53 protein-coding genes and 2 pseudogenes (2 of these 55 only partly in view) are annotated in these 56,370 nt (G+C 69.7%); 30 read left to right on the top strand and 25 right to left on the bottom strand.

The genetic code is table 11. The features are described from left to right. The 6 genes from ABD691_RS11580 to ABD691_RS11555 all read left to right on the top strand — a co-directional run. Window positions 1–327, top strand: partial view of a (2Fe-2S)-binding protein gene (locus ABD691_RS11580; protein WP_344679580.1) — the 3' portion only. The gene continues 222 nt to the left of window position 1, outside the view; only the last 327 of its 549 coding nucleotides appear in the window; its start codon lies off the left edge, out of view; the stop codon is at window positions 325–327. Beyond that, window positions 324–1,022 carry an SRPBCC family protein gene (locus ABD691_RS11575; protein ID WP_344679579.1) on the top strand — a complete coding sequence of 233 codons (699 nt, stop codon included), beginning with the start codon at window positions 324–326 and terminating at the stop codon, window positions 1,020–1,022. The genes ABD691_RS11580 and ABD691_RS11575 overlap by 4 nt, the downstream gene beginning before the upstream one ends. Then, complete coding sequence (locus ABD691_RS11570) at window positions 1,009–1,713, top strand: isochorismatase family protein (RefSeq protein ID WP_344679578.1); 705 nt, start codon at window positions 1,009–1,011, stop codon at window positions 1,711–1,713. The genes ABD691_RS11575 and ABD691_RS11570 overlap by 14 nt, the downstream gene beginning before the upstream one ends. 29 nt (window positions 1,714–1,742) lie before the next feature. Next, window positions 1,743–2,645, top strand: a complete 903-nt coding sequence (locus tag ABD691_RS11565) for an alpha/beta fold hydrolase (protein WP_344679577.1) — start codon at window positions 1,743–1,745, stop codon at window positions 2,643–2,645. Window positions 2,646–2,721: 76 nt separating this feature from the next. Next, on the top strand, window positions 2,722–3,186 hold the full coding sequence (locus ABD691_RS11560) for a MarR family winged helix-turn-helix transcriptional regulator (protein ID WP_344679576.1): 465 nt from the start codon (window positions 2,722–2,724) through the stop codon (window positions 3,184–3,186). Window positions 3,187–3,398: 212 nt separating this feature from the next. Next, the gene (locus ABD691_RS11555; protein WP_344679575.1) at window positions 3,399–4,673 is read left to right on the top strand and encodes an ATP-binding protein; all 1,275 of its coding nucleotides are present in this window, start codon (window positions 3,399–3,401) and stop codon (window positions 4,671–4,673) included. Between the two features lie 55 nt (window positions 4,674–4,728). On the opposite strand, the gene ABD691_RS11550 is transcribed toward ABD691_RS11555, so the two are convergent. Together ABD691_RS11550 and ABD691_RS11545 are read right to left on the bottom strand one after the other, a co-directional pair. Further along, window positions 4,729–6,099 (bottom strand): MFS transporter, encoded by a 1,371-nt coding sequence (locus ABD691_RS11550; protein WP_344679574.1) that lies wholly within the window; start codon window positions 6,097–6,099, stop codon window positions 4,729–4,731. A 170-nt stretch (window positions 6,100–6,269) separates the two neighbouring features. Then, the gene (locus ABD691_RS11545; RefSeq protein WP_344679573.1) at window positions 6,270–6,929 is read right to left on the bottom strand and encodes a TetR/AcrR family transcriptional regulator; all 660 of its coding nucleotides are present in this window, start codon (window positions 6,927–6,929) and stop codon (window positions 6,270–6,272) included. Window positions 6,930–7,057: 128 nt separating this feature from the next. On the opposite strand from ABD691_RS11545, the gene ABD691_RS11540 reads away from it, so the two are divergent. After that, a complete protein-coding gene (locus ABD691_RS11540; protein ID WP_344679572.1) occupies window positions 7,058–7,939 on the top strand; it encodes a shikimate dehydrogenase in 882 nt (293 codons plus the stop codon). Continuing rightward, entirely contained in the window at window positions 7,926–9,722 is a 1,797-nt protein-coding gene (locus ABD691_RS11535; protein WP_344679571.1) for a bifunctional sugar phosphate isomerase/epimerase/4-hydroxyphenylpyruvate dioxygenase family protein, read from the top strand. Before ABD691_RS11540 ends, ABD691_RS11535 begins: the two co-directional genes overlap by 14 nt. Here ABD691_RS11535 and ABD691_RS33715 read toward each other — a convergent pair. The 3 genes and pseudogenes from ABD691_RS33715 to ABD691_RS11520 all read right to left on the bottom strand — a co-directional run. Next, window positions 9,716–10,105, bottom strand: a pseudogene (locus ABD691_RS33715) (IS481 family transposase); the annotation flags it as partial. The gene ABD691_RS11535 and the pseudogene ABD691_RS33715 sit on opposite strands and share 7 nt — an antisense overlap. A 208-nt stretch (window positions 10,106–10,313) precedes the next feature. Next, complete coding sequence (locus ABD691_RS11525; protein ID WP_344679570.1) at window positions 10,314–11,333, bottom strand: extracellular catalytic domain type 1 short-chain-length polyhydroxyalkanoate depolymerase; 1,020 nt, start codon at window positions 11,331–11,333, stop codon at window positions 10,314–10,316. 38 nt (window positions 11,334–11,371) lie between these two features. Next, a complete protein-coding gene (locus ABD691_RS11520) occupies window positions 11,372–12,043 on the bottom strand; it encodes a 3-oxoacid CoA-transferase subunit B (RefSeq protein WP_344679569.1) in 672 nt (223 codons plus the stop codon). Between the two features lie 122 nt (window positions 12,044–12,165). Between ABD691_RS11520 and ABD691_RS11515 the strand changes: the two genes are divergently transcribed. From ABD691_RS11515 to ABD691_RS11495, 5 genes and pseudogenes are all read left to right on the top strand, one after another. Further along, a complete protein-coding gene (locus tag ABD691_RS11515; protein WP_344679568.1) occupies window positions 12,166–12,930 on the top strand; it encodes a CoA transferase subunit A in 765 nt (254 codons plus the stop codon). A gap of 14 nt (window positions 12,931–12,944) precedes the next feature. Further along, on the top strand, window positions 12,945–14,657 hold the full coding sequence (locus ABD691_RS11510; RefSeq protein ID WP_344679567.1) for a helix-turn-helix domain-containing protein: 1,713 nt from the start codon (window positions 12,945–12,947) through the stop codon (window positions 14,655–14,657). A gap of 119 nt (window positions 14,658–14,776) precedes the next feature. Continuing rightward, window positions 14,777–15,535 (top strand): annotated as a pseudogene (locus ABD691_RS11505) (3-hydroxybutyrate dehydrogenase); the annotation flags it as partial. A gap of 35 nt (window positions 15,536–15,570) precedes the next feature. Further along, complete coding sequence (locus tag ABD691_RS11500; RefSeq protein WP_344679566.1) at window positions 15,571–16,896, top strand: MFS transporter; 1,326 nt, start codon at window positions 15,571–15,573, stop codon at window positions 16,894–16,896. Window positions 16,897–17,009: 113 nt separating this feature from the next. Next, window positions 17,010–17,822, top strand: coding sequence for a hypothetical protein (locus ABD691_RS11495; RefSeq protein ID WP_344679565.1), 813 nt, complete (start codon window positions 17,010–17,012; stop codon window positions 17,820–17,822). Here ABD691_RS11495 and ABD691_RS11490 read toward each other — a convergent pair. From ABD691_RS11490 to ABD691_RS11470, 5 genes are all read right to left on the bottom strand, one after another. Beyond that, window positions 17,810–18,553, bottom strand: coding sequence for a patatin-like phospholipase family protein (locus tag ABD691_RS11490; protein ID WP_344679564.1), 744 nt, complete (start codon window positions 18,551–18,553; stop codon window positions 17,810–17,812). The two genes, ABD691_RS11495 and ABD691_RS11490, sit on opposite strands and share 13 nt — an antisense overlap. 76 nt (window positions 18,554–18,629) lie before the next feature. Continuing rightward, window positions 18,630–19,289, bottom strand: coding sequence for a response regulator (locus ABD691_RS11485; protein ID WP_344679563.1), 660 nt, complete (start codon window positions 19,287–19,289; stop codon window positions 18,630–18,632). Further along, window positions 19,286–20,554 (bottom strand): sensor histidine kinase, encoded by a 1,269-nt coding sequence (locus ABD691_RS11480; protein ID WP_425565043.1) that lies wholly within the window; start codon window positions 20,552–20,554, stop codon window positions 19,286–19,288. Before ABD691_RS11480 ends, ABD691_RS11485 begins: the two co-directional genes overlap by 4 nt. 70 nt (window positions 20,555–20,624) lie before the next feature. Then, a complete protein-coding gene (locus tag ABD691_RS11475) occupies window positions 20,625–21,248 on the bottom strand; it encodes a GGDEF domain-containing protein (protein ID WP_344679561.1) in 624 nt (207 codons plus the stop codon). A gap of 16 nt (window positions 21,249–21,264) precedes the next feature. Beyond that, a complete protein-coding gene (locus ABD691_RS11470) occupies window positions 21,265–22,464 on the bottom strand; it encodes a PucR family transcriptional regulator (protein WP_486374893.1) in 1,200 nt (399 codons plus the stop codon). Window positions 22,465–22,620: 156 nt separating this feature from the next. Here ABD691_RS11470 and ABD691_RS11465 point away from each other — a divergent pair, with 156 nt between their 5' ends. Next, window positions 22,621–23,475 (top strand): class I SAM-dependent methyltransferase, encoded by an 855-nt coding sequence (locus ABD691_RS11465; protein WP_344679559.1) that lies wholly within the window; start codon window positions 22,621–22,623, stop codon window positions 23,473–23,475. Window positions 23,476–23,683: 208 nt separating this feature from the next. Here ABD691_RS11465 and ABD691_RS11460 read toward each other — a convergent pair whose 3' ends face one another. The 3 genes from ABD691_RS11460 to ABD691_RS11450 form a co-directional block, all read right to left on the bottom strand. Next, window positions 23,684–28,207: a trypsin-like peptidase domain-containing protein gene (locus ABD691_RS11460; protein ID WP_344679558.1), complete on the bottom strand. Its 4,524-nt coding sequence runs from the start codon at window positions 28,205–28,207 to the stop codon at window positions 23,684–23,686. Between the two features lie 14 nt (window positions 28,208–28,221). After that, entirely contained in the window at window positions 28,222–28,521 is a 300-nt protein-coding gene (locus ABD691_RS11455) for a trypco2 family protein (RefSeq protein WP_344679557.1), read from the bottom strand. 123 nt (window positions 28,522–28,644) lie between these two features. After that, complete coding sequence (locus tag ABD691_RS11450) at window positions 28,645–29,079, bottom strand: hypothetical protein (protein ID WP_344679556.1); 435 nt, start codon at window positions 29,077–29,079, stop codon at window positions 28,645–28,647. A 31-nt stretch (window positions 29,080–29,110) separates the two neighbouring features. Here ABD691_RS11450 and ABD691_RS11445 point away from each other — a divergent pair, with 31 nt between their 5' ends. From ABD691_RS11445 to ABD691_RS11415, 7 genes are all read left to right on the top strand, one after another. Next, complete coding sequence (locus tag ABD691_RS11445) at window positions 29,111–30,136, top strand: LacI family DNA-binding transcriptional regulator (protein ID WP_344679555.1); 1,026 nt, start codon at window positions 29,111–29,113, stop codon at window positions 30,134–30,136. A gap of 250 nt (window positions 30,137–30,386) precedes the next feature. Then, complete coding sequence (locus tag ABD691_RS11440) at window positions 30,387–32,054, top strand: sodium:solute symporter family protein (protein WP_344679554.1); 1,668 nt, start codon at window positions 30,387–30,389, stop codon at window positions 32,052–32,054. Between the two features lie 24 nt (window positions 32,055–32,078). Then, the gene (locus tag ABD691_RS11435) at window positions 32,079–32,339 is read left to right on the top strand and encodes a hypothetical protein (RefSeq protein ID WP_344679553.1); all 261 of its coding nucleotides are present in this window, start codon (window positions 32,079–32,081) and stop codon (window positions 32,337–32,339) included. 26 nt (window positions 32,340–32,365) lie between these two features. Then, entirely contained in the window at window positions 32,366–34,054 is a 1,689-nt protein-coding gene (gene araB / locus ABD691_RS11430) for a ribulokinase (protein ID WP_344679552.1), read from the top strand. Window positions 34,055–34,057: 3 nt separating this feature from the next. Beyond that, the gene (locus tag ABD691_RS11425; RefSeq protein ID WP_344679551.1) at window positions 34,058–34,759 is read left to right on the top strand and encodes an L-ribulose-5-phosphate 4-epimerase; all 702 of its coding nucleotides are present in this window, start codon (window positions 34,058–34,060) and stop codon (window positions 34,757–34,759) included. Beyond that, a complete protein-coding gene (gene araA, locus ABD691_RS11420) occupies window positions 34,752–36,251 on the top strand; it encodes an L-arabinose isomerase (RefSeq protein WP_344679550.1) in 1,500 nt (499 codons plus the stop codon). Before ABD691_RS11425 ends, araA begins: the two co-directional genes overlap by 8 nt. 65 nt (window positions 36,252–36,316) lie before the next feature. Next, entirely contained in the window at window positions 36,317–37,237 is a 921-nt protein-coding gene (locus tag ABD691_RS11415; protein ID WP_344679549.1) for a pectate lyase family protein, read from the top strand. Between the two features lie 109 nt (window positions 37,238–37,346). Here the strand turns inward: ABD691_RS11415 and ABD691_RS11410 are convergent, their stop codons facing one another. Next, the gene (locus ABD691_RS11410; protein ID WP_344679548.1) at window positions 37,347–37,736 is read right to left on the bottom strand and encodes a hypothetical protein; all 390 of its coding nucleotides are present in this window, start codon (window positions 37,734–37,736) and stop codon (window positions 37,347–37,349) included. Window positions 37,737–38,061: 325 nt separating this feature from the next. On the opposite strand from ABD691_RS11410, the gene ABD691_RS11405 reads away from it, so the two are divergent. Next, a complete protein-coding gene (locus tag ABD691_RS11405; RefSeq protein ID WP_344679547.1) occupies window positions 38,062–39,093 on the top strand; it encodes an LCP family protein in 1,032 nt (343 codons plus the stop codon). Window position 39,094: 1 nt separating this feature from the next. Beyond that, window positions 39,095–39,439 (top strand): hypothetical protein, encoded by a 345-nt coding sequence (locus tag ABD691_RS11400; protein ID WP_344679546.1) that lies wholly within the window; start codon window positions 39,095–39,097, stop codon window positions 39,437–39,439. Window positions 39,440–39,459: 20 nt separating this feature from the next. Here the strand turns inward: ABD691_RS11400 and ABD691_RS11395 are convergent, their stop codons facing one another. Together ABD691_RS11395 and ABD691_RS11390 are read right to left on the bottom strand one after the other, a co-directional pair. Then, complete coding sequence (locus ABD691_RS11395) at window positions 39,460–39,774, bottom strand: DMT family transporter (protein WP_344679545.1); 315 nt, start codon at window positions 39,772–39,774, stop codon at window positions 39,460–39,462. Beyond that, complete coding sequence (locus tag ABD691_RS11390) at window positions 39,771–40,406, bottom strand: FMN-dependent NADH-azoreductase (RefSeq protein WP_344679544.1); 636 nt, start codon at window positions 40,404–40,406, stop codon at window positions 39,771–39,773. The genes ABD691_RS11395 and ABD691_RS11390 overlap by 4 nt, the downstream gene beginning before the upstream one ends. Window positions 40,407–40,458: 52 nt before the next feature. On the opposite strand from ABD691_RS11390, the gene ABD691_RS11385 reads away from it, so the two are divergent. Further along, complete coding sequence (locus ABD691_RS11385) at window positions 40,459–41,007, top strand: TetR/AcrR family transcriptional regulator (protein WP_344679543.1); 549 nt, start codon at window positions 40,459–40,461, stop codon at window positions 41,005–41,007. A 28-nt stretch (window positions 41,008–41,035) separates the two neighbouring features. On the opposite strand, the gene ABD691_RS11380 is transcribed toward ABD691_RS11385, so the two are convergent. Next, on the bottom strand, window positions 41,036–43,393 hold the full coding sequence (locus tag ABD691_RS11380) for a sulfatase-like hydrolase/transferase (RefSeq protein WP_344679542.1): 2,358 nt from the start codon (window positions 43,391–43,393) through the stop codon (window positions 41,036–41,038). Between the two features lie 226 nt (window positions 43,394–43,619). On the opposite strand from ABD691_RS11380, the gene ABD691_RS11375 reads away from it, so the two are divergent. After that, window positions 43,620–44,636 carry an esterase/lipase family protein gene (locus ABD691_RS11375; RefSeq protein WP_344679541.1) on the top strand — a complete coding sequence of 339 codons (1,017 nt, stop codon included), beginning with the start codon at window positions 43,620–43,622 and terminating at the stop codon, window positions 44,634–44,636. A 35-nt stretch (window positions 44,637–44,671) separates the two neighbouring features. Here ABD691_RS11375 and ABD691_RS11370 read toward each other — a convergent pair whose 3' ends face one another. From ABD691_RS11370 to ABD691_RS11355, 4 genes are all read right to left on the bottom strand, one after another. Further along, window positions 44,672–45,703 (bottom strand): MBL fold metallo-hydrolase, encoded by a 1,032-nt coding sequence (locus ABD691_RS11370; protein WP_344679540.1) that lies wholly within the window; start codon window positions 45,701–45,703, stop codon window positions 44,672–44,674. Between the two features lie 119 nt (window positions 45,704–45,822). Next, on the bottom strand, window positions 45,823–46,749 hold the full coding sequence (locus ABD691_RS11365; protein WP_344679539.1) for an SDR family oxidoreductase: 927 nt from the start codon (window positions 46,747–46,749) through the stop codon (window positions 45,823–45,825). A gap of 112 nt (window positions 46,750–46,861) precedes the next feature. Continuing rightward, window positions 46,862–47,626 (bottom strand): SDR family NAD(P)-dependent oxidoreductase, encoded by a 765-nt coding sequence (locus tag ABD691_RS11360; RefSeq protein WP_344679538.1) that lies wholly within the window; start codon window positions 47,624–47,626, stop codon window positions 46,862–46,864. A gap of 31 nt (window positions 47,627–47,657) precedes the next feature. After that, window positions 47,658–48,353 (bottom strand): DUF4386 domain-containing protein, encoded by a 696-nt coding sequence (locus ABD691_RS11355; protein ID WP_344679537.1) that lies wholly within the window; start codon window positions 48,351–48,353, stop codon window positions 47,658–47,660. A gap of 81 nt (window positions 48,354–48,434) precedes the next feature. Between ABD691_RS11355 and ABD691_RS11350 the strand changes: the two genes are divergently transcribed. After that, window positions 48,435–48,965: a MarR family winged helix-turn-helix transcriptional regulator gene (locus tag ABD691_RS11350; RefSeq protein ID WP_344679776.1), complete on the top strand. Its 531-nt coding sequence runs from the start codon at window positions 48,435–48,437 to the stop codon at window positions 48,963–48,965. 68 nt (window positions 48,966–49,033) lie between these two features. Here the strand turns inward: ABD691_RS11350 and ABD691_RS11345 are convergent, their stop codons facing one another. Beyond that, entirely contained in the window at window positions 49,034–50,506 is a 1,473-nt protein-coding gene (locus ABD691_RS11345) for a purine-cytosine permease family protein (protein ID WP_344679536.1), read from the bottom strand. Between the two features lie 286 nt (window positions 50,507–50,792). Between ABD691_RS11345 and ABD691_RS11340 the strand changes: the two genes are divergently transcribed. The 4 genes from ABD691_RS11340 (at window position 50,793) to ABD691_RS11325 (ending at window position 54,035) form a co-directional block, all read left to right on the top strand. Next, on the top strand, window positions 50,793–51,653 hold the full coding sequence (locus ABD691_RS11340; RefSeq protein WP_344679535.1) for a TetR/AcrR family transcriptional regulator: 861 nt from the start codon (window positions 50,793–50,795) through the stop codon (window positions 51,651–51,653). Between the two features lie 90 nt (window positions 51,654–51,743). After that, window positions 51,744–52,631 carry a beta-keto acid cleavage family enzyme gene (locus ABD691_RS11335; RefSeq protein ID WP_344679534.1) on the top strand — a complete coding sequence of 296 codons (888 nt, stop codon included), beginning with the start codon at window positions 51,744–51,746 and terminating at the stop codon, window positions 52,629–52,631. Window positions 52,632–52,635: 4 nt separating this feature from the next. After that, window positions 52,636–53,610, top strand: coding sequence for a 3-hydroxyacyl-CoA dehydrogenase NAD-binding domain-containing protein (locus tag ABD691_RS11330; RefSeq protein ID WP_344679533.1), 975 nt, complete (start codon window positions 52,636–52,638; stop codon window positions 53,608–53,610). Continuing rightward, window positions 53,610–54,035 carry a thioesterase family protein gene (locus tag ABD691_RS11325; protein WP_344679775.1) on the top strand — a complete coding sequence of 142 codons (426 nt, stop codon included), beginning with the start codon at window positions 53,610–53,612 and terminating at the stop codon, window positions 54,033–54,035. Before ABD691_RS11330 ends, ABD691_RS11325 begins: the two co-directional genes overlap by 1 nt. Before the next feature lie 45 nt (window positions 54,036–54,080). Here ABD691_RS11325 and ABD691_RS11320 read toward each other — a convergent pair whose 3' ends face one another. The 3 genes from ABD691_RS11320 to ABD691_RS11310 all read right to left on the bottom strand — a co-directional run. Then, on the bottom strand, window positions 54,081–54,731 hold the full coding sequence (locus ABD691_RS11320) for an MBL fold metallo-hydrolase (RefSeq protein ID WP_344679532.1): 651 nt from the start codon (window positions 54,729–54,731) through the stop codon (window positions 54,081–54,083). Between the two features lie 155 nt (window positions 54,732–54,886). Beyond that, entirely contained in the window at window positions 54,887–55,942 is a 1,056-nt protein-coding gene (locus ABD691_RS11315) for a WD40 repeat domain-containing protein (RefSeq protein WP_344679531.1), read from the bottom strand. Next, on the bottom strand, window positions 55,939–56,370 hold the end of the coding sequence (locus ABD691_RS11310) for a CobW family GTP-binding protein (RefSeq protein WP_344679530.1). Its footprint extends 579 nt past the window's final position; only the last 432 of its 1,011 coding nucleotides appear in the window; the start codon falls outside the window, past its right edge — the gene reads right to left on this strand; the stop codon is at window positions 55,939–55,941. Before ABD691_RS11310 ends, ABD691_RS11315 begins: the two co-directional genes overlap by 4 nt.

Here is a 56,370-nt window from a genome sequence, read left to right as displayed (position 1 = left end):
ATCCGCACCGTCGAGTCGCTTGCCTGCGACGGCGAACTCTCCGATCTGCAGCAGGCCTTCAGCGCCCACCACGGACTCCAGTGCGGGTTCTGCACCCCCGGCTTCCTGATGCTCGCCGAGGGATTCCTCGCCCAGCGACCGGACGCTGATCGCGAGGAAATCCGCGAGGCGATCTCGGCGAACCTGTGCCGCTGCACCGGCTACCAGACGATCGTCGACGCGATCGCCGCGACTGCTGCCAGCCGACGGGCTGCCTCGGCAACCGAACCTCCGGGTCCGGCCAGCGCCGACAGCCCTGCCAGCTCCGAGAAGGAAGCGACATCGTGATCCTGGAAAACCGCATCGACGTCCCGGCCGAACCGGACGCCGTCTTCGCCCTGATCAACGACGTCGAGCGGGTGGCGGGCTGCTTGCCCGGCGCGACCCTCGACGGGAGGGAAGGCGACTCCTACCGCGGCCGGGTCAAGCTCAAGGTCGGTCCGATCAGCGCCGCTTACGCCGGCACAGTGCGGTTCAGCGAGGTCGCCGCCGCCGATCGCCGGCTGAGGCTGCTCGCGCGGGGAGCGGACAGCCACGGAAACGGAGACGCCGAGGCCGACGTCGTCGTGACCGTGAGCGAAGCTCCCGGAGGAGCCACGCTCAACCTGCGCACCGACCTGTCCGTGCGCGGAAAGCTCGCCCAGTTCGGCAAGAGCGCGATCAGCACCGTCTCCAACCGGCTGCTTGATCAGTTCGCCCGCAACCTCGCCGTCCAACTGGGGCAACAGCCAGGGGCCGCAGTCCCCGAACCGGCGCTCGGGACCGCCGCCAGCAACGGCGTCGGATCCGCCCCGGCCGCTAGGCACGTCGCGACCGGCAGCGGCGAGGCCCTCGACGGGCTGGCGATGCTTCTTCCAGCCGGGACCAGGCGATACGCCGCCGTGGCAGCCGCCGCTGCACTCGGGTTCTTCCAAGGCTGGCTGCTCGGCAGGATCCGCACCCAGGACAAACTGATCAAGGAGCTGCAGCGTGGCCGTCGATGACCACCGATCCGCCAGCCTGCACGGTGCCGAGACCGATGCCGTCTACGACCGGGCGGGGTTCGGCGCCGCTGTTCCCCTCGGCAGCCGCCCGGCCCTGGTCGTGGTCGACCTGACGCGCGGCTTCACCGAACCCGGCTTCCCCTCCGGAACCGACCTCACCAGGGAGGTGACCGCGGCGGCCGTCCTCGTGACCACGGCCCGGCAACACGAGGTCCCGGTGATCTACACCGCGATCAGCTACACGCCCGCCGAGGCCGACGGCGACGCCATCGCCTGGCTCCGCAAAGCACCGGGCATGCGAGCCCTGCGGGAAAGCAGCGAAGCGGTCGCTCTCGACCCCCGGCTCGAACACCACGACGGCGATCACCTGGTGCTGAAGAAGGGGGCCTCGGCATTCCATGGAACCGGCCTGGCCGCCCTGCTGACCGGTCTGGGCACCGACACCGTTCTTGTCTGCGGCGCAACCACTTCCGGCTGCGTTCGCGCGACAGCGGTCGATGCCGTGCAGTCCGGCTTCAACACCGTCGTCGTGCGAGACGCCTGCGGTGACCGGGCCCGCGGGCCGCACGATGCCGCACTGTTCGACCTGCAAGCCAAGTACGCCGATGTCGTCGGCCTCTACGACGCCTTGGCCTACCTCGACCGCCTTCCGGAGCGCGCGCCGGCGGGTGGGCGGAGCGCCGACCGTTGAGCCGACCAGCCGAGACAGAAAGGCCACCCGTGACCGCATCCCGCTCCTCGATCCCGACCGAACCAGCCACCGCCCGCACCCTGAACCAGTCGGCTCTGGCCGATCTCGGCGACATTCCCGCGGCGAGCCGATGGGTGCGTTCGGGATCGCTCCGGCTGCACCTGCTCGACTACGGGCCGGTCGACGGCGTGCCGGTGCTGATCCTGCCCGGCATCACCAGTCCCGCCATCACGATGAACTTCGTGGCACGAGACCTGATCGACCTCGTGCGCCCGCTCGTGCTCGACATCCGCGGGCGCGGGCTTTCCGACAACCCGCCCGAGTCCGCTACCGCCGCGCTGCGCGGCTACGACCTCGCCAGCTACGCCAGCGACGTCGACGCGGTCGTGTCCGGGCTGCGGCTGGAACGCCCCATCCTGCTCGGGCACTCCATGGGTGCTCGGATCGCAGCCGTGGCCGCGACCACCGGCCGCCACGAACTGCGCGGCACCGTTCTGGTCGACCCTCCGATGAGCGGCCCGGGCAGGGATCCCTATCCCACGACCCTCGAAGCGTTCCTCGGCCAACTCGACCAGGCCCGCCGCGGCACCAACGCCGACGAGGTGGCACAGTCCTGGCCCCGCTGGCCCCGCCGGGAACAGGAGCTGCGCGCCCGCTGGCTGTCCTCCTGCTCCCGAACCGCGATCGCGGCCACGCACGCCGGCTTCGAGTCCGAGGACTTCTTCGCCCACTGGCCCGACGTGCCCGCCCCCGCTGTTCTGGTCCACGGCGCCGACAGCCCCGTCGTCACCGCCGCAGGCGCGCAGGAAGCCGCCGAGGCCAATTCCTCTGCCGAACTCGTCGAAGTTCCCGGAGCCGGGCACATGGTTTTCTGGGACGAACCCGACGCCAGCCTCGCCGCGGTGCGTGCCGTACTGCGGAAGTTGAGCTGATCGCACCGAGGCCGAACGAGTACCACCGGTATCGCGGACTTTGGCGATTGGCAACCCAGGTGTCATCCTGGTTCTCGTGTCCGAACACAACCGCCTCGACGAACTCGCGGAGAAGCTGTCCGACGTCTACCTCGTGATCGGTCCGCTGTACCGGCGGGTGTTCCGCTTCGTGGAGCAGGAAGCTCCTCGCGAGAGCCTCTCGGTCGGGGTCCGCGCGGTCCTTGATCTCTTGCGCCGCAACGGGCCCATGACCGTGCCGCAGATGGGACGTGCGCAGTCGTTGAGCCGTCAGTTCGTCCAGCGCATGGTCAACGACGCCGTCGAGCGCGGTCTCGCGGAGCTGGTCGACAACCCCGCGCACCGCCGTTCTCGCCTGGTCCGGCTGACCCCGGACGGTGACGCCGCGATCACCGCCCTGGCGACTCGCGAGCTCGCCAACCTCCGTCCCGTCGCCCAGGACCTGACCTCCGCCGAGATCGACAGCTGCCTGCGGGTGCTGAACCGGATGCTCGCGGAGCTCGACCACGTCGACGTCGACTGAACCGGCTTGCGAGCGCGAGAAGCGCCTGCGGTGACCTGTCCACTGTGGATGATCTCCGCCGTGGATCTCCTCGGAATCGGTTCCGTGAACGATCCCCACGCGGGGTTGTGCGCTGGCTCATTGCCGCTTCCGGCGGCGGCGGTTAGCTTGCCCGGAAACGCGTGGCTCGCTGGGACTTTCCCGCGTGGTGGCGCCGAAACGGGAGGTGTGCGATGCCGTCGTGGCGAGTGCGCGACTTTCACGATGACGACCTGGACCAGGCGATCCGCGTCTGGGACCAGAGCCGTGAGGGCGGCGAGCCGGTGTTCTCGGCCGCGGAGGTGATCTCGATCGCGCGGGCCGGGCACCCGGCCATGGTCGCGGTGGTGGGCCAGGACGTGGTCGGCATGGCGGCGGCGAAGGTCGAGGGGGAGCGGGCGTGGCTGGCGCTGTTCGCCCTGGACCCGCGGTGGCGCAACCGCGGCATCGGCAGCGCGCTGCTGCGGGAGGTGGAGAAGCGGCTGCGCGGTCAGGGCGTGCATCGCATCGCCAGCCTGGTCCCCGAGGGCGCGGCCGGGTTCAACGCGATGGTCAACTCCGGTTACCGGCCGCGCACCGACCTGACCTACTTCGAGAAGGTCGAGGAGCTCGACCCGGCCGACTTCGGCGTGCTGGAGGACCTCGGCGGGCAGCTGCTGCCGCCCGGCCGGTGGGAGGCGCTGGCCGGGATGACGCGGGAGAAGGACGTCATCGAGCGCCGGGTGGTGCTGCCGATCTCGCACGCCGAGCAGGCCGAGCGGCACGGTGTGCTGCCGCCGAAGGCGATCGTGCTGTTCGGGCCGCCGGGCACCGGCAAGACCAGCTTCGCCAAGGCGATCGCGTCCCGGCTGAACTGGCCGTTCGTGGAGCTGTTCCCGTCGCGGCTGGCCGGTGCGTCCCCGGACGGGCTGGCCGCGTCGCTGCGCTCGGTGTTCGCCGAGCTGGAGGACCTGGACGATCTGGTGCTGTTCATCGACGAGGTCGAGGAGATCGCGGGCACCCGCTCCACGCCCGCCGCCGGGCCCGCGCACGGGGTCACCAACGAACTGCTCAAGCTGATCCCCGGTTTCCGGGAGCACGACCACAGGCTGCTGGTGTGCGCGACCAACTCGGTGAGCTCGCTGGACTCGGCGTTCCTGCGGCCGGGCCGGTTCGACTACATCATCCCGGTCGGGCCGCCGGACCCGCCCGCGCGCCGTGCGATCTGGTCGCGCTACCTCGGCCCGGCGCGCGACAACGTCGACCTGGACGCGCTGGTGGATCGCACCGATCTGTTCACCCCCGCCGACATCGAATTCGCCGCCCGCCAAGGTGCTCAGACCGCGTTCGAGCGCGACGTGCTGCACGACGACGGAGCGCTGGCCACGACCAAGGACTACCTGCGTGCCATCGCCGACACCAGGCCCACGCTGAGCGCCGAGGCCATCGCCGAGTTCGAGCGCGACATCGAGAACCACACCCGGCTGTGACCGGCCCAGGCGAGAGCGGCGCTGCTGCACGTCTCAAGCTGAACGCGGAGGTCCCCTACGCCTTCCACGCGTTGGCCGGTGTCATGGCGGTGTCCGGCGACGACGCGGCCTGCTTGCGTCCCAGCTCCGGGGTGGGAACACGGTAGGTCTCCCGCGCGGTGGCCACGGCGATCGCGTTGAGTCCACACAGGACGGCGGTGAAGATCGCGACGCCCATCCAGTTCGCGCTGCCCTCGCCCGCGATCGCGGTGGAGATGCTGGGCGTGAAGCCGGCGATGCCGAAGCCGATCTGCGTTCCGATCGCCATCCCCGACAGGCGCACCCGGGCGCTGAACATCTCACCGTAGAAAGCGGGCCAGATCGCGTTGGTGGCGCTGTAGACGATGCCGGACATCAGGATGCCGAAGAAGAAGATCAGCCCGTAGTTCGCGGTGGAGATCGCCCACAGGTAGGCGAAGACGAGCCCCGCGCAGCCCAGCGATCCGGCCAGGAACACCGGTTTGCGCCCGATCCGGTCCGACAGCCGCGCCCACAGCGGGATCGCGACCAGCGCGACGGCGTTGGCGAGGACCCCGACCCACAGCATCGGCGTCCGCTCCAGCCCGACCGCGTTGACCGCGTAGGACAGCGCGTAGACGGTGAAGATCGTGCTGACGGCCGCGATGACCGAGGCCGCGACCACCCGCAGGACGTCGGCCCAGTGCTCGCGGAACAGCACCGCGACCGGGAGCTTGGCGGCGTCGCGGGCGACCTCCTTCTCGAACACCGGGGTTTCGTCGAGCGTGCGGCGGATGACGAAGCCGACGACCACGACGACCGCGCTGAGCCAGAACGGAACCCGCCATCCCCACGACAGCAGCTGCTCCTGGGGGAGTGCGGCGATCGGCAGGAACACGCCGGTGGCCAGGATCTGGCCTGCCTGGGTACCGCTGAGCGTGTAGCTCGTGTAGTACGCGCGCCGGTCGGGCGGTGCGTGCTCCAGCGTCATCGAGTTCGCGCCCGCCTGCTCGCCTGCCGCCGACAGGCCCTGCAGCAGCCGGAGCACCACCAGCAGCACCGGGGCGAGCACCCCGACCTGGTCGTAGGTGGGCAGGCAGCCGACCAGCACCGTCGACACGCCCATCAGCAGCAGGGTGAAGACCAGGACCGCCTTGCGGCCGAGCCGGTCGCCGACGTGCCCGAGCACGAAGGCGCCGACGGGCCGGGCCAGGTAGCCGACGCCGAAGGTGGCCAGCGCCAGCAGCGTGCCCGTGGTCGGATCGGAGTCCGGGAAGAAGATCTTGTTGAACACCAGCGCCGCGGCGGTGCCGTAGATGAAGAAGTCGTAGTACTCCAGCGCGCTCCCGATCCAGGCCGCGAGCGCGGCTTGGCGGGGCCTGCCGCCCGTTGCGGGCGATTCCGGCGGACCGGCGGGCTGAGCGGTCACGTCGTGCTCCTCTGTCGGTGCTCCGTTGCGGGAACAGGGGGCGATCGGGCGTCGGCCGTGTCGATCGAAGGAACGGACCAGTTAGTTATGTACTGGTTGGTTAATTCGGCATCGTGCGGGTGGCGGCGGTCACCTGTCAAGGGTGTTCTCGGCTGGTGGGGCGAAAGCCCTCAGCGAGCGCGCACGTGCTCCAGCAGCAGGTCGCTGAGCATCGTGCGGTAGTGCTCGCGGCGGTCCGAGTCGAGCATGTCGCGCTGGAAGATCACGTTGAAGGTGTGCCGGTTGGCGGTGCGGAAGACGCAGAACGCGCTGATGATCATGTGCACGTCCAGCGGGTCGACGTCGCCGCGGAACTGCCCGGTGGCGTGCCCGCGCCGCAGGATGCGGGTCAGCACCTCCAGCGCCGGGTTCGCGAGGCCGGCCAGCACCGCCGAGCGTTCCAGGTGCTCGGCGCGGTGCACGTTCTCGATGCTCACCAGGCGGATGAAGTCGGGGTGCGACTCGTGGTAATCGAAGGTCAGCTCGGCCAGCTGGCGCAGCGCGTCGACCGGGTCGAGGTGTTCGACGTCGAGCTGCTGCTCCACCGAGCGGATCCCGGTGTAGGCGCGCTCCAGCACGGCGACGTAGAGCTGTTCCTTGCTGCCGAAGTAGTAGTAGAGCATCCGCTTGGTGGTGCTCGTCTTGGCCGCGATCTCGTCCACGCGAGCGCCGGTGTAGCCCTTGTCGGCGAACTCGCGGGTGGCGACGTCGAGGATCTCCGCACGGGTCCGTTCGGCGTCGCGGACCCGTTCCGGGCCTCCCGCGGGGGCCTCGGACGGCTGTGCGGACAACGGAACCCTCCAGTCGGATGTGGCAGTCGGCAGTCGTGCCCACCTTAGCCGCGGTCCCGCCTTCCCCGGGCGGCTCGGGCGGGGTACAACTATTAACTAGCTAGTTCGTTCACTCGGGAGGAGAGGCCGTGGCCCCACCGGATCAGGGCAGCCATCTCGTCGGCCTGGTCGGCGCGGGCATCGGCCCGTCGCTGAGCCCGGCTCTGCACGAGCGCGAGGCCGACGAGCTCGGCCTGCGCTACCTCTACCGGCGGCTGGACCTCGCCGAGCTGGGCGTGCCACCCGCCGACGTCGGCGACGTCCTGGCCGCCGCCCGGATGTCCGGCTTCGACGGGCTCAACATCACGCACCCGTGCAAGCAGCTCGTGCTGGAGCACCTGGACGACCTCGCGCCCGAGGCGGCGGCCCTCGGCGCGGTGAACACCGTGGTCTTCGCCGAGGGCACGGCAGTCGGGCACAACACCGACTCGTCGGGTTTCGCGCGCAGCGTCGCCGTCGGCCTGCCGAACGTCTCCCTGGACCGCGTGGCGCTGCTCGGTGCCGGGGGAGCGGGCGCCGCCGTCGCCCATGCGCTGCTGACGCTGGGCACGGGGACGCTCGAAGTATTCGACGTCGACGCGAGCCGCAGCGAGGCGCTGGCCGGATCGCTGCGCGAACGCTTCGGCGCTGACCGAGCGCACCGCGCCAAGGCGCTGGCCGACTCGTTGCGGCTCGCTGACGGACTGGTGCACGCGACACCGACCGGGATGGCCGGGCACCCCGGCCTGCCGCTGGCCGCCGAGCTGCTGCGGCCCGAGCTCTGGGTGGCCGACGTCGTCTACCGGCCGCTGAACACCGAACTGGTCGAGACCGCCCGGGCACGCGGGTGCCAGGTGCTCGACGGCGGCCGGATGGCCGTGTTCCAGGCGGCGGACTCGTTCCGCCTGTTCACCGGCCGCGAGCCGGACGCAGGCCGGATGCTGCGCCACTTCGACGCGCTCGTGGGGAAGGAGCACCATGCCCGCCGCTGATCCGGTGCGCCGGGGCATCGCCACCGTGTGCCTGTCCGGGACCCTGGAGGACAAGCTCGACGCCGCAGCCGCCGCGGGTTTCGACGGCGTGGAGATCTTCGAGAACGACCTCGTCGTCTCGCCCCTGTCCCCGGACGACATCCGGCGCCGGTGCGCCGACCTCGGCCTGACCATCGACCTCTACCAGCCCTTCCGCGACTTCGAGGCGGTCCCGCCTGACGTGCTCGCGTCCAACCTGCGCCGCGCGGAGCGCAAGTTCGACCTGATGCAGCGGCTCGGGGCGGACACGGTGCTGGTCTGCTCCTCGGTGTCCCCGGACGCGGTGGACGACGACGACCTCGCCGCCGAGCAACTGCACCTGCTGGCGTCGCGGGCGGCCGAGCGCGGTCTGCGCGTCGCCTACGAGGCCCTCGCGTGGGGCCGGTTCGTCAACACCTACGACCACTCGTGGCGGATCGTCCGCCGCGCCGACCACCCCGCGCTGGGCCTGTGCCTGGACAGCTTCCACGTGCTGTCCAAGGGCAGCGATCCGGCCGGGATCCGCGTCATCCCGGGCTCGAAGGTGTTCTTCCTGCAACTGGCCGACGCGCCGAGGCTGGACATGGACGTGCTGCAGTGGAGCAGGCACCACCGGCTGTTCCCCGGCCAGGGCGCGTTCGACCTGACCGGGTTCGTCGGGCACGTGCTGGCCACCGGCTACGACGGCCCGCTGTCGCTGGAGGTGTTCAACGACGTGTTCCGGCAGGCCGATCCGCACCGGGCGGCGGTCGACGCCATGCGGTCCCTGCTGTCGCTCCAGGAAGGGCTCGGTCTGCCCGGCCCGCCTGCCGCCCCGGAGCTGACCGGGCACGCCTTCACCGAACTGGCCGCGGGAGACTGCCGGGGGGAACTCGCGGACGCGCTGACCGCGCTGGGGTTCGCGCGGGCGGGCAGGCACCGCTCCAAGCCGGTCGAGCTGTGGCAGCAGGGCGAAGCCAGGGTGGTGCTCAACACCGCCGATCGCGGCGGGCGGATCAGCGCACTGGGCTTGGACAGTTCTGATCCCGAGATTTCGGTGGAGCGAGCGGAGAAACTGCTGGCCCCGATCCTGCCCGGAGACGATTCGGCGGTGTCCGCGCCGGACGGGACGGCCGTGCTCTTCTGCCGCACCGGTGGCGAACAGGCGGACTGGCTCGCGGACTTCGAGCCCACCGGCGAAGCCGCCGGGGGAGCGGGGCTGACCGGCACCGACCACGTCTCGCTCACCCAGCCGTTCGACCACTTCGACGAGGCGGCGCTGTTCTACCGCTCGGCGCTGGGCCTGCGCCCGGAACCCACCACGGAGTTCGCCGCGCCCTTCGGACTGGTCCGCAGCCGCGCGGTCACCGATCCGGCGCACCGGGTGCGGATCGAGCTCAACGTCGCGGCGCTGCGGCGCGGAGACTGGGCGCCGGGCGTGCCCGATCCGCAGCACATCGCCTTCACCAGCGACGACGCGATCGCCAGCGCGAAGGCGATGCGAGCGGCGGGCGCACCGCTGCTGGAGATCCCGGCGAACTACTACGACGACCTCGATGCACGATTGGCCCCGCCACCTGAACTGCTCGCGGATCTGCGAGCGCATTCGGTGCTCTACGACCGCGACGAGCACGGCGAGTTCCTGCACTTCTACACCCGAGTCCTGGGCTCGCGCGTGTTCTTCGAGGTGGTCCAGCGGATCGGCGGGTATGCCGGGTTCGGGGCGGCCAACGCGCCGGTCCGGATGGCCGCCCACCGACGCCTGCGGCTCGCGCGGCGGGACTGAGGGTGCCAGGGCCGGGTGAAGCGGCCGGGGCGATGTCGAGCGCGGAGCAGGTGTCGCGGCAGGTGTGTTTGCGGTAGGCCCACGCGTTGTCGGGTCGGCATCCGCTCGACGGTCACACCGTGGCTGGCGAACCAGGTGTGTGCGGCGCAGGAAGCAGCGCAGGGTCGGCTGTGTCGTCGGGCGGGGTTTCGGTGCAGGCCAGCGGAGAACGAATCGTCGAGGGCGGTGTGCAGGAACGCCCAGCCCGCTGGCCTGGTCAGCTCGTCCAGCGGCTCGGCCCAGGACGCGGCGCCCGCCACCGTTCCGGGGGCCGGCCGAGTTTTCACATCGATGTGGACCAGGCGAGAGTGGTTGGCCAGGGTGAGTCTGCGGACCGGGACGCCATGGCGTGACCCGCCGAAACGCTGCGGGCCGTGGAAAACCGGCCCCGGCCTGCGGGGTTCGCCGCTGGGGCAGGCGTGCAGTCCGCGCAGCATCACGCCCAGGTAGCGGTGGCCGGAGGCCAGCCGGGCCATGCGGTCCCCGGCGTGGAGAGTGCCGGCGTTGGCGATTCCGCCGGGCCTACCACCAGCCCAATCGCACACCCAACCGCTACGCGCCGTTGTGGAGCCCGAAGAACTGCGTGACGTAGTAGCTGGAACAGATGCTGTCGGGGTAGTACTGCCCGGTCTGGCCGCAGTCCTCGGGTCCGGGACCGGGGTGGACCGGTGTGCCGTGACCGATGTCCGGGACCCGGTTCACTTCGACGGCGACGCTCCCGCTCGCGTCGGCGTACTCCTCATGCTGTGTGTTGTTCGGCGGCAAGGTGCTGGTGCGGGTGGGTTCCTGGCTCAGGTTGTGCACCGCCGTCCACTGGTCGCGCAACTCGTCGGCGTTGCTCGGAACGACGGTGGTGTCGCTGGTGCCGTGCCAGATCGCGACGCGGGGCCAGGGGCCCGTCCAGGACGGGTTGCCCGACCTCGCCAGCTCGGCCCACTGCGCGGGTGTCCTGTCGGAACCGGGGTTCATGCAGGTGAACGCTTCCGCCATGGTCGTCGCGCATTTGTACGGCAACCCCGCCATGATCGCGCCCGACTTGAACACGTCGGGGTAGGTCGCGAGCATCGCGGCGGTCATGGCGCCCCCGGCGGACAGGCCGGTGACGTGGACGCGGTTGCCGTCGCCGCCGAGGGTGGCCACCGCGTGGTCGACCATGTTCCTGATCGAGGCGGCCTCACCCTGGTCGCGGGAGATGTCGCCGGGCTGGAACCAGTTGAAGCAGCGGTTCGGGTTGTTGGTCGTGGACTGTTCGGCGAAGACCAGGAGGAACTTGTTCTGGTCGGCGAACTTGTCCAGGCCGGAGTGGTCGGCGTAGTCCTGGGCGCTCTGGGTGCAGCCGTGCAGAGCGACGACGACGGGCGCCTTCTCGGGCAGGTCCGCGGGGCGGTAGACGTACATCGACAGCCCGCCGGGGTTGTCGAAGCCGGTGACCGGTTCCAGCGATACGGCGGCGTGCGCGGGCGTGCTGGGAACCAGCAGGGCCGCGGCGGCAATGGTGACGGCCGCGGCTCGGCGCAGTGGCGTGCGGCTCCGCGTTCCCTTGCGGCGGAACGGGATGTTTCGGGGCGACATTGACCCTCCCAGGCAATTTTCCGACAGCGACGGGGAATTCAGGACGGTGCGAGGAGTTCGGGTTCGGTGGCGTCCTGGAGGTCGTGCATGCTCACCCCGGGCGCGAGTTCGCGCACGGCCAGCCCGGCCGGGGTGACGTCGAGGACCGCGAGGTCGGTGATGATCCGGTGCACCACGGCCCGACCGGTGTAGGGCAACGAGCACTCGCGCACGATCTTGGGGGCGCCGTCTCGCGTGCGGTGTTCCATCAGCACGACGACGCGGCGCGCGCCGTGGACGAGATCCATCGCCCCGCCCATGCCCTTGACCACCTTGCCGGGCACCGTCCAGTTCGCCAGATCCCCTCGGGCCGAGACCTGCATCGCGCCGAGGACCGCCACGTCGAGGTGGCCGCCGCGGATCATGCCGAAGCTCAGCGCGGAGTCGAAGAACGCCGCGCCCGGCAGCACGGTGACGGTTTCCTTGCCCGCGTTGATCAGGTCCGGGTCGACCTGGGCGTCGGTGGGATACGGGCCGGTGCCCAGAATTCCGTTCTCGGAGTGCAGCACCACTCGCACGTCCGCCGGGATGTGGTTGGGGATCAGCGTGGGCAGGCCGATGCCGAGGTTGACGTACTGGCCGTCGGCCAGTTCCGCCGCCGCACGCGCGGCCATCTGCTCGCGCGTCAGTCCCAGTCCGCTGGCTCGGGCGGGATCACACGGAATTGTCATGACGCCGGACGCTAGGCCCGCGTCGAAGCGTCATCCACGGTCTCGCCGCACACAGTTGTGCGGCGCGTAGTGGTGTGAGCGCACATTGCTCCGCGTGGTCGTGGCCGGTCAGGCTCGCAGCCATGGCGATTGACAAGACGGTGCCCACGGCGGCCGAAGCGGTGGCCGACGTCGCAGGCGGAGCGACGATGGCGGTCGGCGGATTCGGCCTGTGCGGAATCCCGATGGAGCTGATCACCGCGGTGCACGAGGCGGGGGTCACCGGGCTGCGGGTGGTGTCGAACAACTGCGGCGTCGACGACTGGGGACTGGGAATCCTGCTGCGCGATCACCGCCTGGCCCGGGTCACCGCGTCCTACGTCGGCGAGAACAAGGAGTTCGCCCGCCAGTACCTGTCCGGGGAGCTGGAGGTCGAACTGGTCCCGCAGGGCACGCTGGCCGAGCGGCTGCGCGCGGGCGGCTGCGGGATCCCCGCCTTCTACACCCCGGCGGGCGTCGGTTCACCGGTCGCCGAGGGCGGACTGCCCTGGCGCCACCACCCCGACGGCACCGCGGCCGTGGCCTCCCCGCCCAGGGAGGTCCGCGAGTTCACCTTCGCCGACCGCACCCGGCCCTACGTCCTGGAGCAGGCCATCCGCTGCGACTTCGCGCTGGTGCACGCGCGCCTCGGTGACCGGCACGGCAACCTCGTCTTCGATCAGGCGGCCCGCAACTTCAACCCGCTGTGCGCGATGGCCGCGGCGGTGACCATCGCGGAAGTGGAGCAGCTGGTGGAGCCCGGTGAACTCGACCCCGACCACGTCCACCTGCCCGGTGTGTTCACCCAGCGCGTCGTCCAGGCCGATCCTGCGGTGCCGAAGAGGGTCGAACGCCGCACCACCCGGTGACACACTCGGGCACCGTGACCGAGGACGTATACGAGGAACTCGCCCGGCACCGCAGGCGCGAGGCCGAGCTGGCGGCGCTGTTCCAGACCGCCCACGACCTCGCCGCGCTGCACGACCTGGACCAGGTGCTGCAAGCCATCGTGCACCGCGCCCGCACCCTGCTGCGGGCCGACGTGGCGCACCTGACCCTGCTCGACGCCGAGCGCGGCGACACCTACATGCGCGTGACCTCCGGTTCCGCCTCCGCCGCCTTCCAGAAGTTGCGGCTCCCGATGGGCGCCGGGCTCGCCGGCCTGGTCGCCCAGACCGCGACCCCCTACGCCAGCCCGGACTACCCCCGCGACGAGCGGTTCGAGCACACCCGCTCGATCGACCACGCGGTCGGCGAGGAGGGCCTGGTCGGCATCCTCGGTGTGCCGCTGCGGCTCGGCACCACCGTGGTCGGCGTGCTCTGCGCCGCCGACCGGCGGCACCGCCCCTTCCCCGCCGAAGAGGTGTCCCTGCTGAGCTCGCTGGCCGACCACGCGGCCGTGGCCATCGACAACGCCCGCAGGCTCCAGGAAACCCGCGCCGCACTGGCCGAGCTGGACACCACGACCCGCCTGCTGCGGCAGCGCACCACCTCCCTGGAACGCGCCGCCGAGGCCCACGACCGCCTCACCGACCTCGTCCTGCGCGGGGCCAACCTCGCCGAGCTGGCGCACGCGGTCACCGACGTGCTCGGCGGCACCCTGATGGTCCTCGACGTCTCCGGACGGCGGCTCTTCGACGACGAGCAGCCACCCGGTGCCGACGAGGACGTGGTCGCGCTCGCCGGTGCGCATTCGCGAGTCACCCACCACGAAGGCCGCTGGATCGCCCGCATCGCCGCGGGCACCGAGCTCCTCGGCGCGCTGATGCTCACCCGAGCTTCCCCGCTGGACGAGGGAGAACAGCGCATCCTCGAACGGGCGGCGCTGGCCACCGCGGTACTGCTGCTGCTCCGCCGTTCCACGGCCGAAGCCGAACACCGGGTGCGCGGGGACCTGCTCGCGGACCTCGTGGTCAGCCCGCACCGCGACCCCGAACGCCTGGCCGCCCGCGCCGACGCCGTGGGAATCGACCTCGGCCAACCGCACACGGCGGTGGTCGTCGACTCCGGCGAGCACGAGCCGCAGCACCTCGGCCGCGCCCTGGCCCGCCTCGCCACCACCCGAGCCGGACTGGCCAGCCGCCACCACGGTCGCCACGTCCTGCTGCTGCCAGGGGACAACCCGTCCGACACGGCCCGCGCCGTGGCCACCGAGCTCGGAGTCACCGCGGGGGCCGCGGGCCCCACCAGCGGCCTGGCCACGATCCCGGCCGTGCACGCCGAGGCGACCCGTTGCCTGGAGGCCATGCTCGCCCTCGGCCGCACCGGTGAGGGCGCCTGCCTTCGGGACCTCGGGTTCCTCGGACTCGTGCTCGGCGAGCACATCGACCTGACCGGGTACCTGCACCGCGCCCTGGGCCCGGTCCTGGACTACGACCGCCGCCGCGGCACCGGTCTCGTGCCCACGCTGCGGGCCTACTTCGCCTGCGGTCGCAGCCCGGCCCGCGCGTGCAAGGAGCTGCACGTCCACGTCAACACGGTCACCCAGCGCCTGGAACGCGTCAGCCACCTGCTCGGCGACGACTGGCAGGAACCGGAACGGTCCCTCGAAATCCAGCTCGCCCTCACGCTCCACCAAGCCATCACCCCGCGCTGAGTTCTGTCCGAAGTGGAGGAACCTCCTTCCGCTGTGGACAACATGGCTTCGCAAGCCATAAAGAGGCGGCTCGTTGTGGGTGCGGACCACATGGTCGACGAGGTGCTTCGGTCCTAACGTCTGTCGCCATGACGAGCGATGTTGCGGGACGCGTGGCGTTGGTGACCGGTGGAGCGGGCGGAATCGGCCTGGCCTGCGCGCGGTCCCTGGCGGCTGCCGGGGCGAAGGTGCACGTCGTCGACATCGACGCCACGGGTGCCGGGCGAGCGGCTGCCGAGATCGGCGGCTGGGCGCACGCGGTGGACCTCACCGACACGTCCCGCGTCGAGGAGTTGCCGCAGGACGTGGACATCCTGGTCAACAACGCCGGGTTGCAGCATGTCGCGGCGTTGCACGACTTCCCGCCGGAACGGTTCACGGCGATCCAGGCGTTGATGGTGACCACGCCGTTCCTGCTGATGCGCCGGTGCCTCCCCTCGATGCACGCGGAGGGTTGGGGACGGATCGTCAACATTTCGAGCGTGCACGGTCTGCGTGCGAGCCCGTACAAGGCCGCTTATGTGGCCGCGAAACACGGTCTGGAAGGTCTGTCGAAGGTCGCCGCGCTGGAGGGCGCGCCCTACGGCGTCACGAGCAACTGCGTCGCACCGGGTTATGTCCGCACGCCGTTGGTCGAGGGCCAGCTCGACGCGCAGGCCGCCGAGCACGGTGTCGCCCGCGAGGACGTCCTGGCCGAGGTGTTGCTGCGGCGAGCGGCGATCAAGCGGCTCATCGAGCCGGACCAGGTCGCGTCCCTGGTGGTGTGGCTGTGCTCTGCCGAAGCAGGCCACATCACCGGGGCCTCCATTCCGCTGGACGGCGGTTGGACCGCCGCCTGATTCCCGTCCGAACCCACAACGAGGTGGAGTCCACAATGAACAATCCCCCGCGCTCGGCGATCGCGAAGATCGTCGGTGCGAGCCTGATCGGCACCACCATCGAGTGGTACGACTTCTTCCTGTTCACCTCGGCAGCCGCGCTGGTGTTCAACACGCTGTTCTTCCCGGCGGCGGACCCGTTGACCGGCACCCTGCTGGCGTTCCTCAGCTACGCCGTCGGGTTCGTCGCCCGGCCGATCGGCGGCCTGGTGTTCGGCCACTTCGGCGACCGGGTGGGCCGCAGGAAGCTCCTCGTCCTCAGCCTGGTGCTGATGGGCGGCTCGACGTGTGCGATGGGCCTGCTGCCGACGTTCGCCACGGCGGGGATGGCCGCGCCGCTGTTGCTGACCCTGCTGCGGTTGATCCAGGGTTTCGCCCTCGGCGGCGAATGGGGTGGAGCGGTCCTGATCGTGTCCGAGCACGGTGACGACCGCCGGCGCGGGTTCTGGGTGTCGTGGCCGCAGTGCGGTGCCCCGGGCGGCAACCTGCTGGCAACAGCCGTGCTGGCGATCCTGGCCGCCGTGCAGTCGGACGCGGATTTCCTGGCCTGGGGCTGGCGAATCCCGTTCCTGCTGTCGGGTTTGCTCCTGCTGATCGGCCTGTGGATCCGGCTGGCTGTCGCCGAGTCGCCGGTGTTCCTGGAAGCGCAACGCCATGCGGGCGGGCGGATCGGCAAGCACGTCCCGGTGGTCGAGCTCTTCCGCCGCAACGGCCGCCAGGTGCTGGTCACGATCGGCGCGCGAATGGCGGAGAACGTGTCCTACTACGTGCTCACGGCGTTCATCCTGGTCTACGTCACCAGCGGGCTCCACCTGCCCAAGAGCGTCGGGCTGAACGCGGTCCTGATCGGTTCGATCGTCCACTTCATCACGATTCCGCTGTGGGGCGCGCTGTCCGATCGCCTCGGCCGCAAACCGGTGTACCTGTTCGGCGCGGTCAGCACGGCGGCGTGGGGCTTCGCGTTCTTCTGGCTGCTGGACACGAAGTCCCCGATGATCATCGCGGTGGCCACGACGGTCGGACTCGTGCTGCACGGCGCGATGTACGGCCCGCAGGCGGCGTTCTTCGCCGAGCAGTTCCCGACCCGGGTGCGCTACACGGGGCTGTCGGTCGCCGGGCAGGTGTCGTCCATCGCCGCGGGCTCGGTCGCCCCGCTGATCGCGGTCGCGCTGTTCCACAGCTGGGGCAGCACGGTTCCGATCTCGTTGTACGTGGCCGCGATGTGCGTGCTGACCGTGGCAGCTTTGCTGGCAGCACCGGAAACGAAGGGGATGTCGATGCACACCGAGGGCAGGCGTCCGGATGATCGGGTGATGATCTGAGGGGCGGGCATCCTGAGAGCCGCGGCCTTCGCATGACGCGGCGGCGCACCGGTCCGGAGCCACCTCGCGGTTGTCGGCAGCGACCACGAACGAAACGGAGTTGGCCTCACGCCATGGCACTCACCGCGGAGCGGATTCCCGGTGGCCTGCCGTCGGGACGGTTGGTGGTGCCCGACGAGCGGGTCGCCGGGCCTGGGGTGACGGAACCGGTGCTGTGGGTCTCCCGCGACCCCGTGCCGGAGCCGGAAGCCGGACAGCGCTGGGGCGAGCTGCTCCAGCAGCGGGAGGAAACCGGGCTGTGGCCGCTGTTGCTGGGCGGCACCGGCAGCGGCGGCCTGCGGCCCTGGCACACCGGTGAGCTCGCCCCCACACCGGCCGACGCGATCGACGACGTGGATCTGGCCGAGCGTTGTGTCGCCGAATGGGAGGACATGGAAGAGGGGCTGGACGAACCGATGCCGTACCCGGCCTGGCCCGGTATGGCGCCGCCCGCCCAGCAGGACGGTGACCCCGACGAGCGGGCAGTGGCCGTCGCGGCCAGCGTCGAGGGCATCCGCGCTCTGATCCCCGCCGACGACCATGGTCCGTATTTCGGCTTGGTCGAGGCCCGCGACAGTGCCATCACCGTATGCGGTTGGCGTCCGGAAGTCGGGGCCGAGACCGTCGCGGCAATGGTGCACAGCTGGGAGCAGCGTTTCGGGGTGCGGCTGTGTTCGCTGGGCGGTGTCTCCACCGTTTGCCTGACGGTCGGATGGCCCCGCGAACGCTGGAACACGCGCGCCGCGTCGCCGCCGAGCAGATCGCTTTCTGCCCGGATCTGCTCCAGCTTCCCGAGGACGAGGATTTCGAGACGTACGCGGCCAGTCTCGTCGACGCCCCGACCTGGATGCTGTGGTGCGACTGAGCCCCTGGGTCATGCTCGGTAACCGCGCTCGATCAACTCGGCGGTCCGCGCGAAGCTCCAGCCCGTTCCGGGGGCGACCGCGCCTCCCATGAGCAGGACACCAGGGGTGTCGACCGGGGCGGAGGATCGGTAGCCGATGGGCCTGGGCCAGCGGGTGGTGGGAAGTGCGACCACCGAGGCTGCGCCGAGCGCGAAGGCTTCGGCGATCGGCAGGTCGTGGCGGACACCGCCATCGGTCATGCGGACGCCGTCGATCGTGACGGCGGGCAGCAGGACCGGGATGGCACAACTGGCAAGCAACGCCGTGAGCAGGCAGCCCGCGCGCAGGACGCGGGGGCGCCTGGTGTCGCGTTCCACCGCGAGCACGAAAAGCGGCAAGGCCAGATCGTCGAAGGTGCACCCCGGGTGGAAATGCGATGTGATGAGCCGACGTAGTCCTTCGTTGCCGAATATCGCTCTGCGCTGCCAAAGAGGCGGCCCGTCAAAGCAGAACAGGTCTCGCGCGCGTACGCGCCGCCACAACGTGTCGAGGTTTTCCGCCGCATGATCCGGGTTTTTCGCCATCACCGCGGCGTTGAGCGCACCGACCGAACTGCCCACGACGAAGTCGGGGCGCACGCCGTGCTCCTGCAGCGCCCTTAACTGTCCTACTTGGACAGCACCGTGGCTTCCGCCCGCACCGAACGCGAACGCGATCGGACGCGGCAACGACGTCGTGCGGGAGGTCTCTTGAAGCAGTGGTGAACCAGGCACGGACGAAGGATGCGTTTTCGGCGGGGATTCCCGCGTCTGCCCGGAGTCAGCAGTCGATGTGACCGCAGTAGTAGTCCTACGAGCCGGGGCGGACGAGGCGGTGTTCGTAGGCGAAGACGACGGCGTGCACTCGGTCCCGCAGGTTCAGCTTCGTGAGGATGCGCCAGACGTGGGTTTTGACGGTGCCCTCGGTCAGCTGGAGCTCTTCTGCGATCTCGGCGTTGGATCCGCCCTTGGCCACCAGCAGCAGGATTTCGCGTTCCCGATCGGTCAGCGCGGCAACCGGGTCGGGTTCGTCCGACGGCACCGGAAGCTCGCCGGCCACGTGCTCCAGCAGCCGACGTGTCGTCGATGGTGCGATCACTGCGTCACCCCGGTGCACCGTGCGCACCGCGGCGAGCATTTCCTCCGGATCGGCGTCCTTGACGAGGAAGCCGCTGGCCCCGGCACGCAGCGCGGCGAACGCGTGCTCGTCGAGGTCGTAGGTGGTCAGCATGACGACCTTCGGCGGGTCGGCGCGCGAGAGCATCCGCCGGGTCGCTTCGACACCGCCCATGCGCGGCATCCGCACGTCCATGAGGACGATGTCCGCGGTGCGTGCCGCGAGGCTTTCCACCGCCTGGAACCCGTCTCCGGCTTCACCGACCACGGTCATGTCCGGTTGGGAGGCGACCACCATCGCGAACCCCGCCCGGACGAGGGCCTGGTCGTCGACCAGGAAGACCCGGATGCTCATCGATCCACCTCCACCCTCGGCAGCCGCGCCACCACCAGGAACCCGCCGTCGGGTGCCGGGCCCGCGTCGAGCGTGCCACCGACGACGGCCAGCCGTTCGCGCATGCCGATCAATCCGTGCCCAGGGGATGCTGTCCCGCCGGCGCCGTCATCGCGCACCGTGATCGACACGGACTCAGAGGTCCAGTCGAACCGCACCTGGGCGCCGGCGGCGTCTCCGGCGTGCTTGAGCGTGTTCGTCAGCGCCTCCTGCACGACCCGGAACGCGGCCAGTTCCGCAGAAGCGCTCAGGCAACCGTTCTGCGGTGCGTCGTGTTCCTCGAACACGACCCGAACCCCTGCGGCACGAACGCGATCGAACAGCGCCGGCAGATCGGCGAGGGCTGGCTGCGGGAACTGGTCGTCCTCCCCGTCTCCGGTGCGCAGCACCCGCAGCAACCCCCGCATGTCGCCCAACGCCTGCCGTCCCGTCCGCGCGATCGTGGCAAGCGCCTCCACAGCGGCCTCCGGCTCGGCCCTCGCCGCGTACCGGCCGCCGTTGGCCTGGCTGATCACCACCGACAGCGCGTGCGCGACGATGTCGTGCATCTCCCGCGCGATCCGCGCCCGCTCGTCGAAGACCGCACGGCGGGCCCGCTCCTCCCGCTCGGCCTCGGCGCGCACCGCGCGCTCCTCCAACGCCGCGACGTAGGCGACCCGCACGCGCCGGAACATCCCCAGGCTCCACGCCGCCACCACGAACGGCAGCAGACGCAGCACCACGTGCACCAACCACTCACCTGCGGGAAGACCAGCCAGCGGAAACCCGCACACCGCCACCACAACCGCGCCAACGGCACTCGCGGTCAGGCCCCAGACCGGGGCATGGCGACGGCCGTAGGCGCTGAACGTGTACAACGAGAGCAAATAGACCGGCACCGACGGCAGCAACCACCAGATGCTGGTCAGCAGCAGAACCCCGGTCGCCGCGGCGGCGATCGCGAAAGAAGCGAGCGGCCGCACCCGGCGCCATGCCAACGCGCCGTGCACCAACACGACCGACGCCACAGCCAGAAGCGTGAACGGCGGCCGTGTCGCGGGCGCGCCGCCCACCACCGGCTCACCCGCGCGGTCGAACAACAGCCACACCGACCACGAGCCCAGCAAAGCGGCCAGGACCAGGGCTGTCACCGAGTCCACGAGAAGCGGACGCGCTCGCGCACACGAGTTCAGCTGCTCCAGCCAAGGAGGAATCCCGTGCCGCCGTCCACCTCCGTCGACTGCCACTCCACGAGCATAGGGATCACTTGGGTCGGCGGTTCAGCGCCGGGGAGTCGGGTCGGGTTCGGCGGAGCGGTCACTGTTCGCCCGCTCCGCACGCCCCTGCGTGGAGGTGGTGATGGGCGACGACTCCGGGCCGGCGCTGTGCACGAGCCAGGTCCCGAGGTTGGCGGGTCCTCGCCTTCGCCAGGTACAGGTGCGCGTCGGCCTGGCTGATCAGCTCGTCGAGCGGCGTGCCCGTCGGCGCGACGGCGTGGCCGACGCTGCCGCCCGCGGCGATGCGGTGGTCTCCGATCGACAGCGGTGCCGACAGCGCGCGGAAGAGGTCGTCGGCACGGCGTTCGGCCTGCTCGGCGTCGTCGAGGTGACCGAGCCACAGGGCGAATTCGTCGCCGTGCAGCCGGGCGGGGAGCTCACCGGGTCGGGCCAGGTCGCGCAGCCGGGCGGCGACGGCGGCCAGCACGCGGTCGCCGAAGGGGTGGCCGTAGGTGTCGTTGATGGACTTGAACCGGTCGAGGTCGGCCACCAGGAGTCCGACGATCCCGCTGCGGCGGATCCTGGGGCGTGCGCGCCGGTGCAGCGCCGCGTGGTTGCTGATCCGGGTGAGCGGATCGGTGTGCAGGCGGCGGTGGTAGACCGTGGCGGTGGTGGTGGCCACGGCCGCCCACGCGGCGGTGGCGGCGCACAGGATGAGGGACATCGGGGTGCCTCCTGGCCTACGTCCGTACCGGCGGATCGGTGTCCTGTTCGGACAGTGCGGTGAGTTCTCCGGCGCGCAGCACGATCTCGAGCTCCAGGCGTGCGCAGGGATCGTCGAGCTGGTCGCCGAAGAGGCTTTCCAGCTGGCGCATCCGGTAGCGGACGGTCTGCGGGTGCAGGCCCAGCCGGGCGGCGACCTCGGGGGCGCCGCCGCCCCGGCAGCGCAGCCAGGCGAGCAGGGTTTCGGTCATCTTGGCCCGCTGCTTGGGCTCCAGGCCGGCCAGGGGAGCCAGGCGGCGTTCGCCGAGCGCGGAGATCAGGAAGCTGTTGTGGACCAGGAAGTGGGTGCAGAGGTGATCTTCCCAGCGAGTGACCGGAGCGTCCGGGAGCACACCTCGCCGCACCAGGTCCAGCGTCCGCCTTGCCCACTCCAGCGACGTCGCGGCCGAGCCGAGCGGGAGCCGCGGCCCCACAGCCACGCGCGCCGGCCCCGCCGGGAGCCGCGCGTCGCCGGGCACGAGCAGGAACGGTTCGGGATCGTCGTCGCCGACCAGGGCCTGGTCGCCCACGCGGCGCACGACCTCGCCGATCTCGTCCGCGGAGCCCAGCGCGATCGCGGTGACCTCGGCGGGCAGTTCCCAGTCCGCGGCGCGGGCGAGCTCGGCCAGGGAGCAGTGCAGCGGGGTGCCGTCGAGGAGGTGCTGGAGGAGCTGCCTGCGGCAGCGCTGCTTGTGGTCGGGGGCTGTCGCGCGGGCGTCGGCGTATCCGGCGGAGGACACCTGGGAAAGCGAGTCCACGGCGGTGAACACGGCTTCGCCGAAGGCGCCGACGACATCGCTGGAGATGTCGAGCTGCCGCGCGAAGGCCGCGAGATGACGCATCCCGACCCGGCCGCACGCCCGGAAGGCCCGGTGCAGGCGCTCCGGGGCACGGCCCGCCTCGAACTCCGCTTTGCCCAGGCGGTGCAGCAGTTCGCGCGAGTCCGGCCGCATGGCGTGCGCGCTGAGCAGGGCTCGTCCCAGGTCGCAGGCCAGGGCGTGGCCTGCGCGGCCCTCCAGCAGCCTGGCGTGCTCGGGCAGGTGGCGGCGGATCTCGCCGACCATGGCTTTCGCCGTGGTCTGGACGTGCGCGAGTAACTGGCTGTACGTCCCGTGAGGGACCGAAGCCCGATGCGGCTCCTCCGGGGCTGCTGCGACAGGGGATAGGCCGTATGGCATAGGACGATCGTGTCCGAACATCCGCCGCTTGGCGTCGCGGAAACTACGTACTTGCCATACGTACGTCTGGCGCCACGGCCTCGGCCCTGCTCACGACCCCGGCAGCTTTCCGGCGAGGAACCGTTTCGAGACCGGTGCCCGGTACGTTGTTGGATCGTGAGCGAAGCGGTAGGAGTGGGGCCGGCCGGTGCGGAAGACGCGCGGCGGGACATCGCGCGGCTGTTCGACCGGACAGCGGAGACCTATGACGCCCTGGGTATCGAGTTCTTCGCTGCCTTCGCCCGCGACCTGCTTGCCCAGGTCGCTCCGGTGCCCGGGGAACGGGTGCTGGATGTCGGCTGCGGACGCGGCGCGGTGCTGTTCCAAGCGGCGGAGCTGGTCGGCGACAGCGGATCGGTGCTGGGCATCGACCTGTCCTCGGAGATGGTCGAGCGCACGGCGAGGGACATCGAGGACCGGGGGCTGATCAACGCCTCGGCGACCCTGATGGATGCCCAGGAGCCGGAGCTGGCCGGTGAGTCCTTCGACGTCGTGGTGGCGTCGTTCGTGGTGTTCTTCCTTCCCGATCCGGTCGCGGGTCTGCGGTCGTGGCACGGCCTGCTCAAGCCGGGCGGACGCGCCGGTGTGAGCACGTTCGGCGCCGACGATCCCCGGTGGGCCGGCGTGCGCGAGGTGTTCAGGCCGTTCGTCCCACCGGCGATGGCGTGGACCTGGGCAGCCCGGGCCGGTTTGTTCGCGTCCGTCGCGAGCTTCGACCGGGCCGTCGAGTCGGCCGGCTTCACCGGTGTGTCCTCCGTCGAGCGCAGCTATCCGGTGACGTTCGCCGATCCCGCGGAGTGGATCGCCTGGTCCTGGTCGCACGGCCAGCGGATGTTCTGGGAACTGGTGCCGGAAGACCGCCTGGCAGCGGTGCACGAGGCCGTGCTGGCGGAGTTGGAGCCGTTGCGCGAACCTGACGGCAGCTTGGTGATGACGCAAACCGTGCGCTACACGATCGCCCACCGCGCGTGAAACCGAACATGGGTCAGGACTCCAGCGCGGCGATGATGTTGTTTTCGCGAGCGGACAGGGGAGCGAAGCGGTATGCGAAGAACGCGAGACGTCCACTCGTGCGCCGGTGCTGTTGCCTCCGCTCAGGCGTTCTTCCACCGTCCCACCATCGCTTCGCAAGTCGGCGAACATGCCAGTATCACGCCGGGAATCGTAGTGCCATGGCTGTTCAGGGCGGCGGCAGTAGGGACGGCGGCGGCAGCGTGATCACGCGTGGATCGAGTCGTGCTGCCGCAGGGAGCACTTCCAACCAGCGCTGCCCTCGCAGCCCGGTCACGACGAGCCGGATGACCGAGTCTCTCCGGGGATCGTCGTCGGCCGGCTCGCCAGCCGGCAGTGAGCCGAGCAGCCGCGTCACGGCCTGGACACAAGCACTGTGCCGGGCCGGTGGATCGGCGATCAGCTGGACGAGTCGCTCAGCGCGCTCGGCCTGGCCGAGAGATGCGGTGATGGTGACCCAACGCTTCAGCAACCTGGTTCGGCTGCGCGGATCCCTGATCGCGGAAAGATCCGATTCCACCCGGGCTGCCAAGCGGTCGGAACGGTCCGCGTCGACTGGGCCGAAGGCCACGACCGCTGTTGAGGTGGCATCGATTCGCAGGAGCAGGTCGGCAAGCTCCGTCAACTCCCTTTCGATGTCGTCGGCCAGGATCCGAAACCGTTCCGCATCGCCGCAGGTGGCCAGGGTCGTGGCGACGGCGGCCAGCGCGCGGACGCGGTCCGCGGTGCCCGGCAGCTGCCGAGCGGCGAATTCCGCCGCCCCAGCGTTGATCTCGCTGACCGTTCCCAGAACATGCGACAGCGACTCTTCCCTCCGGTGCTGCCGGTCGCTGCGCAACGACACGAGGAGCGCATGGCTCAGGTGGTGCGCCCATTCGGGATGGACGACGGCGGCCTGCCTGACCGCGGGGCGAGCCGCGTAAGCACGTTCCGCAGTGCCGACGACGGCACTGATCCACTTCTGGGCCCACATCCACTGCTGGTGTTCCGCCGCGACGGCGGCCAGCGACCGCAGCAGCTGGACCTGTTCGGCTGGATGTGTCAGCGGCCGAACCATCTCGTCGGCCTTGTCCCACTGACCGGTCAATGCCACTGCCACGGACAGCGCTGCCCTCGCCCGCTGCTTGTCGGACTCGTGGGTGATGTCCTCGATCCGCTGCTCGGCGGTCTCGATCAGCCGCCGGGCCCACCGGAGGTCAACGCCTGCGACGACCTCGGCCAGCCTGCTCAACGCTCGGACCTGGCTTCGTGCGTCGGCGATCGAGTGAGCCCATCGCCCAGCCCTGTCCCACTGTCCTTCGCGTGCCGCGAAGAAGCACAAGGGCAACAAGCACTCCGTGTGCCTGCCGTCCATCATGGCGGCCCATCGGTCCGCTGCGTCCCAGTCATCGACCTGTGCGGCGCCGAGAGCCATCAGAGCCAGCGTCCTGGCCTTTTCAGACGGTTCGATCACCGCATCCGCGAACTGGTCCGCCTGTTCCAGAGCACCGATTTCCGCCGCAGCGGAGGCGAAAGCACTCATCACCTTGGTGGTCTGGCCATCGGCCATCGAACGGGTCAGCCGCTCGATCCGGGCGGTCGTCCGCTCCGCCCACGCCGCGTCCAGCGGCACCGAAACCTCGGCCAGACACCGCATCAGCCACGCCCGGCTGCCGTGATCGGCCAGGTCCTCGATGAGGCGCTCCGCCTGCACGGCCAGCGAGCGAGCGCACGCCTGATCGTCAGCGAGAACCGCGTGAGCCGCGAGAAGCAACGCCCACGCGCGGGTGCGCCGGTCGACGATGCCGTCGGCCAGCCGCTGCATCCGGTCATGCTGCTTCGCCACAGCTGCCGACACCACCAGGTAGCGGCTGCACTTGTCGTGATCATCGGTCACGCTGCGAAGACCGTGCTCTGCACGGTCGAGAATCCGGTCGGCGCACGCCAGGTCGGTACGTGCGACGCAGCACGCCAGATCCCCAAGAGCCGTGACTCGCAGGTCCATCGGTTCGATCAGGGCAGTCAATGCTTCCGCTCGGTCGTAGTCGCCGGTCGCACGGAACGCACGAACCATCGTCAGCGTTGGATCCAAAGGTGGAGTGGGCTCAGTCCTGCAACCCTCGTGGAAGGCATGTTCGGCGTCACCGAGCAGTCGGCGAGCCCGGCTCGGTTCGGCGGTTGCGACGTGCTCGACCAGGTCACCGAGCGCGCAGGCACGATCGAAGGGGACCTTGATCGCGGTGGTGAGTTCCTCGGCCCGGTCGAAGTCACCCAGCACGACCGCGATGGTCCGAATGACCGCCCGCACGCTGGGAATGTGCGACCGGTACCCGTAGGTGCGCGCTGCGGTGGGCCAGACATCGACGCTGGAATCGAGGTGTTCCCGGACAAGCTGCTCCGCCGTGCGCATCAACTCGTCCACGTGCTCTCGTTCACCGGCACCCGCGCTCTGGGCGAGATCCGCGAGCCTGTGCGCACGAGCCAGTCCGCCGTCGTTCGCGCCTTCGCCGTCGAGCAGGTTGAGCGCCTGCCGGGGGTTGAACGCGGCCATGACCCTGGCCAGGTGCGCAAGCGACTGCGTTCGAGCTTCCGGGTCGCGTTCCCCGGCCACGCCCTCGATGACCTCGTTGACCAACCGCAGCGCCATGGGCCCGTCGGACGCGGACACCGCTTCGGCCAACAACGTGAAAGCCCGCGCCCGCACGGACAGGTCAGGAAGGCTGCGCGCCAACGCCTCGGCGCGCTCGACGTGCCCGAGCCTCGCCCACAGAGCGGGCAGCTGCTCCGGAACGCACTCGTTGCGTCGCAGCAGCCGATCCCGCTCAACAGCCAGCCGCACCGACCACCACACGTCCGGGTGGGCGTGTGCTGCCTGCACGTTCTCCGCGGCGTGGATCTCGGTGAACGCGGTGGCATCGCTCTGCGAACTCCGCAGCAGGAGATCGTGCCGCGCCACGTCAACGGCCAGTTCGCACAGCCGCGTTTCCGCGTTGAGCGAGACCAGCAGGTTCGTGTACGGCTGCAGGAGGTACCGGGGTGTCGTCGCAGGCCAGTTCTGTTCGCGGAAGTCGTCGGCCCACAGGTGGATGCGATGGCGGTACTTCGCGATGACATCGACCAGCATCTGTTCGGCCAGGGTCAGAAGCGTCTCGTGCGCGAACTGGTACGTCGGCTCGTCCGCCACGGCAGCCGCCGACGAGCCCGGTGGCCCCACCCGCAGGCTGCGGCCGAAGACACTGCTGATCCTGGTTTCCAGTACGAAGACCGGCCGCTCGGTCAGGTTCGCGAGGTCGCGTGCGGTCAGCCCGCCGCCCGACGCCGCGAGGAAGCCGACCAGGTCGCCGTCCAGCTCGTCTCCGTGCAGCCGTTCCGCCAGCTCCTGCTTGGCACGGTGTTCGAGCTCTCGCGCGTGCGCCGAAGGTTCCAACCGCCGCACCGACGCCCACAACGGGTGCTGACCGGGGAGGTCGCCTGCCACGGGGTGGGGACGACTGGTCACCAAGATCCGCACTCCGTCCGGTGGAGACGACGGCAGCAGCGACGCGATGCTCTGCCGCGGGCCCACAGCCCCGATTCGCGCATCTTCATCCAGCCCGTCCACGACGACGACCAGTCGCTGCCCCCGGAGACGGACCTGCTCCGCGGCTTTGGTGAGAAGGTGGCTCCACAAGCCACGGCGCCCAGCCAACGTGGTGACCGTGTCCGCGATGTTGACCCCCGCGATCGCGGCGAGCTGCTCCACCATCGCGTCGACGAAGGCATCGCTGCTGTCCTGCCCCGGGGAACGGGTCACGAAGAAGGACACCACCCGCACTCCGGCCGGCGGGCTCGCCACGAACTGCGCGCAGAGCGCGGTCTTGCCCGCCCACGGGGGCGCCTGCCACCACTGGAAAGGGTCGCTCCCAGCGCAGAAGACGGCCAACTCGTCGAGTTCCTCTTCCCTGTCGCGCAGCACCGCGGGTGCGAGTTCGCGGGCATGGGCGGCGTATGCGGCCTCGACAAGATCCTCGACGTGTTCGGGCACCACCGTGCTCATGTCCTCGGCGGTGGCCGGAAACCGGATCAGCTCGCACAGCCGCTGCCGTTGGTGATCGGCAATCCACTCGTGCAAGCGGTCCAGCCGGGTCGCCGACAGCCGTCCCGGACCGTCGGAGCGGTGATGTTTGTTGACCACCCCGATGATCCGGCCACGGCACCACAACGCCGCTCCCGACATTCCGTCCCACGGAGACCCGGCACCGTTCAACGGCCGATCAGGCGCGGAAACCACCACCTCCAGCGCGCCCTCACGCCGGTTGGACAACACCGCGGACCGCCCGACCACATGGCACGAATCGCGAAACCATCCCGGCCCGGCGGAGTCCTTCCGAAGCTTGAACGCCGGGAACCCGACTGCGCTGCACTCCAGGACGGCGTCCCGATCACCCACCGCACCGAAGGCCGCGGGGCGGACGTCGTCCCCGGTCTCTTGCAGGAGCACGACCGCCACATCGCATTCCCGCGATTCCCACGCGACGACACCACGGGAGGTCCACTCGTCACTGCGATCCGCGTTGAACCGGACCTGGACGTCCAACGCCCCGGCAACGACATGGGCCGCGGTCAGCACGGCGCCGGTGGCCACCCGGTAACCCGAACCGCGACTGCGGTCCGAGCCGGACGTCACGACGAGGAGTTCGGCGACACGACCGGGGTCGATACCGCGGACACCCATCCCGATGCCCTTCCTCAGCGCTCGTCGAACGCCTCCGCACCCGAAATCCACGGTGTCTGATCCGAACCGGCAAGCCGCGGTTGCAGGGTCAGCTTGAGCCGCTGCGCCTGCTGCCACTTGGTTTTCTCGTCCACACCGGCTTCGACGACCCAGAAGCGGACCTTTCCGGTGCCCGCGTGCTCCTTGTCCGCGGAGACCGTCAGCTCAAGCTCGACCGGCCCCAGCTCGAAGCGCAGCGGCTCACCCTCCGCTGTCGCCGTGGCCAGGTTCAGCTCGCTGCGCAGTTGCCGGATGAGCTCAGCCAACTCGATCATCAGGTGTCACATCCCCAGTTGAACCTGCTACGCATTACCCCAGAGTCCCGAAGAGACTACCGTCCGTATCAATGCAGGGGACATTGCCCACCATTCGAGCCCACGCCGGGGCACCTGGGACGTTCAATCTTCAACCTGGTGTGTCAACACCACTTGGCGCCATCTCATCAAGTGATCCCCAGTCGGGATCCGCTCGAAGGTCTGGATCCGGGTGTGCCGGTTGGGGTCGTTGCTGGTGAAGACCGGGTTCGGCGATTTCGCCCAGAAACCGGGTCGAGCAGGTTGCTCCCACGCGGTCAGCGGCGTGTAGCCGGGATTGTCGGCCGGGTCGTACTCGAAGGACCGGTTCCGCACCAGCCCGCCGTCGGCGGCGCGGTTGATGTCCTCGTAGAAGACGCCGTACATCGTGGAAGCAGCCGCCGGCGTTTCGCGGCCGAGATCGGACGGTACGGCGGAAAACGCGGTGCGGTCAAGCCGGAAAGTCACGGCGTTGTTTTTCGCGGATTGCGCGGAACGCGGGGTTGACGTGATCTGTGTTACCGCTAACATCACTGTCACTCGGACGTGGCGGAACGGGAGGAACCGGCGGATGGCCAAAGGACCCGAGAACGCGCCCGCGGCCGGCAGGCAGCCCGCGCTCAGCGATGTCGCGGCCGCCGCCGGGGTCTCGAACATGACCGTGTCGCGGGTGATCAACGGCAACGGTTCGGTCCGCGCCGCCACCCGGCGCCGGGTGCTCGACGCCGTCGAGCAACTGGGCTACCGCCCCAACTCGCTGGCCCGCGGCCTGGCCACCGGGCGGTCGCGCACCCTGGGCGCGGTCGCGCTCGACTCGGTCCTCTACGGGCCGGCGAGCACGCTGTTCGGGATCGAGAACGCGGCGCGGGAAGCCGGCTACGGCGTCTCGGTCGCCAGCGTCAGCGCGCCCGAGCACCCGCTGATCGTCGAGGCCATCGAGCGGCTGCGCAGCCAGGGGGTGGAAGGCGTGATCGTGATAGCGCCGCACGTCGCCGCAGGTCGGGCCCTTGAGGACGTCCCGCAGGACGTTCCGCTGGTGGCCGTGGCCGACGTCGACCAGCCGTCCGTCCCGGTCGCCGCGGTGGATCACCGCGACGGCGCCCGGCAGGCGGCTGAGCACCTTTTCTCGCTCGGGCACGACACCGTCTGGCACATCGCGGGTCCGCACGGCTGGCTGGAGAGCCAGGCGCGTGAGGAGGGCTGGCGAGCCGTGGTGAGCGAACGCGGCGCGCCCGAGCCACCGGTCCTGCGCGGCGACTGGAGCCCGCGCTCCGGGTACGAGGCGGGCCGCGAGCTGCTCCGCCACGACCAGGTCGACGCGGTGTTCGTCGCCAACGACCAGATGGCGCTGGGGCTGCTGCGCGCGCTGTCGGAGGCGGGCGTGTCCGTGCCGCACGACGTGCGCGTCGTCGGCTTCGACGACATCCCCGAAGCCGCCTACTTCTCACCGCCGCTGACCACCGTGCGCCAGGACTTCATCTCGCTGGGGCGGCAGGTGTTCGGTCAGCTGCTGCACCGCATCGAAGGGGAGCGAACCCGGATGCGGTCGATCGTGCCCGTCGAGCTCGTCGTGCGGGAGAGCACCGGAACGCGCTGATCAGGTCGACACCGCCTCCGGGCGGAGAGAGGAGTGCCGCTGACGCGTTTTCCTGGATTCTTCTGAGCAGTTCGCCGATGCATTCCCGGCAATAGTGGATGCGCGTCGGGATTTCCCGGCTCTGTACGCGGTCATGTGCGCGTGTTCTGTTCTCGCCGGATTCATTCCCGGCTCTTGTTCTTTCGTTTCGAACGCGTCGCGCCCGGAATCGCGCGCCCTGATTTTTCCGCAAACCGAGGAAAAGCGAACCATGTACATACTTGCGGATTCTCTGCGTCTGTCGATGAACTGGACGGACAACCTGATCCTGGCTTCATACTTCGTCGTCGTGCTGGGCATCGCCTTCGCCGCGAAGCGCAGCGTGCGCAACAGCCTGGACTTCTTCCTGTCCGGCCGTTCGCTGCCCGCGTGGGTCACCGGCCTGGCGTTCGTGTCGGCCAACCTGGGCGCGACCGAGATTCTCGGCATGGCCGCCAACGGAGCCCAGTACGGCGCTTACACGGTGCACTGGTACCTGATCGGCGCGATCCCGGCGATGGTGTTCCTCGGCCTGGTGATGATGCCGTTCTACTACAACTCCAAGGTGCGCAGCGTCCCGGAGTTCCTGCTCAAGAGGTTCAGCAGGTCCTCGCACCTGCTGAGCTCGGTGATCTTCGCGGTCGCGTCGGTGCTGATCGCGGGGGTCAACCTCTACGCCCTGGCGATCGTGCTGCGCGCGCTGCTCGGCTGGCCGCTTCCGGTGTCCATCGTGGTCGCCGGGCTGTTCGTGCTGGCCTACATCGTCATCGGCGGGCTGTCGTCGGCCATCTACAACGAGGTCCTGCAGTTCTTCGTCATCGTCGCCGCGCTGGTGCCGCTGACGGTCCTCGGCCTGATGCGGGTCGGCGGGATCGGCGGTCTCGTCGAGAAGGTCACCGCGACGCAGGGCGCGGACTTCCTGACCGCGTGGGGCAACACCGGCTTCGGGCAGGAGAACCCGCTCGGCGCCAACTGGCTGACCATCACGCTCGGACTCGGGTTCGCCGTGTCCTTCGGCTACTGGACGACGAACTTCGCCGAGGTGCAGCGGTCGCTGTCGGCGAAGAACCTCTCCGCCGCCCGCCGCACCCCGCTGATCGCGGCGTTCCCGAAGATGTTCATCCCGCTGATCGTGGTGCTGCCGGGCATCATCGCCGTGCTCGTCCAGCCCGGCATCGGGCAGCCGGGCAGCGCCTTCGAGTTCAACGACGCGATTCCGCTGCTGATGCGGGACCTGCTGCCCAACGGCGTGCTCGGGCTCGCGGTCACCGGTCTGATGGCGTCGTTCATGGCCGGGATGGCGGCCAACGTGTCCAGCTTCAACACCGTGTTCACCACCGACATCTGGCAGGCCTACATCAAGCCGAACATGCCCGACGCGCACTACCTGCGCGTGGGCCGCGTGATCACGGCGGTGGGCGTCGTGGTCGGCATGGGAACGGCGTTCATCGCGGCGTCCTTCAGCAACATCATGAACTACATGCAGACCCTGTTCTCGTTCTTCAACGTTCCGCTGTTCGCGACCTTCATCCTGGCGCTGTTCTGGAAGCGGATGACGGCGAAGGCGGGCTTCTGGGGCCTGCTGCTCGGCACCCTCGCGCCGATCAGCTTCTACCTGGCCTACAAGAGCGGCATGGTGCCGATCAGCACCGACCAGGGCGCGAACATGACCGCCTCGATCGTCGCGTTCGTCGTCGACGTGGCGGTGAGCGTGCCGATCGCGCTGGCGACCAAACCCAAGTCCGACGCCGAACTGGCGGGCCTCGTCTACACCAGGTCGGCCGCCCGCGCGGTCGGCGAGCGCGAGCCCGGTGACGACGCCTGGTACCGGAAACCCGCCCTCCTCGGCTGGAGCGCGATCGTCCTGGCCGCGCTGTGCTACGTCCCGTTCTCCTTCTGAGCCAACACGATCCGGAGGTTTCCCATGTCCGAAGGCACACTCGATCCCACCCGGAGAACCGAGGCGCGGAAACCGGTCGCGGCGACGCTGTTCGACGTCCGCACCGCGATCGGCGGGCTGTTCCTGTTCTACGGAGTCCTGATCGGACTGGTGGGCCTGTTCGGCACCGACGCCGCCGCGCTGGAGAAGGCGCAGGGAGTCAACATCAACCTGTGGACCGGGCTGTCCATGGCCGTCGTGGGGGCACTTTTCCTGCTGTGGCTGCGGCTCCGACCGCTCCGGTGACCACGAACGTCCTAAGAGGAATCTCGATGCGAGCAACACCAAAGAGCTGTGTCGTCGGCGTCGACTTCGGAACGCTGTCCGGCCGTGCGGTCGTGGTCCGGGTGGCCGACGGTGCCGAGCTGGGTTCGGCGACCTACGACTACCCGCACGGCGTCGTGGACCGGGCGCTGCCCGGCTCCGGCGCACCGCTGCCGCCGGACTGGGCGTTGCAGGTCCCCGACGACTACCGCGGCGTGCTGCGCTTCGCGGTACCCGCGGCGCTGGCCGACGGGGGAGTGGATCCCGGCGACGTCATCGGGATCGCCACCGACTTCACCGCCTGCACGATGATCCCGACCACCGCCGACGGGACTCCGCTCAACGAACTCCCCGAGTTCACCGGGAATCGGCACGCCTACGTCAAGCTGTGGAAGCACCACGCCGCACAACCCCAGGCCGACCGCATCAACGCGCTCGCCCGCGAACGCGGGGAGCCCTGGCTGCGCCGCTACGGCGGACTGGTCTCCTCGGAGTGGGAGTTCGCCAAAGGACTGCAGATCCTCGAAGAGGCGCCCGACGTCTACGCCGCCATGGACCGGTGGGTCGAGGCCGCGGACTGGATCGTGTGGCAGCTGTGCGGAAACTACGTGCGCAACGCCTGCACCGCCGGTTACAAGGCGCTCCGCCAGGACGGCGCGTACCCGTCCCGGGACTTCCTGACCGCGTTGAACCCCGCGTTCGCCGGTTTCGTGGCCGACAAGGTCGACCAGCCGATCGGGCAGCTCGCCGACCGCGCGGGCGGCCTGTCGGCGCGCGGCGCGGAACTCACCGGACTGCCGGAGGGAATCGCGGTCGCGGTGGGCAACGTCGACGCCCACGTCACCGCCCCGGCGGCGCGGGCCACCCGGCCGGGCCAGATGGTCGCGATCATGGGCACCTCGACCTGCCACGTGATGAACGCCGGCACCCTCGGCGAGGTCCCGGGCATGTGCGGTGTGGTCGACGGCGGCATCACCCCCGGCCTGTGGGGCTACGAAGCCGGGCAGAGCGGGGTCGGCGACATCTTCGACTGGTTCGTCACCACCTCGGTTCCCGGCGACTACCAGCGCGAAGCGCGGCGGCGCGGCATCGGCGTGCACGAACTGCTCACCGAGCTCGCCACCGGCCAGGCTGTCGGCGAACACGGCCTGGTCGCCCTGGACTGGCACAGCGGCAACCGCTCGGTCCTGGTCGACCACGAGCTGTCCGGCCTGGTCGTCGGACTGACCCTGGCCACCCGGCCCGAGGACGTCTACCGCGCGCTGATCGAGGCGACCGCGTTCGGCACCCGTCGCATCATCGACTCCTTCGCCTCCGCCGGTCTCCCGGTGACCGAGCTCGTCGTCGCGGGAGGACTGCTGCGCAACCCGCTGCTGATGCGGATCTACGCCGACGTGACCAACCTGCCGCTGTCCACGATCGGTTCGGAGCAGGGACCGGCGCTGGGGGCGGCGATCCACGCCGCCGTGGCCGCCGGGGCCCATGCCGACATCCACGCCGCGTCGGAAGCGATGGGGCGCAAGAACGACGCCGTTCACGTGCCGGTTCCCGCCAACGTCGCCGCCTACGACGAGCTGTACCGCGAGTACTGCCACCTCCACGACCACTTCGGACGCGACGCCTCCGACGTGATGCACCGGCTGAAAGCGATCCGCCGCGCAGCCGTCGACCGCCACCCCGGACGAGAGGTCGCCTGAACCATGACGATCAGCTCCGACATCACCAGCACGCTCACCTCGCTGCGCCGCACGGTCGCCGACCTGCACGGTGAACTGACCCGCTACCAGCTGGTGATCTGGACCGCCGGGAACGTCTCGGCGCGGGTGCCCGGACGGGACCTGATGGTGATCAAGCCTTCCGGAGTGTCCTATGAGGACCTCGATGCGGACTCGATGGTCGTGACCGATCTGCACGGGAAACTGGTCGAGGGTGAGCGAAATCCTTCGTCCGACACCGCCGCGCACGCCTACGTCTACCGGCACATGCCCGGAGTGGGCGGGGTGGTGCACACGCACTCCACCTACGCCACGGCGTGGGCTGCGCGGGGGGAACCGATCCCGTGCGTGCTGACCATGGTCGCCGACGAGTTCGGCGGGCAGATCCCGGTCGGCCCGTTCGCGATCATCGGCGACGACTCCATCGGCCGCGGAATCGTGGACACGTTGCGCCGGAGCCGTTCCCGCGCGGTGCTGATGCAGAACCACGGCCCGTTCACCATCGGCCGCGACGCCCGCGAGGCGGTCAAGGCCGCAGTGATGCTTGAGGACGTGGCCCGCACCGCGCACATCGCGCGCCAGCTCGGCGAACCTGTCCCGATCGAACAGGACGACGTTGACCGGCTTTTCGACCGTTACCAGAACGTCTACGGCCAGCGCGCCGACTCCGGAGGCACCGATGCCTGATTCCGCCCGCACGGTCTGGTTCCTGACCGGCAGTCAGGGGCTCTATGGACCGGAGATCCTGGACCAGGTCGCCGGCCAGGCGCACACCATCGCCGCCGCACTGGACGCGGCGCTCCCGGCCGCCGTCGTCGCCAAGCCCGTGCTCACCGACCCCGGTGCCATCCGGCGGGTGATGCTCGATGCCAACGCCGACGACGCCTGCGTCGGTGTGATCGCCTGGATGCACACCTTCAGCCCCGCGAAGATGTGGATCGCCGGTCTCGACCTGCTGCGCAAACCGCTGCTGCACCTGCACACGCAGGCCAACCAGCGGCTGCCGTGGGCCGAGATCGACATGGACTTCATGAACCTCAACCAGGCCGCCCACGGCGACCGCGAGTTCGGCTACCTCCAGACCCGGCTCGGTATCCCGCGCAAGACCGTCGCGGGCCACGTCGCAGATCCGGCGGTGCTCGACCGGATCGGTACTTGGACGCGGGCTGCGGCGGGCCGGGCGGAGATGGCCTCCATGCGGGTCGCGCGCTTCGGCGACAACATGCGCGACGTCGCGGTGACTGAAGGTGACAAGGTCGAGGCACAGTTGCGGTTTGGTGCCTCGGTGAACACCTACGGTGTCAACGATCTGGTCGCCGTCGTCAACGCCGTCGAGGGCAAGCGGGTCGACGAACTCGTGGCGGAGTACGAGGAATGCTATGACGTCGCACCCGAGCTGCGTTCCGGTGGTGAGCGCCATGACAGTCTCCGGTACGGCGCGCGCATCGAACTCGGTTTGCGCGACTTCCTCACCGGTGGCGGTTTCACCGCGTTCACGACCAACTTCGAGGATCTCGGCGGTCTGCGGCAGCTGCCGGGCTTGGCCGTGCAGCGGCTTATGGCCGAGGGCTATGGCTTCGGTGGTGAGGGTGACTGGAAGACCGCGGTGCTGTTGCGTGCGTTGAAGGTCGCGGCCGAGGGGTTGCCCGGCGGCACCTCGTTCATGGAGGACTACACCTACCACCTGGTGCCGGGTGAGGAGCGGATTCTCGGTGCCCACATGCTCGAAGTGTGCCCGTCCCTCGCGGCGGGCACCCCGAGCCTGCAGATCCATCCGCTGGGCATTGGCGGGCGCGAGGATCCGGTGCGGCTGGTGTTCGACGCCGCACCCGCGGCCGGGGCGGTCGTGGTCGGGATGGCCGACCTCGGTGAGCGGTTCCGGCTGATCGCCAACGACGTCGACGTCGTCGCACCGGACGCCCCGCTGCCGAAGCTCCCGGTCGCCCGAGCGGTCTGGCGACCGCGTCCCGACCTGCGGACCTCGGCGGAGTCCTGGCTGATCGCGGGAGGCCCGCACCACACCGTCCTGTCCACCGCGTTGACCAGCGAGCACCTGGCCGATCTCGCGGAGATGACCGGGACCGAACTGGCCCTCATCGACGCCGGGACCAGCACGCGGCGCTTCACCAGCGAACTCCGCTGGAACCACGCCTACCACCGGCTCGCAAGAGGACTGTGACCGCTCGACGAGGATTCGATCACTGCGTGACTTTCCCGTCCCCACAAGGAAAAGAGGAGAAGATCATGCGCAAATCCCTTGCAGGTCTGCTGATGACCGGTGCGCTTGCGGCCGGGGCGACAGGAGTCGCCACCGCCGCGGCCGACCGGGCCGACGCCCCGATCGGTTTCGGCGCCGACACCACTGGTGGCGCGGGCGGTGAAACGGTGACTGTGTCGTCGCCCGACGAGTTCGCCGCCGCGGTCGCCGCGGACGGCCCGCTGACCGTGCAGGTCGAGGGCACCATCGCCCTGTCCGGGATGGTGCGGGTCGGCTCGGACAAGACGATCGCCGGAGTCGGCACCACCGGAGTGCTCACCGGTGGCGGCCTGAGCATCCGCCAGGCGAACAACGTGATCGTGCGGCAGCTGACGATCAGCGGCTCCGGTGACGACAACATCAACGTCGAGGAGTCGACCAACATCTGGATCGACCACAACGACCTGTCCCGGGCAGCGGACGGTGCGCTGGACATCAAGTCCGCGTCGGACAACGTGACGGTGTCCTGGAACCACTTCCACGACCAGGACAAGAACGCGCTGCTCGGCCACAGCGACGACAACGAGGGGCAAGACAACGGGAAGCTGCGGGTCACCTACCACCACAACTGGTTCGACGGCACCAACCAGCGCAACCCCCGCGTGCGGTTCGGCAACCCGGTGCACGTGTTCAACAACTACTACAACGACATCGGCAGCTACGGCGTCGCCTCGACGATGAACGCCGGGGTGCTGGTGGAGCGCAACTCCTTCGAGAACGTCGCGGACCCGTTCCACCTCGGCGAGGGCGACTCCGGCCCGGGATCCCTTGTCGCGCAGGACAACCACGTGGTCAACTCGGGTGCGGGTGAGACCGGTGGCAGCGTCGCGGAGATCCCGTACAGCTACACACCGGACGACGCGGCGGACGTGAAGGCCATCGTGACCGGCGGCGCCGGCGTCCGGTAGCCGAAACGCGCGAAGGCGCCCGCCAGGCCGTCGTGCCGGGCGGGCGCTCCGCACTGTTCTGCCGAAGGCCAGCTGCAGCGGGCACGACCTGACGATGTCGGGGAGGACGTCAGCGCCGGATGGCTTTGGTGATGACGCGGCCGACGACGAGGTAGACGAGGGCGGCCAGCCCGTAGTTGAGGATGACGCCGAGCAGGGCGTCGTCGGGGGTGAACACGTCGCCGAGCCCGAGGACCAGGACCTGGGCCAGGCCGTAGACGAACGAGACGAATTCGTTGCCCTGGTTGGCATCGAAGACCACGAACAGGATGTGCAGCACGAAGACGGTGACGACCGCGCCGGTCACGATGTGGATGACGTTCGCGACGGTGTCGCCTGCCTCGTCGCGGCGCCGGTTGTCCTGGCCGTGGTAGTCGCCCTGCGGCGGCCCGTGTCCCGGATGGTGGCCAGGTCCCTGCGGTGGGTAGGGGTTGTGGCCTTGCTGGGGGTGGTAACTCATGGGCCGCGATTGTGAAGACCCGGAGATCCGCGTCGCAAGGCCGCGGCGGCCCGGAATCGGGGAAGTGTCGACGCATCGGAAGTGAATCCACTTCGGAAGAACTCCCTGTTCTGCATTGACGGCGCGTTGGTAACCGCAACTAACCCGACGCTCACGAAAAAGGTTGCTTCGGCGTGATTCGGGCGTTTTCCCATCGTTGCTCGCGCTGTGTCATTCCTCCTATTTGGCCGCCTTGATCTCTGCGATGCTTGCCCGCCGCACGGCCGGGTTCGGGGAACCGATCGGCACGAAAGCCGCGTCGCGGCAGGGAGAGAAGGAACGCGATATGGCCTACACGCAACCGGGATACGAGGCGCGCGGACGGGCTCCGGAGCCGCCGGTGCGGCGCAAGCGACGCGGCCGGAAACTCCTCGCGGTCCTGGCCGTGCTGCTGCTGGCGCTGGCCGGGTTCGTGCTCTACGTGGACTACTCGCTGAAGCGGGAGCAAGCCCTGCCCGCCGACGGGGACCGGCCGCAGGACGGGCCGGGCACGAACTGGCTGCTGGTCGGCTCCGACAGCCGCGAAGGGCTCGACCAGGAGCGCCAGGCCGAGCTCGGCACCGGGGACACCGCGGGCCGGCGCACCGACACCGTGATGCTGGTGCACATCCCGGAAGGCTCCGGCGAGCCCACGATGGTGAGCCTGCCCCGCGATTCGCTGGTCAAGATCCCCGGGCACGGCAAGGACAAGCTCAACGCGGCCTTCGCCTACGGCGGGTCGCAGCTGCTCGTGCGGACCGTGGAGAGCAACACCGGTGTGCGGATCGACCACTACGCCGAGGTCGGCCTCGGCGGGTTCGCCGACATCACCGACGCCGTCGGCGGCGTGGACCTGTGCGTCAAGGAACCGATGCGGGATCCCAAGGCCAACCTCGACCTCCAGCCGGGTTGCCAGACGCTGGCCGGGCCGCAGGCGCTGGGCTACGTGCGGACCCGTGCGACCGCGCAGGGAGACCTGGACCGGGTCCAGCGGCAACGTGAGTTCCTGGCGGCGCTGACCGGGAAGGTGTCCGGTCCGGAGGTCCTCGCGAACCCGTTCCGGCTGTTCCCGCTGATCCTCAACACCTCCCAGTCGTTCCTCGTCGACACCGGCGACCACGTCTGGCACCTGGGCTCGCTGGGCCTGGCGATGAAGGGCATCGCCTCCGGGCAGGGCGTCACCACGACGGTGCCCTTCGGTGGCTTCGGGGAAACCGACGGCGGCGCCTCCGTCGTCGAGTGGGACGACGAGGGTGCCGAGAAGCTCTTCGGCGCGCTGGCCACCGACAGCCCGGTGCCGCAGGACGTCATCACCACCGCCGAGGGCTTGGGAGGTTGACGTGGCGCAGGTTCGTCGAATCGGCTCGTTCGGCGGCGACCTCGAAGAGGCGCTGGGCGCGTTCGAGGCATGCCTGGCCGAGACCGCGCCCAGCGGCCGGCGCCACGCCGAACCGGACGCCCTCTCCGAGAAGTTCCACGAGCTGCGGATGGACGTGGTCCGCCAGGCCGAAGCGCTACCGCGCGCGGTGTGGCCACGGCCCGTGTGCGAGCACTGCGCCGGAGAGCGCGAAGTCCAAGCCGTCCAGGCCCGGTACCCCGAAGGCACGGCCGCACCGGAGTTCGACACCATCCGCCGGATGTGCCCGGACTGCTGGGGAACCGGGCTGACCCTGAGCCCCAGGTGATCCGGCGGAAGGGGGATCGGCTAGCTGGTGACCCTGGCCAGCACGATCCCTCCGGTGATCAACCCGAGCGCGAGAACCCTGCCCGTGCTCAACGGGTCGTTGTTCAGCAGGACGCCCAGCGCGATGGCGCCGACTGCGCCGATGCCGGTGAAGACCGCGTAGGCGGTTCCGACGGGGATCGAGTTCATCGCGATCGACAGCAGCAGGACCGCGGCTGCCATGAGCAGCAGGCAGATCAGCGTCTGCAGCGGCCGGGTGAAGTTGTGCGTCGGCTTGATGCTTTGGGACCAGGCGATTTCGACCAGGCCCGCCGATAGGAGGATCAACCAGTTCACGGAACGGCCACCTCACGTGTCGCGGCTTCCAGTGAGGCCGTGTGCTTCTGGCGGAGGTGCTCCAGCGCCGGGTCCACTGTGGAGTTCGCCAGCTCGACGTTGATGAACCGCACGTCGTCCACGTCGAAGTGGCCCTTGAAGAAGTCGCGCAGGTAGCGCTCCTGGTGGTCGTAGGGTTCGCGCGGGGTGCCGGGACCGTAGGCACCGCCCCGGGCGCTGGTCACGACGAAGGACCGGCCGGCGAGCGACATCCGCGGAAAGGTGATCTGGTCGATCCACGCCTTCAACGCCGACGGGATCGAGTAGTTGTACATGGGGGTGCCGATCAGCACCACGTCGGCGGCGACGACCTCGGTCAGCAGCGGCTCGACGATCTCCCACGCCTGCCGCTGCGGCGCGGTGCGCACCGCTTCGGGATACCGGTCGATCTCGGTGATCTGGTGGGCAAGCAGGTAGTCGCACAACTCCGTCCACGCCTCGCCGATGTGCGGAACGGGTTCGGCCGCGAGGTCGCGGTGGACGTACTGGCCGGTGGGGTGGCTCGCCCGCCACGCCTCGGCGTAGGTGCGGGACAGCCTGCGGGAAAGCGACGTGCGGCGGGCGCTGGCGTCTAAGTGAAGCAAACTGGACATGCTGTCCACTTAAGCACAGGACCGGACAGCGTGTCCAGATAGACTCCGGCTCATGGAAAGAGCAGACGCCGCGCGCAACCGCGCTCGGATCCTGGAAGCTGCCGCCGAGCTGTTCGCCTCGCGCTCACCGCGCGAGGTGACGATGGAGGACATCGCCCGCGCCGCAGGCGTGGGCAGGGGCACGCTCTACCGCCGCTACCCCGACCGGGCCTCGATCGCCGTGGCCCTGCTCGACAAGCACGAACACGCCCTGCAAGAACGAATGCTGCGCGGCGATCCGCCCCTCGGCCCCGGCGCCACTCCGGCCGAACGGCTGGCGGCCTTCTACGCGGCGATGGTCGACCTGCTGGAAAAGCACCGGCACCTGGTCCTCGGCAGCGAGGTCGGCCGCTCGCGCTTCCAGACCGGGGCCTACGGGTTCTGGCGGGCGCACGTCCGTTCGTTGCTGCTCGCCGCCGACATCGCGAATCCGGAGCCGCTGGTGGAGGTCCTGCTGGCACCGCTGGCTCCGGACGTGTACGGCTACCAGCGCGAGGACATGGGCCTCCGGCCCGAGCAGATCACCGAGGCGTTGACGAAGTTGACCGAGCTGCTCCGGTGACAGCGCCTGGCCGCGCAGCAGCCTGGTTTCAGTCGTGCGCGGCCTTGAACCGCGCCCGGCCGCCGGTCACGTCGTCGTGCAGGTCGTCGCCCAGGTCGACGCGCACCTGGTGCAGCCGTCCGGTGAACCGGTTGTCGACGACCGGGTAGTCGTCAGTCACCGGTGAGGCCCGGTCGACGCCGATGTCGAAGGTCTCGTCGAAGGCGAAGTAGTACGGGATCGTGGCAGGCACCGCGACCTCGCCGGCCTGTGCACCGTCGACGTGCAGCGTGGCGGTGCCGCCCTGGCCGACTCCGCCGCCGTCGTAGGCGAACTCCATCCGGAGTTCGTGCTTGCCCGCGGGCAGCGGGTCCCGGCTGCGCGCGGTGTGCACCTCCAGGCCGAAGTAGTTGTAGGCGTAGCAGAACCGGCCTTCGTGGAGGTAGACCGACCAGCCGCCGAACCGCCCGCCCTGGGCGACGAGCACCCCTTCCGCGCCGCCGTCGGGGATCTCGACCTCGGCGGTGATGGTGTGCGAGCGGTTCTTGACGTTCGGTGCGGTTTCCTCGGTCAGCCGCTTGGCGCCCGCGTGGAAGGTGACCGAGCGCCGCTCGCCCATGAGGTCGAGCCGCCCGGCCTCGCGGGGGTTCTCGCGCTCGGTCATCCGGTCGTCCAGCGGGAACACGTTGTGCTTGGCGGCTTCGACGAGGAACAGCTGCTGCAACTCGGCGAGCTTTCCCGGGTGTTCGGCCGAGAGGTCGCGGGCCTGGGTCCAGTCGGTGTTGGTGTCGTACAGCTCCCACACGTCGTCGTCGAAGCCGCGCCGACGGCCGTCCTGCACCATTTCCCACGGTGTGCCGTGCCGGGTCACGGCCATCCAGCCGTCGTGGTAGATGCCGCGGTTGCCGACCATCTCGAAGTACTGCACCCGATGCCGGTCCGGTTCGGCGGGACCGTTGAAGCTGTAGAGCATGCTGGTGCCCTCGATCGGCTTCTGCGCGACGCCGTCCACCTCGGCCGGGTGCGGGATGCCCGCGGCTTCCAGCACGGTCGGCACGATGTCGATCACGTGGTGGAACTGCCGGCGGATGCCGGAGCGCTCCTCGATTCCGCGCGGCCAGTGCACGATCATGCCGTCGCGGGTGCCGCCGAAGTGCGAGGCGACCTGCTTGGTCCACTGGTACGGGGTGTTCATCGCCAGCGCCCAGCCGACCGGGTAGTGCGCGTGCGTGGTGGCATCGCCCAGGGCGTCGCGGTGTTCGTTGATGAACTCGGCGGAGTCCGGGATGCCGCTGGCGAAGCGGTGTTCGTTGAGCGTGCCGCCCAGACCGCCTTCGGCGGACGCGCCGTTGTCGCCGAGGATGTAGATGAACAGGGTGTTGTCGAGTTCGCCGAGATCGTCGAGGGCGTCGACGAGACGACCGACCTGGTCGTCGGTGTGCTCGGCGAAGCCCGCGTAGAGCTCCATCAGGGAAGCGGCGGATCTCCGCTCGGCGTCGGAGAGTTCGTCCCAGTGCGGCACGCCCTCGGCCCACGGCGCCAGCTCGGCGTCCTGCGGCACCACACCCAGTTCCTTCTGCCGCCGCAAGGTGATCTCGCGCTGCTTGTCCCAGCCGTGGTCGAACCTGCCCTTGTACTTGTCCCGGTATTCCTTGGGAACGTGGTAGGGCGCGTGGGTGGCGCCGAAGGGCAGGTACGCGAAGAACGGATGATCCGGTTTCAGCGAGCGCTGGTCGCGCACCCAGTCGATGGCCTGATCCACCAGGTCCGCTGACAGGTGGTACCCGTCCTCCGGCCTGCGCGACGGCTCGACCGGACTGGTGCCGTCGAACAGCACCGGGTACCAGTGGTTCATCTCGGCGCACAGGAACCCGTAGAACCTCTCGAAGCCCTCGCCCGTGGGCCAGCGGTCGAACGGACCGGCGGCGCTGACGTCGCGGGCCGGGGTCTGGTGCCACTTGCCGAAGGCGGCGGTGTTGTAGCCGTTGCCGCGCAGCACCTGCGCCAGCGTTGCCGCGCTGCGCGGGCGGATTCCGGTGTAGCCGGGTGCGGCGCTGGCCATCTCGGTCGTGACGCCCATGCCCACCGAGTGGTGGTTGCGCCCGGTCAGCAGCGCCTGGCGGGTGGGGGAGCAGATCGCCGTGACGTGGAACCGGTTGTAGCGCAGGCCGCCCTCGGCGAGCCGGTCCGCGGTCGGCATCCGGCAGGGACCGCCGAACGCGCTCGGGGCGCCGAAACCCATGTCGTCGATCAGCACGATCACCACGTTCGGCGCGCCCTCCGGCGCGTTCAGCGGACGTGCCGGCTCGAACGCCGGGTCCTGGCTGTGCACGTCCAGCGACGTGGCCGGGGGAGGGGTTGCCTCCGCGATCGGCAGGCGCGTCCGGTCCGGGGTCGGGTTCTGCACTTCAGGCTCCTCTCCGCTGTGCGCAGCTTGGCACCCGTACCGAACCTGATCAACGCTCGCCGGCGAGATCTTCCGCCCGGAGCAACGGACTCCCCGGCGGTCTCGCGCATTGAGAAGGCCGCGATCAGCCCGATCACGGCGGTGACCACGAGACCCGTTCCCGGTACGCTCCCGCTCGCCCCGTCGCCCGCCAGTTTCGGTTGGCACAGCCCAGAAGGAGCTCCCCATGGCGAGGTTCACCCGCGGTATCGCGGCAGTCGCTGCGGTCGTGTTCGCCCTGTTACCCGGCCTGGCCGCACCCGCCGCCGCCCAGCCCGAGTTCGCTCCGGTCGATCAGCCCGGTCCCGCGCTTTCGGTGCCGGAGGATCGCTTGCGGCAGAGCCTGCGCTGCACTTCCGATGTTCGTGGCGCCGGCCGTGACGTGGTGCTGTTGATCCATGGAACCACGCTGGATCCGGGCACGAACTTCGACGGGAACTGGTTCGCCGCGCTGGACCAGCTGGGCTGGCCGTACTGCTCGGTGGCGTTGCCCGACAGCGCGATGAACGACGTCCAGGTGTCGGCCGAGTACGTCGTGCACGCGGTCCGGGAGATCAGCGGAGCCAGCGGTCACAAGGTCGACATCGTCGGCTTCAGCCAGGGCGGTCTCGTGCCTCGGTTCGCGCTCCGGTTCTGGCCCGACATCCGGGCCGGGGTCGATGACTACGTGGCTCTGGCCGCCACCAACCACGGCAGCCTGACGGTCGACGGGATGTGCGTCCCGGGTTGCGCGCCCGCGCTGCAACAGCAGCGCTACCACTCCGAGCTGACCAGGGCGACCAACTCCTACCAGGAGACCTTCGCCGGTATCTCCTACACCGACATCTACTCCCACACCGACCAGTTCGTGACGCCCAACCTCGACGACTCGGGTACGACCTCCCTGCACGGTGGGGGAGGCAGCATCACCAACGTCGCGGTGCAGGACGTCTGCCCGCTGCATGTGGCCGACCACCTCGCCGTCGGCACGTACGATCCCGTCGCCTACGCCCTTGCCATGGACGCGCTCACCCATCCCGGGCCCGCTGATCCCGAGCGCGTGCCGTCGGACACGTGCGGTCAGCTGTTCATGCCGGGAGTGGACCCGCTGACCTTCCCCGGCAAGTACGTCGACCTGTGGGACACCGTCCTCGTCGAGTTGGTGGCCTATCCCCACGTCCGGTCCGAGCCCCCGCTCAAGCCCTACGTCTACGCCCGCCGCTGACCCGGCGTCGAGGGCAACACCGGCGGAAGTGCCGGTCAGATCTCGAACTGCTGGAGGTGGCGCGGGTCGAGGACCTGCCCCCGGTCGCCGAGGATGTTCTGCAGGGTGGTGACGACCTCCCGGTTGACCCCGTTGTGCACCTCTGGGGCGTCCAGGGGCGTGACCATGTCGTCGTGATGGGAGGGGATGACGATCCGTGGCCAGCCCAGCGCCTCCAGCGCACGTTCGAAGTAGTCGTGCACCGCGGCGTTGCCGCTGGCGCCGAGTACGAGCACGTCCGGCCTGGCCCCGGCGACCTCCCGCTCGGCGAAGTTGGCGGTGCCGCTGAGGAACATCACGCGCAGTCGGTCTCCCACGGTGATCTGGTAGCCCAAGGAGCCGCCCTCGACGAGTTCGCCGAGTGTTGTCGGTTTCCGCGGCGGGGTGGTCAGGGTTCCGGCCGGTGCGAAGCCGTATCCACCCAGCTGGCTGTGCAGGCTGCGGAACACCTCGATGGTGTAGTCGGGTCGCGGCTTTTCGTTGCTGCGCAGTGGGAAGCGCAGGTGTTCACCGCCGGTGACCAGCACCAGGTCGGGCTCGCGCGCGGGCGGGATGCCCATCGCGCGCACGAGGTTCAGGTGCGTTTCGCCGCCGAGTACCCGGATGCGCTGATCGGTCCACTTCGGATGGTTCAGCAGTGGTGGCACGTCGGCGAGGTGGTCCCAGTGCCCGTGCGTGGCGAGGATGAACTCCGGCGCTCCACCCAGCTGATCGCTGAGGACCCAGTCGATGATCCGCGCGTTCACCTCCAGCGGGTACCGCATGTCCATCTTGCCGTCGGGGCCCGCGTACTGCTGGCGCGTGAGGTAGGGGTCGATGAGCAGGCGGTGTCCGTCGAAGGCCATTTCCCAGCCCGCTATGCCCAGCCACCGCAGGTGCACCCCGCTCGGTCCGGCCGCCGCAGCCGGCGCCGGGCCCGAACACGCGGCGCTGAGTGCGGCCGTACCGGCCAGTCCGGCTGCCACGGTTGTCCGCAGCACGTTCCTCCGGCTCACCCCGCCGGCAGGCGTGGCGCATGATTCACACATGGCCGGTTCTCCTCGATTTCCTGTTGTTGACGGCTCTCGCGGGCTGTTTTGACCAAATTGGACGGAGCGCGCCAAGCGAACCGGTTCGCTTGGCGCGCACGGGCGGTGGCAGGACCAGGTCAGCGGTATCCGGTCGGGTCCGCGGGCTTGCCCGCGCCTTCGACCTCGACCAGGTAGCGCCAGCAGTCCGGTTGTGAGCCGTCCAGGTCGGTGAAGCCGTATTCCTGCGCGAGCTGCCCGCTCGACAGCGATTGGCCGTTCCGGCGCGCGACGTCGGCGTCGCCTGCCAGCGCCACGACCGCGCGTCCGACGTACGCCGGGCTCTCCGAGATGCAGAAGTGCGGCACGGTGGTCAGCGCGTCACGCCAGTTGTCCTCGGTGACGCCGAACCCGTCGAGCATCATCTCCGAGCGCAGCCAGCCAGGGGTGAGCGCCACCGCTGTCCCGCCGTGCGGCTTCAGCTCGTGCGCCTGCACGAAGGCCATGCGCAGCACGCTGTTCTTGACAAGGTCGTAGAAGTACGAGTTGCGGTAGTGCGTTGTGTTGTACGCGGACGTCCCGTCGGTCATCTCGACCACGAGCCCGCCCGGTTGCCGCACGAGCAACGGCAGCAGGAAGTGGCTGGTGATGGCGTGCGTCTCCACGCCCAGCCGGAGCAACCGCAGTCCCTTGTCGAGGTCGTGCTCCCACACCGGCGTGTCGAACGCGAACAGCTTCTCGCCGCCCCAGACGTCGTTGACCAGCACGTCGAGCCGTCCCTGCTCGGTGTCGATGCGCTCGGCCAGAGCGCGCACCTGCTCGGGCGCCAGGTGGTCGGTCGGTACCGCGATACCGGTTCCGCCCGCGGCGGTGACCAGCTCCGCGGTCTCCTCGATCGTCTCGGGCCGGTCGTACTCCGAGCGCTGCTCCCGCGTCGTGCGGCCGGTGACGTAGACCGTCGCACCCGCCGCGCCGAGCTGGACGGCGATACCGCGCCCCGCACCCCGCGAGGCGCCCGCGACCAGCGCGATCTTTCCCCGGAGGTCCGGTGCCGATGTGTCGGGCATGAATTCCATTGGGCTCCTTGTCCGTCCGTGTGGTCCGGTCCGCGGTTGACGCCGACCGGTGAACCATGATCTCCCCGGAATCCCGACATCCTGTGTCGGGTTTTTTCTCTTTTCAGTGAGTGATCCGGCCGCCTGCGACGTCGATGGTGATTCCGGTCAGCCAGGACGCCGCCTCGGAGGCGAGGAACAGGGCGGCCTGGGAGACGTCGTCGGTGGTTCCGATCCGGCGCAGCGGATGCAGGTCGGCGATCTTCTGCCGCACTTCGGCGGGCATGTGGGTCCGGGTCTTCTCGGTCTCCACGGCGGACGGTGCGATGCAGTTGACGCGGATTCCGCGCGGCCCGATCTCGGCGGCCAGGTGCCGGGTGAGCATCACCAGCCCGGCGTTGGCGACGCCGTAGGCGAGGTTGGCCTCGCTGGGCTGGCGGCCTGCGGCCGAGGACATGGTGATGATCGAGCCCCGGCCGCGTTCGAGCATCCCGGGCAGGAACGCCCGGATGGTCAGGAAAGCCGAGGTCAGATCGGAGTCGAGCACCTCACGCCAGCGCTGTTCGGTCAGTTCCGCGGCGGGGATCGGACGGCCCTGGCCTCCGGCGAAGGAAGCGAGGACGTCTACGGGGCCGAGCTGGGACTCGACCTGTTCCCGCACGCGCTCCAGCGCGGTGGAGTCGGTGACATCGGACGCGGCGCTGATCGCGGTGCCGCCCCGGTCGGTGATACCGGCGACGACCGCGGCCAGGGCGTCCTGGTCGCGCCCGACCACGCAGACCTTGGCGCCCTGGGCGGCGAAGGCCCGTGCGGTCTGCGCGCCGATGCCGCGGGATCCCCCGGTGATGAGCACGATCTTGCTGTTCAGGTCGGGATAGTTGCTGAGCATGTGAGGTCGCTCTCCGGTTGCGGGCTGTCTGCTACTGGTGTCCTGAGCGGGGGCGGGTGCGCGGCATCAAGGCCGCGACGAACACCAGCCACACGAGTCCGCCGAAGCGGACCACCGGCAGGAGGTAGCCGAAGCCGGGGGCCAGGAAGGTGAGCGTGGAGACCATTCCGGCGGCGGCGAGCACGAGGCCGGTCCACGTCACCGCACGGGGCAGCAGCCTGGCGAGCAGACCTGTCACGGAGATTCCGGCGATCAGCAGGGCGAACGTCACCGCGTAGCCGGGTCCGCCGGACAGGAACGACAGGTCCGCCAGGGCACGCGCCAACGCGGGGTCGGCATCTGCAGGCAGCCGGCCTCCGGTCCAGGCGAGCATCGCGCTCATAGCCAGCTCACTGGCGGCCAGCACCCCGCCGACCAGGGTGATCGCCGAGCCCGGGGCGGTGATGCCCAGCGCGCGCAGCCGCCGGTAAAGCACTGCCGCCAGGAGCGCGAGGGGCACCGCGGAGGCGAAGAGCAGGAAGGCGCCGACCTCGATCGTGGCGGCATTCGTCTGGGCGTAGTGCAGGACCGCGCTGCCCGGAGCGTCGGGCTGCGGCGTGGACCGGTTGGCGACGACGTAGCCGATGGTCAACGCGGTGAAGGTGAGAACGGGGACCAGCAGCGGCGGACCGGCTTGCGGGCGACGCGCCGGCGCCGCGGGGCGCTGGGTGCTGGGGGCGGTGGTCATGATTCCTCCTTGGCAACGGTTCCAGAGAGATAATCGTTCATGAAGTGAATGATTGCAAGAGGGTACGATGATTGCGTGAGGATGAATCGAGCGGACGGCGGACCTGAGGCGCGCGGCGGTGCGGCGTTCCTGCTCGCCCAGCTCGGCGCGCACGCGGCAGGCCGGTTCGCGGAACGGCTCGCCGGGCTCGACCTGACTCCCGCGCAGGCGGGACTGCTGCGTCACCTGGCGCAAAACCCGGGACGCAGCCAGCGCGAGCTCGCCGACGACCTCGGGATGCTGCCGAGCCGCTTCGTCCCCTTCGTCGACGAACTGGAAGAGCGCGGACTGATCGAGCGCCGGAAGAACCCCCGCGACCGGCGGCTGTACGCGCTGCACCTGACCCCGCAGGGCCTCGACCTGCTGACCGCGCTCCTCGATGTCGCCGCGGATCACGAACAGCAGATCTGCCAGGCGCTGACCCGCGCCGAGCACCAGCAGTTGAGCGCGCTGCTCCGGCGCATCGCCGACCAGCACGAACTCAGTCCCGGGATCCACCCGGGCTACCGGTGGTCTCAGCCCAGGCGGTCGCGCGGCGGAGCGCCCACTTCCCGGGCGGACGGCGCTGGCTGATCGATCCCGTCAACGACAAGGGCTCCGCAGGCCGGGTGTGGCCTGCGGAGCCCTTGTCGCGGAGAAGGCTATTCGACGCCGCTCGGTTCGAGGTCGCGATCCGCCTCGGCGATCCGCCGCTTCTCCGCTTCGACGTCCACCGACCGGCACGCCAGCAGGTACGCCACCGCGGACACGATCAGTCCGGCGATCATGGAGATGTCCGCACCGCCGAGCCAGGTCGCGGCAGGTCCGGTGAACAGCCCGTTGCTCATGAAGGGAACCATCGCCAGGAACCCGATGGCGTAGGCGGCCAGACCGCGCCAGTTCCACCGCCCGTACATGCCGCGCGGGTTGAAGATCTCCCGGATCGAGTAGTGCGTGTGCCGCACGAAGTAGAAGTCGACCAGGTTGATCGCGGTCCACGGCGTGAACAGGTAGAGCAGGATCTCCAGGAACTCCCCGAACTGGTGCAGGAAGTCCTCCGAGGCGCTGAAGGCGATCGCCGTGGAGACCACCGCGGAGATCAGCAGCGTCGCGATGCGCTTGCTGCGGGTGCTGCGCGCCAGCGGTCGGAACGAGTCACTGATGGACAGCAGCGTCAGCGACGCGCCGTAGAACTGGATGCCGGTGATGGTGATCAGGCCCAGCAGGGACACCACCAGCAATGCGCTGCCGAAGCCGGGGAAGATCAGGTCGCCCGCGTCGCGCACCGCCTCGGACACGCCGAGCTCGGCGTTGAACGCGGCGGCGATCGCGCCGACCAGCATCATCCAGGCCCCGCCGACCAGCGCGCCGAAGTAGGTCCACCAGAACGACGGTCGCACCCCGACGTCGCGGGGGAGGTAGCGCGAGTAGTCGGACACGTAGATCGACCACGACAACTGGTAGGCCGCGGCGACGAAGAACTGCACGAGGAACGGGTCGAGCTGGAAGCCCTCGAAGCTGAGCTGCCCGGCAGGCAGGCCACCGGCGACCGCGATGCCGACGGTGAACACCAGCAGCGCGGCGATGAGGACGTAGGCGAGCACGCGTTGCGCCTTGTGGATCAGGTCGTAGCCGAAGATCCCCACCACCAGCGCGACACCGGTGAACACCACGTACACCGGCTCCGCGTCGACCCCGGTGAGCAGCTGCACCGTCTCACCGGCCAGCAGCGTGTTGAAGGCGTTGTACCCGACGTAGGTCACCAGCGCGACCACCCACACCAGCAGGGCGCCGAGGTAGCCGAACTGGGGCCGGGACTGGATCATCTGCGGCAGGCCGAGCTGCGGGCCCTGGGTGGAGTGGAACGCCATGAAGAACGTGCCGAACGCGCACCCGAGGATGATCGCGATCGCCGTCCACAGCAGGTTGGTGCCCATCGTGATGCCGAGGGCTCCGGTGGCGACGGTCGCCAGGTGCGCGTCGCCGGTGAACCACACGGGCCACAGGTGCCAGACCCTGCCGTGCCGTTCGGCCAGCGGAACGTAGTCGATGGACCGGGACTCGATGCCGAGCGCCCCGGTGTCAGCGGGCTGGGCCTGGGTGTCGGGTTCGGGCTGGTCGGCCAGCGTGCCCATTGCTGCTCCTTCAGTGTGAGTGACGGCGCGCGGGGCGCGCCGAATCAACAGCCGCCTGTCGGTGATCCCGCCGTGGGGGGCCGGACGCGACGCGATCGTTGCGATTCGACTGAACAGTCAGCCATGCGATGGGGCAATACTCTGAGCGCAGAACGACGTGCGGGTCAAGCGAACCAGTTGTTTATGCAGTTAAAGCGCAATCTCGATGCAATCGGCGTCTGCTGAGCCTGATTGCGATCCTGCGGGTCATTGCGATTATCGCAATGCGCTGATACCGTCCGGAACTGTGCGGGACACGGCATCGGAGTTGCGTCAGCGAGTGCGGCAGGTGCTGCGCGAGTACCGGGGAAGCCAGCGGGCGTTCGCCGAGCAGATCGGCCTGGACGCTACGAAGTTGTCGAAGTCGCTGAACGGGACCAGGCGTTTCACCGCCGCCGAGCTGACCCGCATCGCGGAGACCGGTGACGTGACGGTGAACTGGCTGCTCAACGGCAGCGACGACGCGGAGACGGTCGCCGCGGCGCCGCGGCGGTCCGCGCTGCGGCACCGGTCCCCGGACCGCCCGGAGGAAGCCGGCCGCTACCAGCAGATCCTCGACGCCGCATGGCACCTGATCGCCGAGCGCGGCTACCACTCGGTGCGGATCGCGGACGTCGCAAGGGAATGCGGGACCAGCCCGGCCACGATCCACTACCACTTCCCCGGCCGGGACGACCTGCTCACCGAAGCGCTGCGGCACTCGGTCCGCCAGGCGTTCGACCGGCAGGTCGCCGAGCTGCACAGCATCACCGACGCGCACGAGCGGCTGCTGCGCCTGATCGAGCTGCAGCTGCCCACCCCGGGGCCGCTGCGGCTGGAGTGGTCGATCTGGCTGCAGATGTGGAACGAAAGCGCGCTGCGACCGGAAATGCGCGTGCTGCACACCGACTCCTACACCCGCTGGCACGAAACGATCGCCCGCACCATCCAGGAAGGCCAGCACCAGGGCGTGTTCGCCGACACCGACGCCCAGGACCTCACGATGATGCTCACCGCGCTCATCGACGGTCTCGGCATCCAGGTGCTCACCGAGCGCCCCGGCCGGTCGGTGGAGCGCATGCGCCAGGCACTGCACGACTTCGTCGAGCGCGAAATCGTGCGGAAGTGAACTGACCCGGCACCGGAAATCCCCCCAGTCGCAACGGAAACGACGTTGGCGACGCGATCACGCGCACCCTCGGCGCGGAGAGGAACGCACATGAACAACGAAGTGATCATCACCGCCGCGCTCACCGGCGCGGGCGACACCGTGGGCAAGAGCGAGCACGTGCCGGTCACCCCGGAGCAGATCGCGGCCTCGGCGGTCGACGCCGCGAACGCCGGCGCGGCCGTCGTGCACATCCACGTGCGCAACATCGAGGACGGCAAGGGGTCCCGCGACGTCGCGCTCTACCGCGAGGTCGTCCGCCGGATCCGCGAGTCCGATGTGGACGTCGTCATCAACCTCACCGCGGGGATGGGCGGCGACCTCGTCATCGACCAGGAGGACCCGCTCAAGCCGGTCGACGGCACCGATCTGGTCAACGGCCTGGAGCGGCTGCCGCACATCGAGGAACTCCTCCCGGACATCTGCACGATGGACTGCGGATCGCTGAACTTCGGCGAGGGCAGCCAGCTCTACATCAGCACCCCGGACATGCTGCGGGCCGGAGCGGCGCGCATCCAGGAACTCGGGGTGAAGCCGGAGCTGGAGATCTTCGACACGGGCCAGCTGTGGTTCGCCACCAAGCTCATCGCGGAAGGGCTCATCGACGCGCCGCCGCTTTTCCAGCTGTGCATGGGAATTCCCTACGGAGCTCCGGCCGATCCCGGTGTGTTGCAGTCCATGGTGAACATGCTTCCGGCTGGTGCGAACTGGGCGAGCTTCGCCATCGGGCGCAACCAGATGCCCTGGGTGGCGCAGTCGGCGATCCTCGGCGGCCACGTGCGGGTCGGTCTCGAAGACAACCTGTACCTCAGCAAGGGGGTCAAGGCCACGAACGCGCAGCTGGTGGAACGCGCGGTGACGATCGTCGAAGCACTCGGAGCCAAGGTCGCGACGCCTGACCAGGCGCGCGAGAAGCTCGGCCTGAAGCGGAGGGGCTGAAACCATGACCAGTGAGACAACTGATCAGCCATCGGTGGAACCTGCCGACGTGCGCCGGGTCGCCTGCGTCGGGGCCGGTGTCATCGGGGGCGGCTGGGTCGCCCACTTCCTCGCGAAGGGCTACGAGGTCACGGCCTGGGATCCGGCGCCGGACGCGGAGGCCAGGTTGCGCAGGCTCGTCGACGCGGCCTGGCCCGCGCTCACCGAACTCGGTCTCGCCCCGGGCGCGTCGGTGGACAACCTCACGGTCGCGGACACGTTGGAGACGGCCGTGCGCGACGCGGAGTTCGTCCAGGAAAGCGCACCGGAAGACCTCGACATCAAGCGGGACCTGCTCGCGCGCATCGACGCGGCCACGCCCGCCGGTGTCGTGGTGTCCTCGTCGACCTCCGGCTACGGGATGACCGAGATGCAGACGGAATGCGCGACCCCGCAGCGCCTGGTCGTCGGTCACCCGTTCAACCCGCCTTACCTGATTCCGCTGGTCGAGGTGGTCGGCGGCGAGCGCACCCGGCCCTGGGCAGTGCGCTGGGCAGCGGAGTTCTTCGAGGTCGCCGGGAAGTCGGTGATCACGATGGACCGCGAGGTGCCCGGGTTCATCGCCAACCGCCTCCAGGAGGCGATCTGGCGCGAAGCCCTGCACATGGTGGCCAACGGCGAAGCGACCGTCGAGCAGATCGACGCCTCCATCACCGAAGGTCCGGGGCTGCGCTGGCCGCTGCTGGGGCCGTGCCTGACCTTCCACCTGGCCGGAGGAGAAGGCGGCATGGCGCACATGCTGGACCACTTCGGACCGTCGCTGAAGTCACCGTGGACCCGCCTGGAAGCCCCCGAGCTGACCGAGGAACTGCGGGACCGGATGGTGCGGGGCTGCGAGGACGCCGCGGGCGGGCGCAGCATCGCCGAGCTCGTCGCCGAACGCGACCGCGCGGTCATCGCCGTGATGCGGGCGATCGAAGAAGTCCGGAGGAAGTCGTGATCGGGGAACTGCGGCAGCACGTCCGTCCGGAGTGGATCGACTACAACGGCCACCTCAGCGAGGCGTACTATGTCCTCGTCTTCGGATTCGCCACGGACGCGCTGATGGAGCGCACAGGTCTCGACGAGCAGTACCGCACCAGCACCGGCTGCTCGCTGTACACGGTCGAGGCGCACATCCGGTACCTGCGCGAGGTCGGCCCGGATGCCGAAATGGTGGTGCGGACCAGAATCACCGAGCGCGGCGCGAAGAAGCTGCGGCTGTCCCACGAGATGTTCGTCGACGGCACGCTGGTTTCCACCGAGGAGATCACCGCACTTCACGTGGACACGAGGGCGGGACGTACCACCCCGTTTCCCGAGGAGGTGGCCCTTCAGCTCGCACGGGCCCAGGAGGTTCTCGACGCCTCCACACCGGATGGTTGACGGCGTTCTCCCCGGTGGACCGGCGGCACCGCGGCAGTGTGCGGGTCAGCCGGCGTTGGTTTCGGGTGATAGGGAACGCAACGCCTCCTGGACGCAGTCGGCCCACAGTCGGTCGCCGAGCTCGGTGACACCGGAGTCTCCGGCGAACGCGCTGGAAACCACGACATCAGGCGTGAGGGACGCGAGTCCGGCGAGGCTCGTGGCCAGTGCATCGCGGTCGCTCATGCCCTCGATGTACCCGGCCGTCCACCGCCCGTCCGCGCCGAGGAAGATCGAGTCGCCGGTGAACAGGTACCGCTGCCCGGTGGGCGAAGGAACCAGGAAGCACGTACTGCCCGGTGTGTGACCCGGCGTAGGAATGACTTCGATGTCGTCGACGGCTACGTGCCGCCGGTCGAACGCGTTGTCGACGGGGGCGGTTTCGCTCACCACGTCAGCTTCGGCGGCGGCGCTGTGCAACGTGGAGTTGAACCGCTTCTTGATCGCAAGCAGGGATGGTGCGATCTCGTCCTGGTGGCTGAGGTAGTGGTGTGCCACCCCGCCCAGTTCGGCCATCCGATCGAGTTCGTGCTCGTGGGTCGTGTTGTAGAACAGGACGTTCCCGCTGGGTGCCTGCCACAGGTACGCGTGCGTGCTCAGGCCAGGCATCGGGTACTCGGGCTCGGTCTCCCACAAGTCCTCTTTGATCTTCCGCATGGTGGTTTCCTCCTGGCACTCGCCCTCCGATGGGGACACCGGCAACGGTAAGAGTTCAAGTGCGCTCGAGGTCAAGCACGCGGGGAGGCCGGGGAGGGCGCAGGGGTGAGGCGCCCTCCCCGGCCGTCTCGCGAACCCCGGGGTGGGTTCGCGGGTCAGGTGACCGACAGCGCGTCGACCCGCCCGGATCGCCGTCCGATGTAGATGGCGGCGGACGTCCCAGAGCCTGTTCGGCCGGTGGTAATCGCGGTGACCGGGTCGTCGTCGCGGAGCCCGCCCGCGGGCCGGAGCTCGTCTCCCGGCTTGGTGGTCGGGGCGATCCGCCACACCAGCACGTTGCCGTCCTGGTCACCGCTGATGAGCGTCTGCCGTTGCCCGGGAGCCCAGGCGAACGCGGTCACCGCGGTCTGGTGGCCGGTCAGCACGACTCCGGCGCGGCCGGTGGGGCCGGGGCCGGAGAAGTCCCAGCAGGTGAGGACCTCGGCGGACTCGCAGGCCATCCAGCGGCCGCTGTCCTCGAAGGCGAGGTGGGACACGGTGGCGGGGAAGCCCGACATCCGGAAGTCCGCGCCGTCAGCGACCTTCCATCCGTGCAGGGTGGCGTCCTGGCTGCCGCCGACGACCCACCGGCCGTTCGGCGCGGCGGTCAGCCCGGAGATCGCCCCCGGCGCTTCCAGGGTGTTGGTGATCCGGTCGGTTTCCGGCTCGAAGATCGTCACGCCCTGGTAGGCCGAGGCCGCCACGCGGCGGTGGCCGCGCGGCCACAGGACGTTGGTGACCGTGCTGGTCATCGGCTCGGAGCTCCATCGCGTCGCGCCGGAGCGGTCCAGCACCCGAACCCGCCGGCCGTCGGCGACCGCCAGGGACTGCGAACTCCGGTCCCACGCCGCCGAAGCCGACCACCCCGCGCCCTCGGCGCGCAGCTCGTTTCCGTCGGTAGCCGTCCACAGCCGCCGGCTGCCCATGCCCAGGGCGGCGATGCGGGTTCCGTCCGGGCTGGGCGCGATGGCCAGCAACGCGTCGTCGAGATCCCGCCCGTGGCGCAGCGCGCCGTCGGGCTCGAAGACCCGCACCGCGCCTTCGGAACCGCCGGCCACCAAGGAATCCGGTGCGCTGGGCCCGCCTCGGAGCACGTCGAGAGCGACCACGGGCTCGCCCACGTCGAACTTCCAGCGGGGCCGCAGCGACGAGTCGTTCGCGAGCGCGGTCACGCGGGTGCCTCCGCGGTTTCCGGTTCCAGGCAGGCGCGGAACTCGTTCTCCAACTGCTCGCGGTCGAGGTTGCGCCCGATGAACACCATGCGGTTGCGCCGGGGCTCGTCCTCGCGCCAGGGTGTGCCGAGTTCGCCGTCGTGGAGCATGTGCACGCCTTGGAAGACGTAGCGCTGGTCGGTTCCGGCCAGGTTGAGGATTCCCTTGCTGCGGAACAGGTCGGTTCCGCGTTCGCCGAGCAGCGTGCCGAGCCATTCGTTGAGGCGTTCGACGTTGACCGCGCCGCTGGTCTCGATGCCGACGCTGGTGACGGTGGGATCGTGCTGGTGGTCGGTGTCGTCGAGGAATTCCGGTTCTTCGGCGAGGATCTTGTCCAGGTCGAACGCGCGCACGCCGAGGATCTCGTCGAGGTCGGCATTGCCGTGCTG

The sequence above is a fragment of the Saccharopolyspora taberi genome (assembly GCF_039534165.1).
GTDB lineage: Bacteria > Actinomycetota > Actinomycetes > Mycobacteriales > Pseudonocardiaceae > Saccharopolyspora_D > Saccharopolyspora_D taberi.
Note: the sequence above shows the minus strand (reverse complement) of the source record. Positions and strands in the feature narration are given on the sequence as shown.

Bases quoted from the DNA above. Each gene is read 5' to 3' on its own strand.
- ABD691_RS11555 (WP_344679575.1), top strand. From the start codon at position 3,399: ATGCCGTCGTGGCGAGTGCGCGACTTTCACGATGACGACCTGGACCAG.
- ABD691_RS11535 (WP_344679571.1), top strand. From the start codon at position 7,926: ATGCCCGCCGCTGATCCGGTGCGCCGGGGCATCGCCACCGTGTGCCTG.
- ABD691_RS11525 (WP_344679570.1), bottom strand. From the start codon at position 11,333: ATGTCGCCCCGAAACATCCCGTTCCGCCGCAAGGGAACGCGGAGCCGC.
- ABD691_RS11520 (WP_344679569.1), bottom strand. From the start codon at position 12,043: ATGACAATTCCGTGTGATCCCGCCCGAGCCAGCGGACTGGGACTGACG.
- ABD691_RS11515 (WP_344679568.1), top strand. From the start codon at position 12,166: ATGGCGATTGACAAGACGGTGCCCACGGCGGCCGAAGCGGTGGCCGAC.
- ABD691_RS11500 (WP_344679566.1), top strand. From the start codon at position 15,571: ATGAACAATCCCCCGCGCTCGGCGATCGCGAAGATCGTCGGTGCGAGC.
- ABD691_RS11495 (WP_344679565.1), top strand. From the start codon at position 17,010: ATGGCACTCACCGCGGAGCGGATTCCCGGTGGCCTGCCGTCGGGACGG.
- ABD691_RS11485 (WP_344679563.1), bottom strand. From the start codon at position 19,289: ATGAGCATCCGGGTCTTCCTGGTCGACGACCAGGCCCTCGTCCGGGCG.
- ABD691_RS11475 (WP_344679561.1), bottom strand. From the start codon at position 21,248: ATGTCCCTCATCCTGTGCGCCGCCACCGCCGCGTGGGCGGCCGTGGCC.
- ABD691_RS11470 (WP_486374893.1), bottom strand. From the start codon at position 22,464: ATGCCATACGGCCTATCCCCTGTCGCAGCAGCCCCGGAGGAGCCGCAT.
- ABD691_RS11460 (WP_344679558.1), bottom strand. From the start codon at position 28,207: ATGGGTGTCCGCGGTATCGACCCCGGTCGTGTCGCCGAACTCCTCGTC.
- ABD691_RS11455 (WP_344679557.1), bottom strand. From the start codon at position 28,521: ATGATCGAGTTGGCTGAGCTCATCCGGCAACTGCGCAGCGAGCTGAAC.
- ABD691_RS11445 (WP_344679555.1), top strand. From the start codon at position 29,111: ATGGCCAAAGGACCCGAGAACGCGCCCGCGGCCGGCAGGCAGCCCGCG.
- ABD691_RS11440 (WP_344679554.1), top strand. From the start codon at position 30,387: ATGTACATACTTGCGGATTCTCTGCGTCTGTCGATGAACTGGACGGAC.
- ABD691_RS11435 (WP_344679553.1), top strand. From the start codon at position 32,079: ATGTCCGAAGGCACACTCGATCCCACCCGGAGAACCGAGGCGCGGAAA.
- araB (WP_344679552.1), top strand. From the start codon at position 32,366: ATGCGAGCAACACCAAAGAGCTGTGTCGTCGGCGTCGACTTCGGAACG.
- ABD691_RS11425 (WP_344679551.1), top strand. From the start codon at position 34,058: ATGACGATCAGCTCCGACATCACCAGCACGCTCACCTCGCTGCGCCGC.
- araA (WP_344679550.1), top strand. From the start codon at position 34,752: ATGCCTGATTCCGCCCGCACGGTCTGGTTCCTGACCGGCAGTCAGGGG.
- ABD691_RS11415 (WP_344679549.1), top strand. From the start codon at position 36,317: ATGCGCAAATCCCTTGCAGGTCTGCTGATGACCGGTGCGCTTGCGGCC.
- ABD691_RS11410 (WP_344679548.1), bottom strand. From the start codon at position 37,736: ATGAGTTACCACCCCCAGCAAGGCCACAACCCCTACCCACCGCAGGGA.
- ABD691_RS11405 (WP_344679547.1), top strand. From the start codon at position 38,062: ATGGCCTACACGCAACCGGGATACGAGGCGCGCGGACGGGCTCCGGAG.
- ABD691_RS11390 (WP_344679544.1), bottom strand. From the start codon at position 40,406: ATGTCCAGTTTGCTTCACTTAGACGCCAGCGCCCGCCGCACGTCGCTT.
- ABD691_RS11385 (WP_344679543.1), top strand. From the start codon at position 40,459: ATGGAAAGAGCAGACGCCGCGCGCAACCGCGCTCGGATCCTGGAAGCT.
- ABD691_RS11375 (WP_344679541.1), top strand. From the start codon at position 43,620: ATGGCGAGGTTCACCCGCGGTATCGCGGCAGTCGCTGCGGTCGTGTTC.
- ABD691_RS11370 (WP_344679540.1), bottom strand. From the start codon at position 45,703: ATGTGTGAATCATGCGCCACGCCTGCCGGCGGGGTGAGCCGGAGGAAC.
- ABD691_RS11365 (WP_344679539.1), bottom strand. From the start codon at position 46,749: ATGCCCGACACATCGGCACCGGACCTCCGGGGAAAGATCGCGCTGGTC.
- ABD691_RS11360 (WP_344679538.1), bottom strand. From the start codon at position 47,626: ATGCTCAGCAACTATCCCGACCTGAACAGCAAGATCGTGCTCATCACC.
- ABD691_RS11355 (WP_344679537.1), bottom strand. From the start codon at position 48,353: ATGACCACCGCCCCCAGCACCCAGCGCCCCGCGGCGCCGGCGCGTCGC.
- ABD691_RS11350 (WP_344679776.1), top strand. From the start codon at position 48,435: ATGAATCGAGCGGACGGCGGACCTGAGGCGCGCGGCGGTGCGGCGTTC.
- ABD691_RS11345 (WP_344679536.1), bottom strand. From the start codon at position 50,506: ATGGGCACGCTGGCCGACCAGCCCGAACCCGACACCCAGGCCCAGCCC.
- ABD691_RS11335 (WP_344679534.1), top strand. From the start codon at position 51,744: ATGAACAACGAAGTGATCATCACCGCCGCGCTCACCGGCGCGGGCGAC.
- ABD691_RS11330 (WP_344679533.1), top strand. From the start codon at position 52,636: ATGACCAGTGAGACAACTGATCAGCCATCGGTGGAACCTGCCGACGTG.
- ABD691_RS11320 (WP_344679532.1), bottom strand. From the start codon at position 54,731: ATGCGGAAGATCAAAGAGGACTTGTGGGAGACCGAGCCCGAGTACCCG.